Raw genomic sequence first — 56,867 nt, 5'->3', positions numbered from 1 at the left:
TATTCCTGTAGTTTTAGGACTGTGGACTAAAATTACTAACGTAGATGTCTAACATTGACTACTTTTGGGTAGCTTTGTCCATGTTTTTACGAGCGGTTAGATGTACGAAAAGACGGATCGCAGCCCTAGAACAGAGTTAAAAAACTCAGGTTTAAAAATCTGGAGTGCCTAATCAATGATTTTTTTGGCAAAACTTAATATTTTCAGGGAATAATTGGATTTGTTTTTACGATAAAATATGGCAACAATTCGGTTAATAGGAGTTGGCAATCTAATATCGGGATCAAAAAAAACTAGGAAAAGGCACGTCAGTCAATGGACTTATCTAAAAAAATCTCTGTATGCTTAGTTTGAAAAGGCTTGATGAATCATTTGATTTTCAGGAAATTAATTTCTCGCTTCATTAAATAATTGACCTGCTAACAATAGACAGGAAAAATGGCTCTAGAAAAAAATGGTAATTGACAAAGAAAGCATTCACATTTTAGTTATTGATGACCAGCCTAACAACCTTCGGTTTATATCAAATATCTTAACGAAAGAAGGGTATAAAGTTCAGCGGGCTATTTCTGGAGGAATGGTTGTAAATGCTAAATTTACCGTTCTACCAGACCTGATTTTGCTAGATATTGCCATGCCCCGAATGAACGGCTACGAAGTATGCGAAAAACTGAAGGCCAACGAAAAGACTCGGGAAATTCCGGTAATTTTTCTGAGCGTTTTTAATGAAACTTTTCATAAGGTAAAAGCTTTTGAAATTGGCGGTGTTGACTACATTTCTAAGCCTTTTCAAGTGGAAGAAGTTTTAGCGCGGATCGAAAGTCAATTGACTATCCAGCAGCTATCGAAACAATTAAAACAGCAGAATGTCCAACTGCAACGAGAGGTAGAATTTCGGAAGCAGACAGAACAAGCACTCCGGGAAAGCAAAGCGCGGTTGCAGAAATTGGCGGTTAATATACCGGGCGTTATTTACCAATTAGTGCAAAATCCACAGGGAAGTTATAAGTTTGAATATATCAGTTATGCTTGTCGGGAAATTTACGAATTAGAGAGCGAAAAGATTTTAAAAGATGCTGGCTTGGTATGGGATCGAAATCATCCAGATGACCGAGAATATGTGATGGAAACGATTGCAGAAAGCGCTCGAACTTTAGAACCTTTTGCCTTTGAATGGCGGATTGTTACGCCGTCGGGAAAACTCAAATGGCTGCAATCTAATTCTCGACCAGAAATGCGCGACAATGGCGATATAGTTTGGTATGGCGTGCTTTTTGATATCAGCGATCGCAAGCAAGCAGAAATAGAAACTGCCGCAGCTAAATCTGCTTTAGAACGGAAAGTTCAGCGAGAGTTGCTGATTGCCAAAATAACTCAAGAAATTCGATCGAGCTTGCATCCAGAACAAATTTTTCAAACAGCCGCAACTCAAATCGGTCAGACATTCTACGTCAATCGCTGCTTGATTCATACTTACATTACTACTCCCCAAGTCGATATTCCTCTGGCGGCGGAGTATCTCGAACCCGAGTGGGAATCTATTTGGAACGTACCCATTCCTATTTGGGGAAATCCTCACATCGTACAAATGATGATACAAGATCGGCCGATCGCCTCCAACAATGTTTACTCAGACCCTCTTTTGCAAGCTATTAGACCGATTTGCCGCGAGATTGGGTTAAAATCGATGCTGGCAATTCGCACTTCCTACCAAGGCAGGGCAAATGGCGCTATCTGCTTGCACCAGTGCGATCGCTACCGGGAATGGACGAAAGATGAAATCGACTTGTTAGAAGCGGTGGCGGCTCAACTAGGGATAGCGCTGGCTCAAGTTCAACTGATCGATCGAGAGAAAAAGCGAATTGGGCAGCTCGATCGGCAAAATAAACAGTTGCAAGCAGAAATTCGCACCCGCATCCTCGCCGAGCAAGCTCTGCAAGAGTCAGAAGCAGAATTGCGGACTATTTTTGCTGCCATGACTGACATAGTTTTAGTGAGAAATGCAGAAGGGCGCTGCATCAAAATCGCACCGACATCAGCGACGAATTTTGCCAAACCTGCCAGCGAAATGATTAACAGAACCGCCCATCAAGTCTTGCCACAATCTGTAGCAGATTTGGTATTAAATACCATCCAACAAGTTCTCAAAACGAAGCAAAGCATCAATGTTGAATATAGCTATACAGTCGGAGATCGCGAAGTTTGGCTAGATGCTAAAGTTTCTCCGCTGTCAGCAGAATCAGTAATTATGGTAGCGCGAGATATTACCGATCGCAAACAAGCAGAATCTGCACTCCGAGAAAGCCAGCACTTCATTCAGGCGATCGCCGATTCCAATCCCAACCTATTGTACGTTTACGATTTAATTGAGCAGCGGAATGTCTACACCAACCGCCAAATTGCGACGATCCTCGGCTACGGGGCAGAAGAAATACAAGATATGGGTAAAGCCATGCTCCAAACTCTGGTGCACCCCGAGGATTTATCGGCTTTTTTTCAACATATTCAAAAGTTCGATCTATCTCAAGGTGGTGACATCATCGAATTTCAATACCGGATGAGGCACAAAAACGGCGAATGGCGGTGGATGCACAGTTGGGATACAGTATTTCTGAGACAAGCTGATGGTAAACCGAAACAAATTCTCGGCACGTCTAATGATATCACGGATCGCAAATTAGCCGAAGAAAAACTGCTAGCATCGCAGCAAAGAATCTCATTTTTATTGCAGCAAACGCCGATCGCAGTGATCGAGTTAAACCTGAGTTTAGAAATTATCACTTGGAATCCCGCAGCAGAAGCTATTTTTGGCTACAGCGAGCAAGAAGCCAAAGGGAGAGTCGCCACCGATTTGATTGTACCTGAAAGCTACCGCCAACAAGCATCTGAGATTTTCGATCGTGGCTTGAGTGCCAAATCCAGCGGCACTTCCGAAAATCTGACCAAAGACGGCAGAATTATCATCTGCGAGTGGTACAATACTGAGCTAATTGACGAGAATGGCAAAGCAATCGGTACGGCTTCAATGGCTGTAGATATTACCGAACGCAAGCAAGCAGAAACCGAATTGCAAGAAAGTGCTTTGCGCCAAAGAGCGATCGCCCGCATCATTGAAAGAATGCGGCAGACTTTAGATCTCCGAGAAATTTTTCACGCGACAACCCGAGAATTGCGCCAAACCATGAAATGCGATCGAGTCGGGCTTTACCGTTTCAATCCTGACTGGAGCGGCGAATTTGTAGCCGAATCCGTTGACAGCAAGTGGATTTCTTTCATCCAAGCACAGCAAATAGACCCCAACTTCACAGAAGGCGCCTTAGAAAGCGAAAATTGCCTCGTCCAAAAATTCGATAGCACCTCACAAGAAATCTGCGATACTTATTTGCAAGAAACCGCAGGTGGAGCCTACAGCAGAGGTAAAACTTACCTTTGCGTCCAAGATATTTACAAGCAAGGCTTCAGCCCTTGTTACATCGAATTGCTAGAAAGATTTCAAGCCAAATCCTATATTACCGTCCGAATTTTCTGCGGTGACAAGCTCTGGGGATTGCTAGCATCCTATCAAAATTCAGCTCCCCGTCAGTGGAGCGAAGCTGAAATCAACGTTGCAGTTCATGTAGGCACCCAGCTAGGAGTAGCATTGCAGCAAGCCGAATTGCTCGCTCGCACTCAAAGGCAGTCAATGGAACTGATTAAATCCAAAGAAAACGCGGAAGTTGCCAACCGCGCCAAAAGCCAATTTCTCGCTTCCATGAGTCACGAATTGCGGACGCCTCTCAATGCCATTCTCGGTTTTTCCCAAGTCATGGCTCGCAATATTTCTATCACACCAGAACAAAAAGAATACATAGAAATTATCAACCGCAGCGGCGAACATTTGCTAGAACTCATCAATGATGTTTTGTCAATGTCCAAAATAGAAGCAGGTCAAATTACCATTAATGAAAGCCGCTTCAACCTCTACAACATTCTCGACAGCCTCAGAGAAATGCTGCAACTAAAAGCCAACTCCAAAGGCTTGCATCTAATCTTTGAAAATATCGGCGATTTGCCGCAGTACATTCAAACAGACGAATCTAAATTGCGGCAAGTTTTAATTAACTTGCTCGGCAATGCAATTAAATTTACTCAACACGGAATTGTTACTCTGCGCGTTAGCAGCCAAGCAGAAACCAACGTGACTGAAGAAAATCAATCTCAATTGCTGTTTGAAATTTCCGACACCGGCCCCGGCATTTCCCCCTTGGAACTTCCCACATTATTCAAGCCCTTCGTACAAACCGAAACAGGTCGAAGATCCATGCAGGGAACCGGGCTAGGATTGCCGATCAGCCAACAGTTTGTCAGGATTATGGGAGGTGATATTTCTGTGGAAAGTCAACTCGGTCAAGGCACAACTTTCACGTTTAATATCCAGGTTAAGTTAGTAACAGAAAGCGACGAACAAGAAAAAACGACGGCAAAACAAGTTATTGCTTTAGAAGCCGGACAGCAAATTTATCGGATATTAATAGTTGAAGATGTAGCCGAAAATCGCCAACTGCTGCTTAAGTTGCTCGCACCGCTGGGATTTGAAGTCGAGGAAGCAACTAACGGTCAAGAAGGAATTGCTTTACAGTCAACTTGGAAGCCGCACCTGATCTTAATGGATATGCTGATGCCAGTGATGGACGGGTACGCAGCAACCAAACTGATCAAACAAACTCCAGAAGGAAAAGAAACCATAATTATTGCCCTGACTGCTAGTGCTTTTGACGAGCAGCGACACATAATTTTGTCTGCTGGTTGTGATGATTTCATTTGTAAACCGTTTCGGGAAGAGGTACTATTTGAAAAGATAGCTCATCACCTGAACCTGCGGTATATTTATGAGGAAGAAAACTCATCTACTTCTGGTTCGGCACCGCAACTGCTGAAAAGTTTGACCGCGGAGGATTTGAGTGTAATGCCCAGAGACTGGGTAGTCGATTTGTACCAAGCAGCACTTTGCGTTGACGACAATCGCATTCTCCAACTGATCGAGCAAATTCCCGAAACTGAAGCAAATCTCGCTAACGCTTTAAAAGATTTGGTCGAGAATTTTCGGATAGATATCATTATTGATTTAACTCAATTATATTATGATGAACGACCAGCCACTACCAGCGACTCCTAGAGACATTCTGATCGTTGACGATATGCCGGACAATTTGCGACTTTTATCCACTATGCTCGGATCCCACGGGTATCAAGTCAGGAAGGCGATTAACGGACAACTGGCTCTGCAAGCGGCACAAATGTCTCCTCCGGATCTAATTTTACTAGATATTAATATGCCGAAAATGAACGGCTATGAAGTTTGTCAGCAGTTAAAAATAATTGAAAATACTAAAGATATTCCGGTGATTTTTATTAGTGCGCTAGATGACGTGCTGGAAAAAGTTAAAGCTTTTCAAGTAGGAGGAGTAGATTATATTACTAAGCCTTTTCAAGTAGAAGAAGTTTTGGCCCGCGTCGAAAACCAACTTTCGCTGCGATCGCTGCAATCGAAACTGCAACAGCAAGCCAGGGAATTGCACGATCGCAATTCGAGATTGCAGGAGGAAATCGCGGAACGGCAGCGGGCTCAAGAATCAATCCGGTTTTTGCTGGAAATTACGCGGGCGATCGGCGAAGCTGTAAACTTTGACTCAGCTTTAGAAGTAATTCTGCACCAAGTTGGCGAAACAATCGGATGGGATTTAGGAGAAGCTTGGATTCCCAATGCAGAAAGAACTTTCCTGGAATCTGCCAGGGGTTGGTATGCGGGCAACGCCAGCATGGACTGGTTCCGCAGGGAAAGCAAAAAACTGACATTTGCCAGGAATATTGGGCTGCCGGGACGAGTTTGGGTATCCAAGCAACCGGAGTGGGTAGAAGATATTACCCAGGGCTACCCGCCTTTTACTCGAAGTGCAATAGCACAAGCAACCGGATTCAAAGCAGCTTTTGGTGTGCCGATTGTGGTAGGCGATGAACTCTTGGCAGTGCTGGTTTTCTTTAAAATTTTGCCCGGTAGGAAAGACGCGCGATTTATAGATGTTTTTGATGCTGTCGGCAGTCAATTAGGTTCTTTGATTCAGCGCAAAAAAGCCGAAGAATTACTGCGAATTGCGGAAGAAAGATATCACAGTATTGTCGAAAATGCGATGGAAGGCATTTTTCAAAGCACGCCTTCAGGAGGGTTTATTAGCGCTAATCCAGCTTTAGCAAAATTGTATGGTTATAACTCGCCAGCAGAACTGATGTTATGTATTAAAAATACTTCTCAAGTGTACATTGAGCCGGAACGCCGCCAGCAATTCGAGGCGGCTATGGATGCACAAAATGCTGTGTTGGGCTTTGAATCTATGGTCTATCACAAAGACGGCCACCGGATTTGGGTATCAGAAAATGCCCGAGCTGTTAGAGATGAAAAAGGTGAGCTGATGTATTATGAAGGTACTGTTTCTGATATTACAGAGCGTAAATTAGCTCAAGAAGCGCTCAAAGTTCAACAGGAACAAAGCGAGAAGTTGCTGTTAAATATTTTACCGAAACCAATAGCTGAACGTTTGAAAGCGGAGCAAACTACAATTGCTGATAGTTTTGCAGAAGTCAGTGTTTTATTTGCTGATATTGTTGGCTTTACTGAACTGTCGGCGAGAATGTCTCCGACGGAGTTGGTGAAGCGATTGAACGTGATTTTTTCGCACTTCGACCAGTTAGCTGAAAAGTACGGTGTGGAGAAAATTAAGACGATTGGTGATGCTTATATGGTAGTTGGGGGATTGCCGACGCCGAGAGACGATCATGCTGAGGCGATCGCCCAAATGGCCTTGGGAATGCAGGCAAAAATAGCTAAGTTGTCGGCCGAGACAGGAGAAAAACTGGCAATTCGCATCGGCATCAATTCCGGGCCGGTGGTAGCGGGAGTGATTGGTGTGAGCAAGTTTACCTATGATTTGTGGGGAGATACGGTGAATGTGGCGGCGAGAATGGAAGTTACGGGATTTTCCGGCAGCATTCAAGTTACTGATGTCACTTATGAGCTTTTGAAAGATAAGTATTTGTTTGAGAGGCGAGGCATGATTCCGGTAAAAGGTAAGGGGGAGATGATGACTTATTGGTTGTTGCAAAAAAAGTAAAAATTGGGAATGGGGCATGGGGCATCGGGCATGGGTCATGGGGCATGGGGCATTGGGCATTGGGCATTGGGCATTGGGCATTGGGCATTGGGTATTGCAACTGACAACAAATAACCAATAACCAATCACCAATAACCAATCACAAATCACCAATCACAAATCACCAATCACCAATCACCAATCACCAATCACCAATCATTAATCATTAATCATTAATAATTCATGACTACTGACTACTGACTACTGACTTCTTCCTTCTGCTATGATGAAAGTAGTTAACGAAACTTTACATAATAGCCGTGACTGCACAACAATTAGTATCTGCAACGAGTTTAGAAAAGCTAATTTGGACTTGGAAAGGTCACAAAATCCAATATACCGTCCAAGGCACGGGCCGCCCTCTGATTTTGATTCATGGATTTGGGGCTTCGATCGGGCATTGGCGGCAAAATATCCCCGCACTCGCTGCCGGCGGCTACCGCGTATTTGCCCTGGACTTGTTGGGATTCGGGGCTTCCGCGAAACCGGCCCTCGATTACACCCTGGAATTGTGGGAAGAATTACTCACCGATTTCTGGGCAGATTTGGTACAGGAACCGGCGGTATTTGTCGGAAATTCGATCGGCGCATTGCTAAGTTTGATGGTAGTCGCCAACCATCCAGAAATCTCCGCCGGCGCTGTCTTAATCAACTGTGCCGGCGGACTCAACCACCGACCCGAAGAACTGAGTTTTCCCCTGGGATTAATCATGGGGACTTTTGCTAAATTAGTTCGATCGCCCATCATCGGCCCCTTTGTCTTCAACAACATCCGGCAAAAACACCGCATCCGCAACACCCTGCGCCAAGTCTACGGCAATCGGGAAGCCATTACCGACGAACTCGTAGAACTCCTCCACGCGCCCTCCTGCGAGCCCGGAGCTCAACAAGTATTTGCCTCGATTCTCACGGCCCCAGCAGGCCCTCAACCGTCGGAATTGCTGCCAAAGGTCGATCGTCCGTTATTGGTACTTTGGGGCGCAGATGACCCCTGGACGCCGATCGCCGGTAGCCAGATTTACCAAGAATTGGCCACCAACGGTAAACCCGTCAAATTTGTCTCAATTCCCAACACAGGCCACTGTCCCCACGACGAACGACCAAATGAGGTGAATACTCTGATTTTGGACTGGCTGGTTGAATTCAAGTAAATTTTTTCGGCTTGGATGGATGTGCAGGGCGATCGGCTAAACCCTTGCATTACAAAGGTTCTGCCTCGATCGCACGCACCCGCAGCAGACTCAAAAAAAAACTTTTGTTAAAAGTATTGACACAATGTACTGAGTTAGCTATATTAATGGACGTGTGAGGAGCGAACCAGAAGAAGCACCGAGACGAAACACGGCCAGTCGTCGGTGCTTTTTCTGTTGAAAGACATTTTTAAAATTATAGGGACACGGCAGTGCCGTGCCCCTATAATTTTGGGAAAATTATTATTGCTACAAATATCAGCGATCGCCCAAAACAAATTGTTCGATCGCCAACGCCACCCCATCATCCTCCACATCCGGCGCCACCCAATTAGCAACAGCCTTCACCCCATCAGGAGCATTCCCCATCGCCACGCCCACACCCGCGTAGGAAATCATTTCTAGATCGTTAAAATTGTCGCCGATCGCCATCACATTCGCCGCCTGCAAACCCAAAATTTCCTCCGCCAAATACTTCACCGCATCTCCCTTATTCGCCAAAGGATGCGTCGCTTCAAAAAAAGTAGCAACGGATCGAGTTAAATAAAGCTCCGCAGGCGTGTAACGCTCGCGCATACTAATGAGCAAGCCGTCGAGTACCTCCGGATTCTGGCACAAAGCCAAGACTTTCGTCGGTTCCCCCGGAATATCTCGCCGCAAATCTTTAATTACATTTGGTTCAATACCCGATCGTTCGGCATAAAGTCGGGTAGCTGTGGTAATTTCCGGTACATACAGTTTATCGTCAATGTAGAAATGGATCGACAGGAGCGATCGCAATTCCGGTACTTCAAAATGCTCTAACAATTGCAAAGCCCTTGGTATCGACAGCGGTAAGTGGCGCAGCCGCTTTTGACTCGCGACATCTTGAATCCACGCGCCCTGGTAGCAAATCAGCGGCAGAGTTGAGCCGATATGCGAGTGGAAACGCAAAGCAGACTGGTACATCCTGCCCGTAGCGACAGCTACTTTCACTCCCCGCGACTGGGCTGCCGAAATGGCCTGCTTGACCGGTTCTCGGATCTGATTTGACAAACCTGCGATCGTCCCGTCGATATCCACTACCAGTAGTTTAATGTCTGCGGTGCCCAAAGCGCGATCGGTCGCAGTAGCTGGATTTGAGGCAGTTATATTCTGCATGATTGTTTTGAGATTTTACCTGTTGATTTGCACGCACCAGTTTATTTTGGCACTGGCGCGATCGCAAAATACAATTTTTGATTTTTTGAATACTACAATATAGATAAGTATTACCTGAAGTCAGGACACGGCAGTGCCGTTTCCCTACGATTAATCTGGTGTAGAAATCAGGACACGGCAGTGCCGTTTTCCTACGATTAATCTGGTGTAGGGACTAAGGCCAAGCCGTCTCCTCTCTATCATTCCAGCCCAGCCGAAATTTATATAAAACTTCAATTTTTAAATCACTCCCAAACAGCATGATTACTATTCCAGGATACCGCATTGACGGAGAACTTTATACAAACCCCCACACAGTTATTTATCGAGGGATGCAGCTTGAAGAACAAAAACCAGTTATCCTGAAAACTCTCACACCGACCTACCCTACCCCAGCGCGAATAGCCCAACTCCTGCACGAAGCAGAAATCCTTAAAAATTTAAATTTACCAGGAATAGTCAAACTTTACAAGCTTGAAAAATACAATCACTTTCCTGTTTTAATTTTAGAAGATTTTGGTGGCATTTCCCTAAAAGATTTTCTCAGCACCAACCAGCTAGAGTTACAACAATTTCTCCAAATAGGCATAAAACTAGCAGAAACTCTCGGACAACTCCACGAAAATCACATCATTCACAAAGATATTAAACCCAGCAATATTATTGTCAATATCCAGACTGGGGATGTCAAAATTACTGATTTTGCGATCGCCTCCCTGCTACCAGGCGAAAACCCCACCCTGGCCCACCCCCATTTACTCGAAGGAACCCTCGCCTATCTGTCTCCCGAACAAACGGGACGCATGAATCGGGCGATCGACTACCGCACCGATTTTTATTCTTTAGGCGTCACTTTTTATGAAATGCTCTGCGGCGAATTGCCTTTTAATGCGATCGATCCGATGGAATTAGTGCACTGCCATATTGCTAAAACGCCCGTTTCTCCTGGCGAAAATAGAAAGCAGAAAGTCAAAGGCAGCATCAATCAAACAGAAAGCGACGAGATTCCTCTAGCCGTTGACGATATCGTAATGAAGCTATTAGCAAAAACTGCCGAAGACAGGTATAAAAGTGCTTTCGGACTTTTGTACGACTTGGAAAATTGTCTCGCTCAACTCCAAACAAGCGGCGCAATTTCTCACATCACCCTCGGCGAGCAAGATCGGTCAACTCACCTGCAAATTTCCCAAAAACTTTACGGACGAGAAGCCGAAGTTAATCTACTTCTCAATACGTTCGATCGCATGAAGCGAGGCTATACAGAAATCCTACTTATTTCCGGTTGTGCCGGCCTTGGCAAATCGTCGCTTGTCTATGAAATTTACCAACCCATACTCCGGGAAAATGGGTATTTTATTGACAGCAAATTTGAGAAATTCAAGCGCGATATTCCCTACGCTTTTTTGCTCCAAGCTTTTCAAGACTTGTTGCAGCAAATTCTCACAGAAACAGCCGCCAAAGTGCTAGTTTGGAAACAAAAAATTTTAAATGCTCTCGGTAGCAACTGCCAAGTAATTATTGAAGTTATTCCCGAAGTAGAACTGATTGTCGGGTCGCAGCCTTCTGTGCCAGATTTAGGATCGAATGAATCTCAAAATCGCTTTAATTTAGTATTTCAAAAATTCATCCGCATCTTTACTCAAAAAGCACACCCGCTGGTAATTTTTCTCGATGACTTGCAGTGGATTGATTCAGCCTCGCTCAAGTTAATCCAACTGCTAGCAACTGACATGCCCAGCCAATACTTATTAATAATCGGAGCCTATAGAGAATCAGAAGTAGATGCAAATCATCCCGTAATGCTAGCCGCAGAAACAATTAGGAAAGCAGGCGGGAATGTAAGTACGATCGCCCTTTTGCCTTTAGATATTAACAGCGTCAATCAACTCGTCGCGGATACTCTGAGCTGCGCCCCAGAAAAATCGCTACCTTTGGGACAATTACTGTTTCACAAAACCGGAGGAAATCCATTTTTTATAGCCCAATTGCTGAAGTCTCTTTACTCCCAAAAAATGCTACAATTTAAATTTGTAGCCTCTGAAAATTCGGTCGATCGAGCCGAACCTCACTTGTCTGACTTTGCCGAACAAATCCCAGAACAAGCTGTGAAAAAATGCAAAATCACAGGCGAGTGGCAGTGGGACATTGAGCAAATACAAGAAATAGGAATAACTGACAATGTTGTGGAATTAATGATAGACAACATTCAGAAACTTTCAGGTAATACGCAGGAACTGCTAACATTAGCCGCTTGTATAGGCAACAAATTTGATTTAGCAATTCTCTCCCAAATCAGCGAACAACCTCTGACTTCCGCAGCAACACACCTCTGGGAAGCAGTTCAGTCCGGTCTGATTTTGCCCGTGAATAACGCTTACAAAATTCCGATCGCACTAGCAGCAAGCACAGGGTTAACAGACCAAATATCTAGAGACGTTACAGATGAATTGTCCCTACCAGTTGCTGATGCTGGTAGCGCAACTTATAAATTTTTGCACGAGCGAGTTCAGCAAGCAGCTTACGCTTTAATATCCGAATCTCAGAAACAAGAAATTCATCTCAAAATCGGCAGATTCTTGCTGCAAAACGCGCATCCAGAGCAATTAGAAAACCATATTTTCGATTTAGTCAACCAACTAAATGCAGCCCAACCAATCATCAGCAGTGAATTAGAAAAACTTCATTTATGTAAATTAAATTTAATGGCGGGCCGCAAAGCAAAAGCCAGTGCAGCTTATGAACTCGCTGTCAAATATTTGGCCGCAGGTATTGCATTGCTTCCCATGCAAAGTTGGCAAACCGACTACGACTTGACTCTTGCACTCTACGAGTCAGCAGCAGAAGCAGCTTACCTCAATACCGATTTTGAACAAATGGAAAAATGGGCAAAAATTGTCTTGCAATACGCCAAAAATGAACTAGACAAAATCAAAGTTTTTGAAATCCGAATCACAGCTTGTGCGATGCAAACCAAACTGCAAGAAGCGGTAACAATTGGTCGGGAATCACTCACAATGTTAGGAATAAACTTTCCAAAATCGCCAACTCCCCTCCACATTCAGCAAGCACTTACCAAAACCTCAGCTTATTTAACAGGAAAAAAGATAGAAGATTTAATTGACTTGCCTATGATGACCGAGCCGCGTAAATTAGCAACTATGCGCGTCCTTTCCAGTATGTTGTCGGCTACCTCGATTGTTGAACCCATACTGTTGCCGTTGATTGTCTGCGAGCAAGTTAATTTATCTATAAACTACGGAAACTCTGCTTTTTCTGCCTTCGGTTATGCTAATTACGGAGCAATTTTAAAAGGAATAGTTAGAGACATTGAATCGGGCGAGCGATTTGGTCAATTAGCATTAAATTTGATCGCTCGGCTAAATGCTTTAGAATTCAAAAGCAAGACTCTTAATTTAGTTGCCTTCATTTTGATGCACGGCAAACATCACGTTAAAGATACTTTACCTCTGTTAGAAGAAGCCTATCAAAGCGCGCTCGAAAATGGTGATTTAGAATCGGTTGGATATTCTGCCGTAAATATTTGTCAGTCCTTGTATTTTATTGGTCAAGAATTGCCGCAACTGGAACGAAAAATGGTAAATTACAACCATTTGCTATTTCAACTAAAGCAAGAAACGGTATTGACTTGGAATCAAATATATTGGCAAACAGTTTTGCAATTGATGGGGAAAATGGAAAGCCCCGACATTTTATTACGTGAAGCTTACAGCGAAAAAACATTATTGCCGCTGCTGTTGAAAGTTAACGATCGAGTGGGACTTCAAACTTTTTACTTACAGAAATTAATATTAGCCTATTTATTTGGCAATGTCGAGCTGGCGCTAGAAAATGCAGCGCAAGCCGAAGTTTATTTAGACGGAGTTGTGGGGTTTATTAATGTTCCTGAATACCATTTTTATGATTCTCTAGCCCGACTCGCAGCATATCCATCGGCAACAAAAGAGGTACAAGAAGAGCATCTTTTTTACGCAAACACCAACCTAAAAAAAATGCAAAAAAAAGCACTTTCTGCGCCGATGAACCTCCAGCAAAAATGTGACTTGATTGCCGCTGAAAAAGCTCGAATATTGGGAGATATTGTGAGAGCAATGGAATATTACGACTCCGCCATTGCCGGAGCGCAAACAAACGGATACATACAGGTACAAGCACTAGCAGCAGAATTGGCAGGAGCATTTTATTTATCGATTGGACGAGAAAGAATTGCGAAAACTTACTTGACAGAAGCGCGTTATTGCTATCAGCGCTGGGGAGCTAAAGCGAAAGTAGCGCATTTAGAATCAAAATACTCGCAGTTGCTGACTTCACCCTCGATTTCAACGAATATCGAAACTCACAAATCTACGAGTAGCGCTTGCACTACGAGCGACGGTGCAGGCGTACTAGACTTGACAACAGCAGTAAAAGCATCGCAAACCTTAGCGGGCGAAATAGTTCTAGACAAACTGCTGGCAAAACTGATGAAAATTGTTATTGAAAATGCCGGGGGACAAAAAGGCTTTTTAATACTAGAAAAATCTGGTCAATGGGTGATTGAAGCATCAGGCTCTGTGGATGTCGAGCGGGTTAATGTAATGCAATCAATTCCGATAGATTTTGTATGTGAGGATCGAGAAGTAACTTTGCTGGCAGTTTCTGTTGTCAACTACGTCGCTCGTACCCAGGAAAGTATAGTTTTAAATGATGCCACCCGCGAAGGACAATTTACTCGCGCACCTTATATAATTGCGGTTCAACCTAAATCAATTCTTTGCACTCCCTTAATCCATCAAGGCAAACTCAGTGGCATTTTATATTTAGAAAACAATCTGACTACAGGCGCTTTTACGCCAGACAGGTTGGAACTATTAAAACTGCTGTCTTCTCAAATTTCTATCTCGATTGAAAACGCCCAACTTTACATGAACTTGCAGCAATTCAATCAGAATCTTGAAAACTTAGTTCAGCAGCGTACCTGCGAATTGTCCCAAACTTTAGAAGACTTAAAATCGGCTCAAAATAAACTGGTAGAAGCGGAAAAAATGGCTGCTCTCGGAGGGTTGGTTGCAGGTGTCGCCCACGAAATAAATACTCCCATCGGCGTAGGTATCACTGCCGCCTCGCTACTGGCTGAAAAAGTCACCAAATTTTTGGATCTTTACAGCAAGGGACAAATTAAACGATCGGAGCTAGAAAAATTCCTGGATACGGCGCTGCAAAGCAGTAATATGATCTTATCCAACCTCACGCGGGCGGCAGATTTGATTCACAGTTTTAAAGAAGTGGCTGTAGATCAGTCGAGCGAATTAAAACGCACGTTTAACGTGAAAAACTATCTAGAGGAGATTTTGACATCCTTAAGCGCCAAACTCAGAAGAACTAAGCACAAAGTAGAGATTAAGTGCGATGAAAATATTGTACTGGACAGTTACCCCGGTGTGTTCTCTCAAATTGTGACAAATCTGGTGTTGAATTCCCTAATTCACGCTTACGATGGAGAAAATGGGGGGATTCTGGCGTTTGATTTGAAACTAGAGGGCGATCGGCTAATATTTGAATATGCCGATAACGGCAAAGGAATTACCCCAGAAAATCTCAGTAAAATTTTTGAACCATTCTTTACGACAAAAAGAGGTCAGGGCGGCACAGGATTGGGACTGCACATTATTTACAACCTTGTCACGCAAAAACTAAAAGGCAGAATTCGCTGCGAAAGTCAAGTACAAAAAGGCACAAAATTTATGATAGAATTTCCTGTTATAAGAAGAAATTAGTTATTATACTGTCAGTTTTAATATAATTCTATTTAGGAGAACGATAAATGTCAGAAGCTAGTAAAAATGTGTTGGCTGCGGGCGATGACGAATTAATAGTGGCAGGCGACGATGAATTAATATTTGCCGACGAAGACGAGACGGAAGACAAGCCGATCGCAGGCAGTTGGAAAATATTGATTGTAGACGATGAAATAGAAATTCATAATATTACAAAACTCGCTTTAAATGAATTTATATTTGAAAACAAAGCGATCGCATTTATCAGCGCTTACTCAGGTAAAGAAGCCAAAGAAATAATCGAAGCCCATCCAGACATAGCCTTGATTTTACTCGATGTAGTCATGGAAACAGAAGAGGCAGGCTTGGAAGTAGTAAAGTACATCCGCGATATTTTAGAGAATCAAGTAGTACGGATTATTTTGCGTACCGGACAGCCGGGACAAGTGCCAGAAGATGTAGTAATTGTCAGCTACGATATTAATGATTACAAAACAAAAACAGAACTAACAAACAAAAAGTTATTTACCACGGTAGTGACAGCACTCAGAGCATTTCGCGCCCTGACTCAAATTGAAGCCAGCAAAAGTGAACTAGAAAAAATAGCAGCAGCGTCAGCGCGCTTTGTACCCAAAGAATTTTTGAAATTCCTCCAAAGAGAAAGCATAGTTGATGCCAGATTGGGAGACTCTGTACAGGCAGAAATGACGATTATGTTTGCTGATATTCGTTCATTTACAAGTTTGTCAGAGAGTATGTCTCCCCGAGAAAATTTTGAATTTCTCAACTCTTACTTAAGCCGAGTTGGCCCAGTTATCCGCCAGTACAACGGTTTTATAGATAAATATATTGGCGACGGGATTATGGCTTTGTTTCCTAACTGTGCTGAAGATGCTGTGCAAGCGGGAATAGAGATGCAGCAGCAAGTTAAAATTTATAACAAACACAGACAAAATTGTGGATACAAACCTATTTCTATAGGGATTGGCTTGCATACTGGAACTTTAATGTTGGGTACTATTGGCGAGGCGGAACGGATGGAAAGTACAGTCATTTCTGATGCTGTAAATTTAGCCTCTAGGGTGGAAGGATTGACAAAGCTTTATGGAGTTGGTATTGTTGCTAGCGTTCAGACTTTGTGCCGGATTGACGACCCCCAACATTATAAGTGCCGATTTCTCGATCGCGTTCAAGTAAAAGGAAAACAAGCGCCGGTGGCTGTGTTTGAGATTTATGACGGCGATTCGGATATGATGATCGAACTAAAAGGAAAAACCCAAACTGATTTTGAACAGGGCATTTTTTTTCACTACCAGCAGCAATTCGCGCAAGCGAGGCAAATGTTTATGCGTGTCTTGCAAGTGAACAAGTATGATAAGGCTGCATTGTTTTATGCAGAACGCTGCGATATGTTGATGAAGAATGCACTGATTATGACTCTGGAAGGGATAGAGATATAGGGCATGGGGCATGGGGCATGGGGCATGGGGCATGGGGCATGGGGCATGGGGCATGGGGCATAGGGAATTGGGCCGAAAAGAATTAGGAAATGGGCATCAGCTAAGACAGTGAACAGTGAACAGTGAACAGTGAACAGTGAACAGTGAACAAATAACTTAATTTATGCGATTAAAATCTCTTGATGTTTTTCGCGGAATTGCGATCGCCTCAATGATTCTAGTGAACAACCCCGGCAGTTGGAAACAGGTGTATCCGCCGCTAGATCACGCAGAATGGCACGGGTGCACCCCGACAGACTTGGTATTTCCCTTTTTTCTGTTCATCGTTGGCTGTGCGATGTCCTTCTCGCTGTCAAAATATACTGAAACTACTACAAAAATAGAAACAAATATTTATTGGCGAATTGCGCGGCGGGCGGCGATTTTATTTGTATTAGGATTGCTGCTAAATACATCTTCGATCGCCCTTGACGTACTTTTGAACGGCGCCCCAGTGGAAAATTTCGGTAAAATCAGGATTATGGGAGTATTGCAGCGCATCGGTTTAGCGTATTTCATTAGTGCGATCGCGATTCTGAACCTTTCCCCCCGCAATCAAAAACTGCTCGCTGTTGCGGTGCTTTTAGGCTATTGGGGCGTATTATTCGTATTTGCTGTAGGGGGGTACACTGAATACGCACTGACGCCAGAGGGATATTTGGGTGGATATGTCGATCGGCTAATTCTCGGCAGCCAACACCTGTACAAAGGTGGCCCCTTCGATCCAGAAGGATTGTTGAGCACATTACCAGCCAGCGTGACAGTGCTGATCGGCTACTTTACGGGAGAGTGGCTGCGCGTGCAGCCAATCAAAACCCGGACGAGTTTAAATTTAGTAATTAGTGGATTGTGTTGCTTAGTAATTGGTCATTTGTGGGGATTTTTATTTCCGATCAACAAACAATTGTGGACGAGTTCCTTTGTGGTTTTTACCGCTGGTTGGGCGTTGCTATTGCTAGCGGCTTGCTACGAAACAATAGAAGTGCGAAATTGGAAATGGGGATGGCCGTTTGAAATCATGGGATTGAATGCAATTTTCTTGTTTGTCGCCTCTGGTATTGTCGCCCGACTTTTGTTGAAAACTCATATCGGCATTGCTAAAACTGCTCCAACAACTTACACTTGGATTTATGAAAACTGGTTTGTGCCTTGGGCTGGGCCGTTGAATGGTTCTCTGGCTTTTGCGGTGACTGCGGTATTGTGTTGGTGGTTGATTTTGTATGGAATGTACCGCCGAGGTTGGACGATTAAAATTTGAATTGTGGCTTGTTAAACAAGTGAGTTCGTTGATAAGTTGTGAACAACGAGTCTTGACAGTCAAAAGCTGTTTGTAGTATAATAGTTGTATATTTTTTTACGGTTTTTAACGTGGATATTCTAATTGAGTCAACAAGGGAATTTGAGAAAGATATTGCGCTGCTAAATGAAGATGAGAAAGCCGCAGTAATTCAAAAAATTAATTATTGTGCCAGCCTTTTTCCTACTCAAAAATCAAATGTGTATCGCAAGCTGCGTCGTCTCCCGCTATCGTCAGACCTGAATGGTTACGAGTCTTCGCTTTATACGCTACGAATTTCTCAAAAACTAAGAGTGGTTTTGGCGGTTGACGAAGACCCTATTTTTGGGCAAGCTATTTTTACTCTTTTTCGAGCAGTTCTACACGACGAACTCGATCGAGCATATAACGATGTAGCAGAGTCTTTGTATCAAGACCTACTTCAGGGCGATCGAGAAACTGCCTAGATATCATCAGCTTGGTTATGGCACAAAATCTTACTCTATGCGATGAATATGGCATTATTTACGAAGCTATGAAAATTTTGCCAGATGATGAGCTAAAGATTAGTTTTCTGGAAGCTTTAGCAGAACTTGAAGACCAGGAATGTCACAGAACGAGACAATTTCCCAAAACGAGACTGCATAAAGTTAAAGGTGTGAAGCAGGCAGTTTATCGCGCTGATATTGATAAAGTCTCAGGCTGGCGCATCCACGTTCAGTACGTCAATGGACAGATTCATCTTAAGGATATTATTGAAGGGCAAAGACACGACAATGTAATTGAGGTGATAAAATCCAAGAAGTCACGCTACCAGTAACTCTCAATTTTACCAAAATGTTTTTACTGAAGACAGCTAAGGAGAAGAAACAATGATACAGCCAGTGATTTTAGAAAAATTAGAAGAACTACCAGAGTCTTTTCAGACAGAGGTGCTTCATTACATCGAGTTTTTGATTGAGAAGTACGCTCAAAAATCTCCTCAAGAAAAACCACCGAAAAAGCGTCGTGTTGCAGGAACGATGGAAGGTATGATTATCATGGCAGATGATTTCGATGAGCCGCTTGAGGAAACGATCGACTAAAAAACCCTCAAAGGACTGCTCCATCTAGTTGTTGTACCCCTGGAACACACCAATCGTTTCGCAAAATTGCCCACAATGCCACGTCCTCAAACATCCCCCATTTTCGTACTCGTTGGCGCAGCATCCCTTCGTACACAAGCCCATTTTTTCGCAAAACTTGCCCGGAACTTGGATTTCTAATCATGTGGTAAGCGTAGAGTCGATTGAGTTCTAATTCTTCAAATCCAAATCGCAGCACTGGTTTTAAGGCTTCGCTCATATATCCCTGTCCCCACGCTTCAACGGCCAACCAAAAACTCAATTCAGCCTGAGAATGCTCTCGTTCAATGTCTCGAATTTCAATGATTCCGTTAAACTTCTTTTCAAATCTCTGCTCCATGACAAAGGTGACAGAATGCCCCGCTTCAAACTCAGCCTTTTGTCGAGCAATGTATCGCTCAGCTTCGCCATCGGGATAGGGATGAGGAATTGAAATCATGGTGTCAGCAATCTGACGAACACTAGCAGCAGCCTGGATTGAGGATAAATCTGCGCTAATGAGCGGACGCAAAATTAATCGATCTGTCAGTAGTTTAAATTGAGCGCTCATGAAACTATCCAACTGTGACTCTTTTCTGTTATGGCACCCATTTGGGATCTGTTCTTAAAATATCAGGCCCAGGGTCAATCCGTCTTAACTAAATACCATTTATAAAAAGTCTTGTTACACAACAATTTTTTGGGTTGTTTGTTGAACGATTGTGTAAGGTGCGTCGCGATCGAGATTGTCGCTCTTTTCTTAGGGATTTTCGATCGCGACACACCCTACGAATACTTGACTGCGGACCGATCGACTAAAATCGATATATAGCCTTTCTCACATTCACGAGGTACAAGTCTTGACCTGAAAAGCTTTACGCTGTAAAGGTTCCAACATATCTTGGCATACCTCATCTTTCTAAAAAAGGCTATATTCAAAATACGTAAGCGATGATGAACCCCAGATTACCTATACCGATCGTTCATAGCGACCCCGACATTTTAGGCGGAACTCCTGTCTTTATCGGCACTCGCGTCCCGATGAAGACTTTGCTTGATTATCTCGAAGCTGGTGATTCGCTCAACGAGTTTCTCGACCATTTCCCTAGTGTCAGCCGCGAACAAGCGATCGTACTTCTCGCCACGATCCGATCGCCGCACAACAACATTTAACATTGATTGATGTCCGCTTCCTCAAGATCGATCGCCCGCCCGATCGGAAATCCGATCGCCCGCCCGACACATTTTCCACAAATTAACAGCCCAACCCTGCCAAACTCAACGATTTTAGCGATTTGCCGATCGCCCGCCACCGCACCCTAACTATAAATGAGCCCAAATCGCTAAAATAAAAAAAAGATACGTAATAGGCAGGCCCGTTCAATGATCCCAACAGTTATAGAACAATCCGGTCGCGGCGAACGCGCCTTTGACATTTACTCGCGACTCCTGCGCGATCGCATCGTCTTCTTGGGCCAACAGGTTGACTCCGACTTAGCCAACCTGATTGTTGCTCAATTGCTATTTTTAGACGCCGAAGATCCAGAGAAAGACATTTACCTCTATATCAACTCCCCAGGAGGATCGGTAACAGCAGGTATGGGCATTTTTGACACGATGAACCACATCCGCCCCGACATTTGCACTATTTGTCTTGGTTTGGCCGCCAGCATGGGCGCTTTTCTGCTGAGTGCGGGCGCTAAAGGCAAGCGCATGAGTTTGCCTCACTCCCGGATTATGATCCACCAACCTCTGGGCGGAGCTCAAGGACAAGCTACCGATATTGAAATTCAGGCGAAAGAGATTTTGTACCACAAACAGCGCCTGAATCAATTTTTGGCAGATCATACCGGTCAGCCGCTTTCCCGCATTGAAGAAGATACCGAACGCGATTTCTTTATGTCGGCTGAAGAAGCAAAGGACTATGGTTTGGTCGATCAAGTGATCGATCGCCGTCCTTCTGCTAGCCGCCCGATCGCTGCTGTGGCGTAAATAGTCCTAGACGCACGGGTAGTCAGAAACCGGGTTTTTTGCGAAAATCCTTCGTTGTAATCCACAGATTAAGTAAAAAACCCGGTTTCTTTGGCCGGAAGCATCTCAGCTTTGCAAAAAGCATTTTTTTTTATAGTGCTGTCCCCGCTCGCGTATTCTACAACTCGCGAGCGGGGACAGCACTATAAATGCCAAACTGAGATGCCCCCCCTTTGGCCTTAATTCGTCCAGAACTGGTAAATTAAAAATTAAAAATGGAGAATATTTCCCTGTTTTTAATTTTTATTTTTTATGAACCGCTCAATTACTGTTAATAAAAACAGTTTATAGTGATTCACTAAAGTCCGCAAGAAAGAAGGACTGAAGTCCTCACTACAAACCTGCAAGAAAGAAGGACTAAAGTCCTCACTACAAACCTATTTTCCTGATTGTTAAGGTAAAGATTCGAGATATTGCAGGAAGTCGAACAATTCTTCTCTATTTAAGAAATGTCGTGCTTCTTTGCCGTAACCTTGTTTGAGATAATCTTTTCCTTGGTTGGCTGTCCATCCCAATCTCTTGATTTCTTCGGTGGTTCTGCTGTAGATTTCTAGATATTCTAGGAAATCTGCCAACTGTTCGCTAGCAAGTTCTCTCTGCGATGACTTGCCATAATTTTGTTCGAGACAGTCGGTTTCCTGTTTTTTTGTCCATCGCAGCCGTTTGAGAATTGCGTCTATTTGGGCGATCGTATCAGAATCATCTTCGATCGCATCGCTGGGAATTCCTACCGCGATCGGTTGCAATTCCCGGACTTCGGCCGCACCTTGCGACAGTTCGCTTTGGCTAGTATTTGGCACTTCCAATTCTGGAAGCGGTTCGCCGTAGCTGGAAGACAGCCAAGCGTCCGAGTCTAACTGCTTCGGTACAAATCCCACCGCCGGAGGTAAATCGACTGTTGGCGGCAAAGGTTCCGCTACAGGTGCGATCGTCGGCTCTGCATTTAATTTGGTTTCCCTATTGACAAAATTGCTTTGATGTGGTATTTCAACTTTGTCTGGAACAGGCATTTCTAAAACCGGAAGCGGAGCAAGGGCTGGCCCAACGGGAACGGGAACAACAGGAGGGGGGGCTACGGGAACGGGAACAACCGGAGCCGGAGCCGGAACGGGAACAACAGCAACCGGAGCCGGAACGGGAACAGCAGCAACCGAAGCCGGAGCCGGAGCCGGAACGGGAACAGCAGCAACCGGAGCCGGAGCAGCAGCAAATGCGAGGACAGCAATCGCTCGCGATCGGGCGCGGTCTTCAGCATCCTCAACAGACTCAGCAGCGGACATACCAGTAGCGAGAGTTTTGCCGTCAACCTGAACCAGACAGCGAACCACAAACTTACCGTGATGAATAGTCAGCAACTCACAGATCAACTGTCCAGCGGGATAAAGGGCGCGAAATTCAGCAAACATAATTTTTTGACCCCGAAACCAGAAGGGGCTGATGACTTAAGTTTAGTACAACCCAGAGAAAACATTTTTCTGAAAGCACATATTCAACATACAATAAATGTAAGGTGAATCATCCGCGCAACCTTTCACGCGACTAAACCCTATCCCACATCCGGCGGTTTAAGCTAACAAGCACCGGGCGTCATTTCTACCTATAGGAGATGACACAGCAACTAGGCAAAAGTAGTAAAAGTCTCCGGTTTTGTGTACCTTGCACTTTCTACAGCACAGATTGCTCCCTACCCTGAATTGCACCTCCGTCCGCAAGGGCAGAACGCTTGCAAAAACAGGGGTATCGCAGCGGCGAGCTACTAGCAATTTTGCCTTGAGACGGTAAAATCTTTGGCTTTAGCACAAGGCAAGAGGCACTTCAAAAAGCAGAAGAAAGCAGGAAAAAGGCAGAAGGAAAAAGGCAGGAGGCCCAAATGCAAATTTTCTCCCTCTGCATCTCTCCATCTCCCGATCCAGGACTCAACCCGTCGCTTTCAGCATCGAGTCATCTTTTAAGAACCGACAGGGGCTTTCTACTTCGCGAAGAGCTCGGCGCTGCAAGCCAAAAGCAAAGGAACCAACGCTAAAAAATTGTATTGGGGAATAGGGTATGGGGTATTTGTCTGCACCATCATCTGTCATTTGCTGACAGACAGCAGACAATTAGCGACTGCTGGTGTGGGGAAATAATCTGAAAAAATCCCCGCGCACGGGTAGCACCGACTGTGCTGGTATCTCCACCTACTAACCCGCGCATTTGTTGGGAAGCAGGCACAGCGAGGGCAAAAGAGGGTGCGGCTGATTTCGCCAAAATTAGACTAATTGCTGGAAACAAGAGGATCGATCGCTACATGGAATTTTCTATCGCTGCACTGCTGGCAAATTTTACAGAAGACAAATTAGTGGCTCCCAAAGCACTAGAAAAAAAACTCGACTGCAATGATGAAACCAGTCAACTCAAACTTCAAATCGCATTAGAAGCTCTAGAGAAAATTGGCATATTAGTCAAAGACAAAGGCCGCTATCGTCGAGTAGCTGAAGATGACGTGGTAGAAGCAAAACTGCGCTGTTCGAGCAAAGGATTTTGCTTTGCAATTCAAGATGCTGAAGGTTCAGAAGACGTTTATGTGCGGGAAAGTCACCTCTCGACTGCTTGGAATGGCGATCGAGTTTTAGTGAAAATTATCAAAGAAGGTAGCCGCCGCCGATCGCCCGAAGGCGAAGTTATGCTGATCCTCGAACGCGCTAACCCCTCGGTACTGGCGCGAGTCAAGCAAACCGCCACCCCCACCGGCCGCGTCAGCTACAGAGCAATTCCCCTGGACGATCGCCTGTTGTTTGAACTAGACTTGCTCGCCAACGGTACAAATCTCCAAGAGGCGATCGACCATTTAGTACACGTCGAAGTCAAACGCTATCCCCTGGGAACCCACCGCCCAGTCGGGAAAGTAGTACAGGTACTCGGTTCCGACGCCGAAGCCGCCGACGACCTCGACATCGTATGCTGCAAGCACGACTTGCCGCGCTCCTTCCCCGCAGCCGTCATCAAAGCAGCCGAAAATTTGCCCAGCAAAGTCAAAAAAACCGACATCAAAAAACGGCTAGATTTGCGGAACATCTTGACTGTTACCTTCAGCAGAAATGAACCGATAGAAACCAACGGCGAAAATGATGCCCCGAAAACTCAGCAGGAAAGTTTCTCAGACGACGCAACCGAAAACGAGTTTGACCCCACCTCATTCCTCTCAGATCCGCCAATAGAACACGCATTGTCGATCGAAAGTCTGAAGTCCGGCGGCTGGCAAGTTGGAATCCACGTCACCGACGCCGCCGAGTACGTACAGCCCGAAACTCCCCTAGATCGCGAAGCCCGCAAACGAGGCACAGCAGCCCATTTGGGAGAAAAAATCATCGCCGTAGTGCCAGAACTCCTCAACGAGCGCTGCTCCCTGCTGCTAGACACCGAACGGCTGGCATTCAGCATCATGCTCACCCTAGACGAATCAGGAGAACTCCTAGAATACGAAATTCAAACCAGCGTCATTCACATTGACTACCAGCTAACCTACGAGCAAGCTCAAGCAATTATCGAACCAGGCTCCGATGCCGAAGATCCCGCTTTATCCTCCGCCCTCCGTCCTTTCCTCGCTCAAATCTCCGCAGCCTCAAAGGCTGCCAGACAGGCGAGGCTCAAGCGGGGAGCTTTTGAACTAAATTTGCCAGATGCTAACTCTCACTTCGACGACGAAGGCGAATTAGGAGCTTTTGCAACGGCTCCCGCCGCCCAGTCGGCTGTCTCGGAGTTGGTCGTACTTGCCAACGAAGCTGTCGCCACTCACCTGCAAGCCTTGGGAGTCCCAGCAATCTACCGCGTCCAACCGATGCCAGATCCGGCAGACATTCAAGAGTTCATCAAACTCTCCAACAACCTCGGAGGCGAACTGTATCTCGAAAACGAGGAAGAAGTTCTGCCCTTTGACTTCCAGCGATTTACCCAACAGTTTGCCGGCCTCAAGTCCGAAAGAGTTCTCACCTACCTGCTCGAAGACACGATGAAGCCCGCTGTTTACAGCACAACTCCCAAGCCGCACTTCGGTTTGGCCCTGTCAGATGGCTACACGCGCTGCACTTCGCCGCTTTCCCGCTACGCCGATTTGCTGGTGCTGCGGGTGTTGCACGCTGTGTTAGAGCAAGGCCGCAGCAGCCGCACAACTCGTGCGAAAGAAAAAGTCAACCTGCACCATTCCTCCTGTCACGGTCAAATTACTTGGAATGTCCTGCCGCCAGACTTGCACCACGAGTTTGAGACAGAGTTTGCAGCGGCGGTGGTACACCTGACGGAACGCGAAAGGGTTGCTGAGGATGCCGAAAGCGATTTGCAGGGATTGAAGAAAACTGGATTGATGAAAGAGCGCACCGGTCAAACTTTCCAGGGTTTGATTACAGGGGTGCAGTCTTACGGTTTCTTTGTGGAAATTGAGGTGCGGCCGCCGGAAAGTGAACTTTTGCGAGTTGAAGGGTTGGTGCACGTTTCTTCGCTGAAGGATGATTGGTATGAATATCGATCGCGCCAGCAAACTCTAGTTGGTCGCAAAAACCGCAATCAGTACCGTTTGGGCGATCGGGTAGAAGTTCAAGTCAAAAGCGTTGACTACTACCGCCAACAAATTGACTTAGTTGCAGTTGGTGGTGGCAGCCAAGCTTTTGATGATGAGGAATAGTCAGGTGACAGTTGACAGTTGACAGTTGACAGTTGACAGTTGACAGTTGATTTTCCTCAATACTTAGTTGTCATTGTCTAGCAACTAAGTATTGATAAATTGGGAGCAAACTATAGTCATAAATCATCCAAAAATAATTAACAACAGTCAACAGTCAACGGGAGCATCTCAGTTTTGATTTTATAGTGCTGTCCCCGCTCGCGATCTATCCAACTCGCGAGCTCTTAAGCTCGCACTGTGAAGAAATTGCTTTTTTGCAAAAGGTGAGATGCTCCCACAGTCAACTAATAACTAACAAATAACAACTAACAAATAACAACTAACAAATAACAAATGACAAATAACTACCCGCTGATTGTAGGAGTGACTGGAGCATCGGGACTGATTTACGCCGTGCGGACTTTAAAATATCTGTTGGAAGCCGATCGCGCCGTCGAACTGGTAGCATCAAAATCTACCTACATAGTTTGGCAAAGCGAACAGAACATCCGAATGCCCGCAGAACCGACTTTGCAAGAAGAATTCTGGCGAGAACAAGCAGGAGTACCCAATTCTGGCAAACTCCGGTGTCATCCCTGGCAAGATGTTGGTGCTAATATTGCTAGCGGATCGTTTCGCACCGAAGGGATGATGATTATTCCCTGTAGCATGAGTACACTAGGCAAGTTGGCGGCTGGCTTGAGCTCGGATTTACTCGAAAGAGCGGCCGACGTTCAGCTCAAGGAAGGGCGAAAATTGGTACTTGTACCTAGAGAAACCCCTTTTAGTTTGATTCACCTGCGGAATTTAACTACGTTGGCGGAAGCTGGAGCTAGAATAGTGCCAGCGATTCCTGCTTGGTATCACAATCCGCAAACTATTGAAGATTTGGTAGACTTTGTTGTGGCTCGGGCTTTAGATCAGTTGGGGGTTGATTGCGTTCCTCTCAAACGCTGGAAGGAAGAAGAGTAGTCAGTTGGCAGTTGGCAGTTGGCAGTTGGCAGTTGATAGTTGATAGTTGGCAGTTGGCAGTTGGCAGTTGGCAGTTGGCAGTTGATAGTTGATAGTTGGCAGTTGGCAGTTGGCAGTTGGCAGTCAATTACCAATTACCAATTACCAATTACCAATTACCAATTACCCATTACCAATTACCAATTACCCATTACCAATTACCCATTACCAATTACCCATTACCAATTACCAATTACCCATTACCAATTACCAATTACCCATTACCAATTACCCATTACCAATTACCCATTACCAATTACCCATTACCAATTAAAATTTGATATGCGTCCTGTATTATTGCTCGTGATTGTGGTAGGGCTAACTATTTTTGCCTTACAAAATGTGGAGCCGGCATTATCGCTGGTATTTTTGGGAATTCGATCGCCCGCTTTACCCTTATCTATCTGGATTTTGCTCAGCATGGGGACGGGAGTTGTCACGTCTTTATTGATTTCTGCTTTGCTTTCCTTTTCAAATTACCTATCTCAAACACGAACTCCCAGCGGGCGCAACATTCGCAGCCGTGAGGCTGTCTCAGCAGACAGGAGAACAGCTTACGCGCCTCCTCCTCCTCCCAGAAAACAGGAGATTGACCCCGATTTTGAGACAGAAAATAGCCAAACTTCCGATCGAACTGAGTACGGGACACCGGCAGGCTACACTCCGCAGACTTTCCAACCAGAAACTCCAAACCCTGCTGTTGCCAAGAATTACAATCAACCGACAATTATTCAAGCCGCAGATGATGAAGATGATTGGGTTTCAGATGGCTCAAAATCGGTCTCTGGCGGCAGCGATGATGATTGGGGGGACGATCGCGATTTTGCCGATCGACCGCAGGTAAATGACGTTCCAGCAGCAAATCCGAGGGCTTACGAATCGAAGCAGGAACCAAAAAGCAAGTCTTGGGCTGGCTCAGTATACTCCTATGGCTATCGAGATCCCAGCAAGTCGGGGGTGGGACAAACAGAGTCTGTCTACGATGCAGAGTATCGAGTGCTGGTTCCCCCGCAAGATCCCATACCTCCAGGGGGTGGCGCCCAAGTACCCCAAAATCCTAGTGCAGACACAGAGGATGATTGGGGATTGGATGAGGATGATGTCTTTGATGAGGACGACTCACGTCCCAGCGACGGCCCGATTAACCTGAAAAAATAGCAAAATATTGGAGGATTTGGCGGTGGATTTGTTGAGGGGAGTTAATATCTATCTCGTCGGGATGATGGGTGTGGGCAAAACCACGGTGGGGCGGATTTTGGCAAGGGAATTAAAATACCGTTTTTTTGATACGGATGAACTAATTGTGCGAGTTGCTAATCAGTCAATTGCTGAGATTTTCGATCGCGAAGGCGAAGAGGCTTTTCGGGAATTAGAAACGAAAGTGCTCGGCGAATTGGCTGCTTATCAAAATTCGATCGTGGCTACGGGCGGCGGTATTGTTGCCCGATCGACAAATTGGGGTTACTTGCATTACGGTATAGTGGTTTGGCTGGATGTGCCGATAAACCAATTGTGCGATCGACTGCGATCGGACAGCACTCGGCCCCTACTGCGGGAGGGAGACCTCAAATCTAAGTTGGAAAGCCTTTTGAGCGAACGAGAGCGTTTCTACGCTCAAGCAGATGTCCGAGTTGGCATTTCCGGAGGCGAAAGGCCTGAAGAAGTTGCGCGTCGGGCGATCGAGGAAATCAAAAAAGTTCTAGAGGAAGGAAGAAGGAAGAAGGAAGAAGGAAGAGGGAAGTCGGAAGAAGAAAGCAACGGTTTCGACAATTAAAAACGTCCTAACCCTCTGGCTCGGTTGCTCGATCGGATCTAAAACAGAGTCTGATATCAATTGAGACAGTCATAAAGCGGGTTTCTGGGAAAATAGCCGATTTTTGATGACTTGTGAATTCCGTAAAAATACTGATTTCTGGGTGAGTGTGTCGGTTTTACCACCGAATATTTGGGAATCAACCGGGTTTGAATAAATGTGGCGCGTAAGTTTTATTAAGTGTGAGGATTAAGCGATGGAGCTTTTGTGCAAAAACTAATGGCAGACTCGTCTGATGCGTTAAAGTCGGCTATTGAGTTCTCTCTAAAAATAAAATGGCCCCACCGCTGAAGGGCTGTAGGGCGCAAGGACAGTTAAACGCTAACCTCATTGTCGGAAAAATTAGCATTGATGTTATCCTCCTGTGTGACGATTTTGCGATCGTCCATTGACTCATCAATGCTCTCGTATCAAAAAATGTAACCCAAGATCGATCGAATTCAACCTGTCCTATTCTAAAAACAATACCTCATGCATTCTGACGAGCAGCTCCCTAAAGCTGCTTTTTTATTGGGATTTAGTTTTTGGCTGCCGGAGTTACGGATCTTGGGAATAAGATTTTGAACAACAGTCGCTACAGATTGATATTGCCATAGTGGTTTTCAGTTGCACTCCAGGTTCATTAATTGGTAATGGGGAATTGGGAATTGGTAATTGGTAATTGGGAAGCTCTACCTCATGAAATTTGAAAACTGCTAGAATTAAGGCCCGAAGACCTTAGTCGGGGGCGGTGGGTATTGAAAAAAACGATATGTATTTATTGATGAGCGATCGCATAGTTTTGCGCTAAATATCCGTTGCGAGTTGTAGAATTTGGTTGGGTGAATTGCCCGTTCCTCATTAAGGTAATACTAGCCTGCCTGTTCTTGACAAAAACTCGATCGCTCCGCCCACCCCCAAACCAGTTAAAGAAATAGTAGCTAATATCGCAAAAGTCCGCCATCTTTGGTGCCCAAACATTTGAATATCTAGTCTTGCCAAAGCTCCGGCTGAAGTCAAGACTAAAACCGTCACAAAAAGGTGCATCCAGGTAACAACTATAACTGCCAAAAAAGCTCCTACAATAATCGAAATAAAAGCCCCACTATCACTCGAAAACCAGCGCATGAGCCATCTTTTTATCTCCTTCAGCGGGAATGACAACGCGATAGCTAACACTAAAACAGCAGCCACGGCGAAAAACCAAGTCAGGTGCGGGGGAATATCAAATTCAGATAATTTCCAGCCAAAAATGAAATAAGTAACAAAAAGTAGAGTTAAGGAAAACCAAGAATTTAGTTTCATTCGATATACAAATTAGGGGAACCAAGCAACATAAAGATGACCCCGCCCAAAAACGGTTATTTGCTTGCCGGCACTCATAATGGTCGATTCCAAAATTTTAGACTCATGCTTAAACTTCCAGATTCACGGCGCTACGAGTAAATCTAAAATTATTCAATCTAAAATCTAAAATCGGCTGACCCGATAAATTTGTGTGCGGGCTTAGAGGTTAGTAGAAATAGCTTGCACCGGACAAGTAGGGATGCACTGCTCGCAGACGATACAGCGCGATCGAGCAAACGTTAGTTTAAAGCTTTCTGGGTCAAGGGTCAAGGCTTCTGTCGGGCAAACCCCCGTGCACAAGCCGCAGTGAACGCAGGTATCTTCGTCGATGAGTATTTCCCTGCTGGCTAGGGAAACGCCGATATTTTGCGATCGCATCCAGTCGATCGCCGCTTCTAGTTGGTCAATGTCCCCTGATAACTCTAGCACCAGTTTGCCCACTTGATTCGGAGCCACCTGAGCGCGGATAATGTTGGCTGCAACATTAAAATCCTTGGCCAGTCGATAGGTGACAGGCATTTGGATCGATCGTTGTGGAAACGTCAGCGTTACCCGTTTTTTCACTGTTACCTCGGTAATTTACAAACACAATCTTTCTTATCTTATTGTTTTAGCGCACTTGCTCTAATTACTGGCCTCAGCCAATTTTTTGATGAGATTGGTCTGATTATCTCAAAATGTGGTATAATTTAAAGTGTTTATTAAAAATAAAAACATAGAAATAAGATCCCAATTTATTTTATGAGTCTTAATTCGCCCAACTCAACTCCTGCACCCGCAGATTCCGAAATAAATGCCGCCGCGCGCGTCAGAAACTTATTGATCGTATTAGCAGCGATCGCCCTTTCAGTATCCCTCTTCTTAGGAGTGCGAACTCAAACGCCATCAAGCAGTCTCACCGAAATGGCAAAAGCCTCCGCACCGATAGCAACAGCCTTAACAAACGGCAAGCCAACACTCATGGAATTTTACGCTGATTGGTGCGGTAGCTGTCAAGCAATGGCTAAGGACTTAAGCGCCATCAAACAGAAATATGCCGAACCAATGAATTTTGTCATGCTAAATGTAGACAATGACAAATGGCTGCCAGAAATCACCAAATATCGAGTAGATGGCATTCCACACTTTGTCTATTTGAATAATAAAGGCAGCAGCGTTGCTGAAACGATCGGCGAAACACCGCGCAGTATTATGGAAGATAATTTAGAGGCTTTAATTGCAGGAAAACCAATACCGCACTCGCAATCTTCCGGTCAAGTTTCTGATTTTACTCCCGCCACAGGCCCTGTAAAAACAAGCAGTTCAGACCCGCGCGCCCACGGCAGTCAAGTACAGTAAATTAAGGAAGAAGGAAGAGGGAACAGGCATCTTGCCTGTTGCTATTTGTGGGAGCATCTCAGTTTTGCATTTACAGTGCTGTCCCCGCACAGCAAAGCTTGTACAAGCTTTGCTGTGCGGGGACAGCACTACGATAAAAAATGCTTCTTGCAAAACTGAGATGCTCCCCTATTTGTGATAATGCAAGATGCTTGTTCCACAATCAATAAACATTCTTGTGGAACAGGCATCTTGCCTGTTCCTATTTGCGATAACTTACAGAAATTCAACAGCCGATCGCAACTTATGTCAATTTCGGTTGAGGGCGACTACCTCTAAAGGAATATTCAAAAAAACTTTATTTACATTTTATTGAATTTTATTATAATTGCAAAAAGTGGAGTGTAAATAGTCGATCGCTCCCAATCAACAATAAAATGCGATCGAAAAGAAGTTGGTCGCAATCCCCCGATTCATGCCTTCGCAGGCCGAGTGAGACCCTAAACTTTTCAATCTAAAATCGAATAATCCCCAATAGTCTAATCTAAAATCTCTAATCTAAAATCGCATGACAGCCGACAAACCCGGATTCAGCATTAGCAGCATCTCAATCCGCCGCCACATCGGCACTATAATGCTGACATTGGCGATCGTCGTAGTGGGCATTTTCTACATCACCCAACTGCCCGTTGACTTGCTACCCTCCATCACCTATCCCCGCATCAGCGTGCGCCTAGACGCACCGGGAGTCTCCCCAGAAGTCGCAGTTGACGAAATTACCCGCCCCCTCGAACAAGGACTTTCCGCCACAGAAGGAGTCACGCAAGTGTTTTCCCGCACCCGCGAAGGACAAGTCAGCGTCGATTTATTCTTCAAACCCGGCGGAGATATCAACCAAGCCCTCAACGACGCCACAGCCTCCGTCAACCGCATTCGCAACCGACTTCCCGATACCGTTGCATCCCCCACTCTATTTAAATTTGACCCTTCCCAACAGCCGGTTTACGAATTTGCGCTGACTTCAGACTCGCGCCAAGGCGTAGATTTGCGAGTATTCGCCGATGACGAATTAGCCAGGGAAATTAATGTAATTCCCGGAGTAGCTTCCGTTGACGTTTCCGGCGGCGTTCAAGAAGAAATTCAAGTTAATATTGACCTGAACCGGCTGCAAAGTTTAGGAGTTAATCTTAACGATGTTTTTAGTGCTTTGCGCGATCGCAATTTAGACACTTCCGGCGGCCGACTGCGCCAAGAATCCAACGAACCGCTGACTCGCACAATCGGTCGATTTAAAACAGCCGCCGAAATCAACAACCTTTCCTTTCAAATATCCGGTTCCAACCCGCCAAAACGAGTTTACCTGCGCGATTTTGCCAAAGTCAACGACGGCACAGAAGAACAGCGAGTCAAAGTTTTTCTCAATCAAAAACCCGCCGTTAAAATCAGCATTTTGAAACAGCCGGACGCCAACACAATTACTGTTGTAGACGGCGTAAAAAATCGCCTCAAAGAAATGCAGAAAGCGGGCTTGATTTCGGCAGATATGAAAGTAGTTACTACCTTAGACGAATCCCGCTTTATCCGCAATTCCTTAGCCGATGTAGCGAATGCGGGAATTTCCGGGGCCGTCTTGGCTGCGATCGCCGTTTTGTTCTTTTTAGGTTCCCTCAGACAAACGCTGATTATCTCTCTGACTATTCCCCTGTGTACTTTAGCTGCGATTATTTTAATGCGGCTGTTCGGCTTGTCGCTGAACTTGTTTAGTTTGGGCGGTTTAGCCTTGGGAATCGGTCAGGCAATTGACACCAGCGTAGTTATTTTAGAAAATATTGTAGTCGGTTTAAACAGCAACCCCGACCTCAAAAAAGGCAAAATCCAAAATCGCAAAGAACTCACAATAGAAGAGTCGGTAATGCGAAGTCAAGAAGTAGAATCAGCAATGGTTGCTTCCACGGCGGCGAACTTAGTATCGGTGCTGCCATTTTTGCTGATTGGCGGCTTCTTTTCCCTGCTATTTAGCGAATTAATTTTGACAATTTGCTTTGCAGTAGCAGCATCTTTGCTAGTAGCTGTAACTGTAGTACCGATGCTGACTTCTCGCTTGATGGGAATGTCTTATTCTAGCGGCGTCAGTCAATTCGGGCCGATAAAACATTTCAACCGCGGCTTTGAAAACGGCACCCGTGCCTACGGTACGGTGCTGTCAAAAGTGCTGGGTTTGCGCTTAATTATCATTCCACTGGCTTTTATAATTTTAGGCTGCGGAACTTGGGTGATGGCAAGTCAAATTCCCCAGGAAATATTGCCAAGAATCAATACCAGCCAAGCCCGATTATTTGCTTTGTTTCCTCCCGGTACTAACTTGGAAACCAATCAAAAAGTAGTTGCAGCCGCCGATAAACTGCTGCTCGCACAGCCAGAAACCGAGTATACTTTAACCACAGCCGGAGGGCTGCTGTTCGGCAACAATACGATCGAGAATTTGCTCCGGGGAAGCAGCACGATTACGCTGAAAAAAGGCACAAATACGATCGCCTTTACGGAAAGAATGACTGAGGAATTAAGGAAAATAGACGTTCCAAAAGGCACTCGCCTGCGCTTAGTCCCAGAGGGAATCAGGGGTTTAGTGTTAACGAATTCCCCAGTCAGGGGCGGCGAAATTGATGTCATACTTCAGGGCCCAACCGAAAAATCATTGCAAGAAGCAGGCCGTAAGATATTAAAAGAATTGGATGAAAAGGTAAAATTAGCGCGGTTTCGGCCGGATGGAGACGCGCCGCAGTCGGAAGTGCAAATCCGTCCTGACTGGGAAAGAGCTTCTTTGTACGGACTCAGCGCCCGAGACATTGGGGAGACGGTTCAAACAGCAATTGAAGGTTCTGTTCCGACTCAAGTGCAGCGGGGAAACCGTTTGGTAGACGTGCGCGTGCAGTTCGATCGCACTTCTGTCAAATCGATCGCCCAACTCGGACAAATTCCGTTATCTGGCAATAATAGCATCGTCCGTTTGAGCGATGTGGCAAAAATTGCGATCGGCCAAGCGCCGGGAGAAATTCAGCGTCTCAACCAGCGGCAAGTTTTCTTAGTTGTGGGAAACTTAAATCGCGGTGCAAGTTTGGGCGATGCTGTCAAACAAGTCGATGCAGTTTTATCAGAAATAAAGCTGCCGCCAGGAGTTACAATTGTGCCGAGTTCGGCTGCGGAAACCAACCAGCAATTGCAAACTTCTCTGAAACTTTTGGGCGGATTGGCGACTTTTTTAGTGTTTGTCGCGATGGCGGTACAGTACAATTCTCTAGTCGATCCGCTGGTGATTTTGCTGACAGTGCCGCTGGCGTTGGCTGGGGGTGTTTTCGGGCTGTACGTGACCAAAACTGCGATCGGGGCGACGGTGATGATCGGGGCAATTTTGCTCGTAGGAATTATCGTGAATAACGGCATTATTATGGTAGAATTAGCCAACCAAATTCGGGAAGACGAAAAGGTCGATCGCGCGACAGCAATTGTCAGGGCGGCACCTCAACGTTTGCGTCCGATTTTGATGACAACTATTACCACAGTTTTGGGTTTATTCCCCCTCGCTTTGGGGATTGGAGAAGGTTCGGAGTTTCTGCAACCTTTGGGAGTTGTCGTATTTTCTGGTTTGTCGCTGGCGACGCTGCTGACGCTGTTTATTATTCCGTGTTTTTATATTTTGCTGCACGACTTCTTCGGGATGTTTGGGGCGAAGAAGAAACCGCAAGCGGTTGCTGTTCCCGTGCAGAAGGCGGGGGAGAAAACTACGAATTGATGATAATTTAGTGCCAGCAAATACGCGCTTTACCGCAGTCCGGCAGGGGTTTAAACCCCTGCCTCATAGACGGTCATGGAATCGAGCGAGTATAATAGACATCTCCAATAATTAATGTGTAACAGGCATCCTGCCTGTTCTTGATAAGGTTTTTTGGAGATGTCTAATAAACTTAGAATCGAGCGAGTATAATAAACTTAGCAGAACTCTACTCCCTACCCGCACGCAAAACTTTTAATTAAGCTACATCTCATTAAGAAAGAACCTATGACATACACCCCATCCAAACTACTTAGCTTTGAGGAGTTTATTGCCCTATATGGGGATAATACACGATATGAACTCATTGATGGAGAACTCAGAGACATGGAACCTACTGGTCCTCACGAAGCGGTTGCAGGTAGTATTGCTGGTAGAATTTACGTAGAAATTTTTCGCGATCGATTCAATTGGTTGGTTCCAAAAACTTGTTTAATAAAACCGCTATACGCTGAGGCCACAGCACTGCGTCCTGATGTAGTTGTTTTAGATAAAGCAGAACTTGGTAGTGAACCCCTTTGGCAAAAAGAACCAGTGATTTGTAAAGATAGTACAATTAAGCTTGTTGCCGAAGTGGTCAGCACTAATTGGCAAGATGATTATGCCAGAAAAGTGGAAGAATACGCTTTTTTGAAGATTGCAGAATATTGGATTGTGGACTTTCGAGGCTTGGGGGGTTTGCAATTTATCGGCTCTCCCAAGCAACCTACTTTCACAGTCTGCCAATTGGTTGATGGAGTTTACCAGCAGCAACAATATCGCTTGGGAGAGCCGATTTCTTCTTATCTATTTCCCAATTTACAATTGCAACTTGACGACATTATGCCGACTTAAAATTCTCGAAATATCTTTATGCTGATTTCCCCAAAATACGAAAGACAAATAGACTGGTCATTCTCATACATAAATCAACCCATTAATTCCCAGTGGGCGACGATAGTCAGCGCCGATCGCAAAAAAGTCACTTTACTCGATCGCAACTTTTCCCCAAAATACGAATACCAGCTTCCAGACGAAATTAGCTGCTTAGCCATTAGCGCCAAAGGCGACTTGCTAGCGGCAATTATGGCAAATGGCAATCATCTAGCAATTGTGACAGCAGAAAACGAGCTAGTTTTTGAAGAACAGCTACCTAATCCTTCTAGGGATAATGGATTTGAGGACTGCTGGTTTGATGCAGACGGGTTGCGTTTTTGGTGCATGAAATTAATTGAAGGCGAGGCAGTCGAGATTCAAATTCGCGATACCAATTCGTGGCAAATTCAACGACAACTTTTGCTCAAAGACCCTTTTGGGGGCAGTTCCTTCTCGTTTCACCCACACCCAGAAAATCAAATTTTAGCCCTTTGGGCTGCCGCAGGTCAACACGGACAGCAAGTCTACTGGCTTTATGATGACGGTATCAAAATTCATGCTGTGGAGGTTGCGTGTCTGGCTGACACAACTCCTCCAGAATTTCACCCCGGAGCTAGCGAATTTTTGGTACTTGATAATACTGGGAGTAAACTCAGTCGGTTCAGTTTTCCTGACTGCAATCTACTGGGAATATGCGAATGCCCTTGTCCTGATTCGGATGATTGGTTTAGATACTCTATGTGCTACCTATCAGACGATCGCGTTCTAATAGACACAGATCGAAGCAGAATGTACATAATCGATATAGACAAAATGGAAACATCAGATGAACTGATTTTAATCGGTCACGAGCCGCGTCTTTCTCAAGAAGTTTACCCTGATATAAATGATATTGAAGAAGGGCTTTTCGGCGACCTGGACTGCTTCTATCATTTTGATTCAGATAGCATTCTGTCCGTTCATTCACAAGTGTTGAGGCAAGAACCTCGCTCTAAACAAAAGACATTAGTTATCTTCGGCGGAAAAGAGATTTTTGGTTCGCTGGCGAAGGTACAACCATCCGCACCCTACAGTAAATTATTGATTCAATCTTTAGGAATCTCTTAAGAATTCTCAATTTTCAATAACAGGCTTTCCGGCCTTTTACACAAAGAAAGAATCAGCAACATTATCTGTAGGGTGCGTCGCGCACGAAAAATCCCTAAACTTAACCGACAATCTGATAGCGACGCACCGAACACATCGGGTGGGAACACAACCATCTATTTAAATATGCTCAATAAATTTTGTGTGGCACGACTCCCACAAATGGGACAAGGTGCGTCGCCATTAGATTTTCGATCTTTTCTTAGGGATTTTTCCCACGCGACGCACCCTACTAATACTTTGGTATTTGTTTTGAAAAATGGTATCGCAAACAATACCAATACAGCATTTGATGTTAAGCGCGATCGCCCTTCACAAGATTTATCATCGCCCCCCATCATATTTCAAGCCTTTAAGGGACACCCCAGCCACCCCAGCCGACGCCCCACCAGCACCCCACAGACTGATATTTTGTAGCCTCAGTCTCATAAAGTTACATTCCGTTACAATAAAAAAGTAAACAGAACTTGCAGGCGAGCTTAAGAATCAATGCGCTTAATCTTAATGACCGGAAAAGGCGGCGTCGGGAAAACCTCCGTAGCCGCTGCTACAGGGCTGCGATGCGCCGAATTGGGATACAAAACCCTAGTGCTGAGCACAGATCCCGCCCACTCCTTGGCCGACAGCTTCGACATGGAGCTCGGACACGACGCCCGACTCGTAAAACCCAATTTGTGGGGAGCAGAATTGGATGCCCTCAGAGAATTAGAAGGCAACTGGGGAGCAGTAAAACGCTACATTAGTGAAGTTTTGAGAGCCCAGGGACTTGATGGCGTACAAGCTGAAGAACTAGCCATTTTGCCGGGAATGGACGAAATATTCGGTTTGGTGCGGATGAAACGGCATTACGACGAGGGAATATATGATGTTTTAATTATCGATTCTGCTCCCACCGGCACAGCATTGCGGCTCTTGAGTTTGCCAGAAGTTGGCGGCTGGTACATGAGAAAATTTTACAAGCCATTGCAAGGCATATCAGCCGCCCTCAGACCTTTAGTTGAACCGATTTTTAGACCAATTGCGGGCTTTTCTTTGCCGAACAAAGAGGTGATGGATGCACCTTATGAATTTTATGAGCAAATCGAAGCTCTGGAAAAGATTTTAACTGACAATACTGTAACTTCGGTCAGGTTAATTACTAATCCCGAAAAAATGGTAATTAAAGAGTCTTTGCGCGCCCACGCTTATTTGAGTTTGTACAATGTTGCCACAGATTTAATCGTAGCAAATCGGATTATTCCCGAAGAAGTAACCGATCCCTTTTTCAAGCGCTGGAAAGAAAACCAGCAGCAGTACAAGCAGGAAATTCACGAGAACTTCCGGCCGCTACCAGTGAAAGAAGTGCCGCTTTATTCCGAAGAAATGTGCGGTTTGCCAGCCTTGGAACGCTTGAAAGAAACGCTTTACAAAGACGAAGATCCCAGCAAAGTTTATTACACAGAAAATACGATTAGGATTGTGCAGGACAACAATCAATATGTTCTAGAACTGTATTTGCCGGGAATTGCTAAGGATCAGATTCAGTTGAGCAAAACTGGTGATGAGTTGAATGTTCGGATTGGGAATCACCGCCGCAATATGGTATTGCCGCAAGCTTTAGCTGCACTGCAACCTTCCGGGGCGAAGATGGAGGATGATTATTTGAAGATTAAGTTTGCTTAATTTAACAGGACTTACGCAGGCACAATATAAATAGTTTGCCTGCCTAAGCTCTGTTGAATAGTTCTCTACCGATTCCTTGCCCAGCAAATTCTCTGCGGACGAACAACAACGACAGATGATTCCCTCTCCGAAATGCAATAAAACCAACAACTATCCCATTCCATGTAGCGACTAGCTTTTTCTCGCTACTAAAGATTCTTGCTCTTAATTCTTCTAGGTCAGAAATCTTTTTCCATTCGGCAACGCTTTCTGGTGTTCCATCTGTGAGCTCCCATAGATCCGCAGAAGCCCACATACAAGGACTAATTTCTTGTTCGTCCCCAAGCTGCGGAGGTCGATAGGCAATTGAATTCATCATTGTGGTGCGATCGTTGAAATGGTGTACCATGATGAAAGCGAAGTACCCAACCGCTGGTTGTTCGCGACCAAAGAGAGTTTCTGCGTGTATTAGTGTTAGTCTGCCGATCGCAACAGACGAGTAAAACCCTCTTGGTCAAAGTGTCTATCAGTGGTCAAGGCTTCCAGAATACCTCGATCGCGCATCAACACAAAAATTATACCCTTATACAGAGAATAAGTTCGATCATTTCGCTAGACCTTCCTGTTTGATTTCGTATCCCAATAGTCTAGAGAAGTAATCGAAAGTTTCTTGATGTCTGTCATACATATGTATGACCGAAGCCAATTTCCCATCTACAGTGAATACTCCATCAGGACAAACTTTAAAGCGATTCAAGGATTCGCCAGCAATTGTTAGTACAGGGCCTACGGCATTTTCATGAACTTCAAACGGAATATTATTAAACCCATCAGTATAGAAAAGATGATTAAAGACTGATTGCTCGATACCAATAAAGGGAGTTTTCAAAATTTCTGCACATAGAACTTCAAGGAAAGCATCGACTCCCTTGGAGCTTCCCATAATTGTGCCAATGCAAATAGCTGGTTTGCCTACCACCTTTTGCAAAGCCTTGGAACCGTAGCTATCGCCATACCACTTTGTATCCCAGTAATCGTCACCTCCATATTGGACATCCTGCTTAAAAAAGTGTAATTCTGAGGAATCTACCTCATCAAAAAAGGGTGACTGAAAAGCTACATCTTTTACATCTGACATAAAGACTTTCTTATACTGTGGATTCGTTTTTAGGAAGTCTCTGTAACTGAACCACCGGACAAAATGAGGATGATGCCATAGCTTCAATAGTTGAACGTACATTTCGTAAAATATAACTCTTAATGACGGTATATTTTGAGTTGATAGTGCTAGCCATTTTGTTGGGTAGAGTATACTTCTATTTAGAAGCTTCGAGAACTTATTTACACTAAAGGAATAGGTATTTGGAGTGTATGAAAATGTTACCGAATACTCTTTGGCTATTTGACAAAGCTGATTGTTAACATTATTCGTGCAGATTACTAAGTCGCATACTTGAGGAGCATAAACGCTACGAAGAGTTTTTGCAAATACCTCTAGTCTCTCTGGATTTAGATTAGTTGCAAATCCAAGGACAACATTCTCAATTTGGTAATCAGACATAGTTATAATCCTTCCTCAAAACAGATAAAACCTAACTATAGCAGCCCTAAATCAGTCGAAAAATTGATGGATGCCAGAACCTTTGGAGTGTAAGCGTTTTACTAGCGTATAATGCCAGCAAATCATTTAGGATTGGTATATCTAATATTACAGGCCGTTTAGGCTGATTGTCAAGTTTCTGGCTAAACACCCTATATGGGTTCAAAAGCCGAAAGTTTATGCCTAAAATCCCTATTTTATCTGATTAGACCGAAAGTTTCTGCCCAATCACCCAAATCGTGGTGTTATGTGGAAAATTTCGGGCATTATTATTTAGACCTGCACGCGATCGAGTGCGGGTCAAGCATTAGTCGTAGGGAGTGATTAGTCCGCTCGATCGCTAGCAAGCAACATCAAGTCAGCGCCGATCGCAATCTATTAGGTGATGGATTAATCGTCACACCCACGCTGAGGATCGCAAATTAAATAATTTACACAAGTTTGTGGGATGGGCGGGAGAGCCCGTTCTTTCTGGACGGGCTCTTCTGGCCCATCCCACAAGAATCATCAAATTATAAGTTATTTAATTCTCATTCCTTAGTGCGTCTAAATTAGGCATTCTCACTGTTTTTGAATCAGGATTACTCCAATCAGCAATAATGCAGTTCCTAAGATGCGAGACACGCTGAGAGAAATCTGGGTAACACCAAATGCGCCAGTAGAATCCAAGACAAGTGCCGCAATCATCTGTCCGGCAATCACCAATGAAAAAACCACCGCCACACCTAATTTCGGGATTGCGATCAATGATGCAACAAGATAGTATGCTGCAAAAACCCCACCGAACCAGGCCCATTGTGGAAGAGAATTGAATGCGGGAATGGAGCCCCGATTAGTCGCTCCGCTGGCCCACACTAAAGCGAGTGAAAGCAGAGTTACGAATACTGAGATCATTGTAGTGAGAACCGGAGAGCCGGTTGACGATCGCAAACGCGCATTCCAAGCCATGTGGTGGTAGTGTGTCAGCATCATTTTGCGATCGTCTGCGTTCATAAGACAGTGACTTTTGTAATGAGATGCCGTGTTGTGTTATATCACCACAAGCCATAACTCTTCGTGAACTCCAACGAAATGTCTGGGAGATTGCGAGGCATATCATCCCATGTATTCTGTCCTTGTAATGCTTCTATAACGACTTGAAGTGGCTTTGAGAATATGGCTGGAAAATCCGCCTCTTATGGAAACTGAATCTTAAACGCTAACTGTTCCTGAGGTGGAGTGAATTGAGCGTTGACTCCTTCTTTATTACCTCTGGCATCAACCCGATACCAGCCAACTTCAGGTAAATGGATAGCATTGAAACCGTGCAAGCAGTAAGGCGCACCTCGATCGTCAATACTCAACCGCTGGTAACAAAGACCGGCCGGAATGTCATTTGCTCTTAGTAACGCTGCTAACAAGTGACTTTTCGCATAACAATAACCTGTTTTGTGCTGAAGAACATCGGAAGCTCGACAGGTAACAGGACTCATTTGATAGTCATAACTGTGACGAATTTCATCTCGAACCCACTCAAAACACGCTTTGGCGATCGCCGTTGGTGTCTCATGTCCCGATGCGATTTGTTTAGCACATTCCATAATTTTGGGATGTTGCCAATCAATAAATTCACTCACTCACTTTTAAGTATTCTTCCATTTCCATGACTATTACTCTATTAACAGGACTCAGCACGAATGACTTCCTTTAATGCCTCATCAATCACTGCATCACTGACACCTCGACGCTTCAAACTTGCGACTAGGGCTGTCACTGTCTCGCTCTCAAATCGTTCTAAATCAACGCGCAAACCTTGACCAATATAAGCACGAATTAATGGCTGATAACCCGAAAAACCCAACAATGGTGCAACTTTCTTCAGGTCTTCCACAACATCTTCGGGCATACGGATAGTCACGCTAGTCATTGGACGGTTTCGGTCTAATCGTTGCTTTAATGCTTCAACCTTCATACTCTGCTCTCTCCTGACGAGTTGCTTTACGTGCTGAAATAATCCGAATGACATTCTCTTCACGCTCAATGTGAACCACATACAATAGATTCCACCGACTATCTAGCCCAATCACAGCATCACGCGCTTCGTCATTGCGGCTGGCATCAACGACAACTAGAAATGGGTCAAAGAAGGATTCAGCAGCTTGTTGAAAAGTAATCCCATCATGATTTAGGGGATTAATCCGCGCTTTTCCGTCATCCCATACAAAGGTAATGCCATTGAGCACGAAGTATACATTCATACTCCTTAGTATAGGTAAAATGTATTTACAATGTCAATACGTTATCATAGTACGGTCTGGTGCAGTGATTTCTTAGACCATATTTACTTTGCGGAGTTCTACGTTGCCTCCTTCAAAGACTTGAACCACGATCGGCATTGGCGATTCCTGGGATCGTACAGATGTCTTGGTTCGTCCACCGAATCGGTTAGGATGTATCCGTTCAACCTTAAACAATTGAGAAATAATGGCTCGGATCAACATTTCTGCTGACCCCAATGCACAGGGTACGGATAGTGATGATGTTATCACTGACACTGATAATGGTCGTCGCACCTTTGGCCTCGGTGGCAATGACTTCATCAATGGCTTTGGTGGCAATGATGAGCTGTTCGGGAATCTTGGCCGTGACACGCTACGGGGCGGGGCAGGTTCCGATACGATCTATGGTGGCCAAGATGGAGATGAGCTCTCCGGGGGATTGGATAACGACTTGATTTTCGGCAATCTTGGCACAGACGATCTGACTGGCGATCGAGGTGACGATCGAATGTTTGGCGGACGAGACAACGATCGGATCTCTGGAGGTGATGGAGACGATTTCTTGTCTGGTGATGGGGGGTTTGACATTTTGACAGGTGGCCCCGGACGAGACACCTTTGTGGTTCAAAATGAGCTAGCTACCAACTCTTTCGATCACTTATTTGACTTCGTTCTCGGTGAAGACAAGATTGCTCTTGGCGGTGGTTTATCGTTCAACGACCTACAAATCTCAACTATACCAAGAGAGGTTGCTAATAATCGGGCAAATAATGATTTACTTGACAGACAGTTTGCTCCGTGGTCAGGAGCAATCGCTATTAACAATGATCGCGATCTACTGATTACACTCAGATCAACGGGGCGGACGATCGCTCGTGTGAATAATCTACAAACAGGACAATCTCAAATTACACCAGCCAGCCTGACAGCAGAAAATTTCATCAGTATTTAGGACTTGGTTGCTCATCTACTTAGGAACTTATCCGCTGGGATAAACAACCCGGTTTCGTCAATATCTCTTGATTTGATGTAGGGTTTTGATCGGAAACCGGGTTGTTTGCGGCATATTCTTGAATCTCTGCACCGATGTCATATCAATTCCGGTTGCACCGATGTCATATCAATTCCGGTTACACCGGAATGATAAGAGGAGACGGCTTGGCCTTAGTCCCTACCGTGATTAATTGTAGGGACTAAGGCCAAGCCGTCTCCTCATTTCGACTAAAATCATACTCCGTTTCCATGACTATTCCTATTCCTCTCCCTCTTCTTTTCCATCCTCTGTGCTCTCTGTGTCCTCTGCGGTTCCTTCACTCTTTCCCGCATTAACCTCAATCTTTTGCTGATGACGTTCCGACGCAGTTGTTTGCAGCATTTTCAATTTTTCTGGGTCGGAATCCGATCGCCAAAACAAGCGATGACCCTTGATTTTGACGCAACTTTCCTCCAAACTGTTCAGCAATTCCCGCTCCTTAAATCCACCGGACTTATCAAAAATTCCCAACTTTTCCTCTTGGCGACTGAGCTTCGCAAACTTCTGATAATGCGGATAACTAGATGATACAAAAGCTTCTTTTCTAACTAAAATTGGCGGATTAGACAAATTAGAATAGTCTTGATAGCCGACAGAAAGACCGCGCAAATTGATGTGCATGGAAGTGTGAAGAACTGGATGTGGATCGGTATCAAAATCGGGATAAAATAAATAGGAAATTTTCGGTTTATTAGCATAAAATTTGATGATTGTCGCGCCGTCAAGTCTGCCGATTGTCCGGTTGGCACAGCCTTCGTAGAGTCGCAATAAAGGGTCTAGTTCTTCTAATGCAGAGACGTGAACCGAAAGGGAACCGTGTTGTTTGTAGCCGATCGCACTATCCTCGCAACAGTCCGCCACAATATCCGGTTTGCTCAGGCTATATAGCATTAAATCTGCCAAAGTGCAAGCCCTGTGATAACTGTCAAACAAACCCTTGATGTCATTGCGGATTTGAGCCGGAAGCCGCCGCATCGGAGGGCGATCGCCTAAACCGTTGAGAGCGAGATATACTAGCAAATCCTGGCGGCGCTTGTCGGCGATAGTCTCCCAATCATCCGCATCCGTTGCTTGCAAAATCACCCGCCAAGCGCGGTTAAAACTGTGAAATTCTTCCTTGATTGGCGCTTCTTCGGCTAATTCGCCCTTCACCGGGAGGCGGCCGCGATCGCTCACAAACGCCATCAAAGGAGCCAGCATTTCCTCGTAATCCTCAAAGCGCTTGACTTGCGATCGCACTCTGGGAGTCGATAAGCGCGATCGAAACCGAGAAGCCCGAAAACCCTCACCCTCCGCCGCATCCCGAAACACAAAATAGATCCCCAAAGCCACAGGAATCGCATCAACATTCAAAACTTGATCGATATAAACCTTCAACTCTTCCTGCTCGTAATACTTCTGAAAAGTATTGCGAGAAGTGATCACCCCATCCCCGTAAGCAATTTGACCTCTATCGCCATCATCAATCAAAACCTGAGCCGCCACCACCAATAAATTCTTAGTTAATTCCCAAGCATTTAGCAAAGATTCTCGGCGTTCCGCCAAAGATTCAATCACATTAATTACATAACCAATATTCACAATATCCGCACCAATTTGCGGAGTATCCGGCTGATAGTATGGGTCCCAACCCGCAGCAACATAACCCTCTTGGGCAATATATTTAACATCGCCACCGTAGCCACAGCCGTAATCAAAAAAAGTCATTCCATCAACAAACAAATCAGATTCCAAAACTAGACGCACAGGTTTAGAAATAGAGTTGCGTACCATCGCAGCTTTGTGCCGCTCAATCTTGGGAATTGATAACTCGCTATTCTCCTGTTTCAAACGCTCGACAACAGCATGATCGTGGATTTCAACACCGCAATATCCCAAATATTTAAGCCAACCATCGCGAGTGCCGATCGCGCTTGTATTGTCCAGCAGTCCCCATCCTTCCTCGCAGCGAGTCAGTCGAGCAAACTTCTCGTAATTGGGATAATCCGGTGTCACAAAAGTTTCTTTGCGGTGCAAAACCGGGGGATTTTCACTGTTGCTGTAATCGAAATATTTAATTTCCGCTGTTTCCAGATTAATTTGGATGCTGGTTTGTAAAGCAGGGTGAGCGTCTGTATCGAAATCGGGGTAAAAAAGATAAGATATTTTAGGTTGATTGAGGGAAAACTTAACTAAAGTTGCTTCATCAATATTTTCGAGATGGCGTCTGGCACAATTTTCGTAAATTACCAAGACAGGATTGAGTGCTGACAATGCCGAAACGTGAACGTAAAAAGCCGTTGGTAATTTTTTGCCTATTTTGCTTTCCCGACAGCACCGAGCTATTTTGGCCACCAGACTATCAACAGAAAATTCATTGATTTCTTCGGGCGCACATGGCACAGCATTTACATAACTTTCCCCAGCAAGAGGATTGTTTTCATGTAATAAAACTTCCCGAGCAAAAGCCATCAAAGGCGTTAGAATTTCTCCATTATTTTCTAATGGTTCGCTATGTGAAACAGGGTTTGTATCGGTATCGTAAGTCATAGGTTAACTCATCGATTTTTTCTTAAAGACTGGGCGGTTGAAACCGCGTCTATACAGACAAAACCCGGATGGTGCGCGGGTTGAAGATAATTAGACCGTGCGGTTAAAATTACCTTGTTTTCTTGAGTCAGCCGAGGTGTTCGGCGAGCGAAGTCGAGTCGCGGACATCGTTTGTTTGGCGTGCGATTTTAATCGCCGACTATAATTGCCGACGTATCTAACAACTTAAATATTAACCAAACATTCGAGTTTCCACAAACTCTTGAACTCTGGCTAAATGACTGGACAAACTCGCTAATATGCTTTCAACCCTCTCAATAGTTGACAATCCCGAAGCTGGCGGTTGAGATTGAAAGCCTCGCGCCTGATGCTCCAATTGTGCTGCTAAATCCGACATCTGAGCAACTCCCACATTTGCAGAAGTTCCCTTGAGACGGTGAGCTTGATATTCCACAGTTGACCAATCTTTAGCTTCTGCGGCTATTTTGGCAGCAGCCACATCAGCTTGTGCGTTTCCCACAAATGCTTGCAAGAGTCGCTCGGGCAATTTGACATTAACCTGTCCGAGTTGCTGCAATCTGCTTTGGTCGAACAGTCCGTCGCAGTCTGCGTGTTCCCAAGCTTGCAGTTCGTGAAGCGAAGCTATCCCGCAGGGAATCGCCCTTGGTGCCGGCACAGCCACAGGCATTGCTGCTTCCAAAACTTCTGGATAATTTGTTTCTAATTGAGGATTTTGTACCAAATTAATACCTTTAACTCCATACTTATTTTTAAACTCAACATTTTGGGATTCATATTTTTTCAGCGCCACGGCCAAAGTATCTAAATCTACAGGTTTGCTGAGATAATCATCCATCCCCGCCGCCAGACACTTTTCTCGTTCTCCCGGCATAGCGTGAGCCGTTAAAGCAATCACAAAAGTATGCCGATCGCCCTTTTCTCGCTCCCTTAACTTTTTTGTCGTTTCATAACCGTCAAGTATTGGCATTTGACAGTCCATCAACACCAAATTATAGCTTTTTTGTGCCAGCAAGTCTAGCGCTTCTTGACCGTTGGAGGCGCAGTCAGCATGATAGCCTAAAGCTGTCAACTGTTCGACAATAACTTGTTGATTGATCGGGTGGTTTTCCGCCAGCAATATTCTCAGAGATGAGGGTGAATTGGAAGTAACATATCGAGAATTAACTCCTAGCAATTTGCAAGTATTAGCAGCCTCCAAGCTGTCAAACTCTCCCGTTCCCTTAACCGATGCCAGCAAAGCTTCAAGCAAGCGGGAAGGCCGCACCGGCTCGATTAAATAGCCGCTAAAACCATGACAGCAAAGTGCTTCAGCTTTTCGCTGTTCCCGCAAAGCAGTCATGGCGATTAACGAGGCAAATGTCGAGGTCGATCGCACTTTCCGGGCAAATTCCTCAGCATCCAAATCCGGCATTTGCAAGTCCACCAGCACCGCATCGCAGCTTTTTTCGCCTTCCTCTGAATGCCCAGAAATGCTACTATTGGCATTTTTCAACCAAGTCAAAGCAGCAGCAGCGCTTTCTGCTTCGTAGCAGCGGGCGCCCCACCTTTGAGCGAGCGATCGCACCGCCGCCCTCTTCAAAGCGCTTCCCGAGACTACTAACAGCTTCTTAAGAGCAAGTTCGGCAGTCTGAGGCTCAACTTGCAACTGTTTTTCCAAAGGTACAGCAAACCAAAATGTCGAACCGTTGCCGAGAAAACTGCGAATCCCAATGGCACCTCCCATCATTTCGACTAACTGCTTGCAAATAGCCAAACCCAAACCCGTCCCGCCGTAAGCCCTAGTTGGAGAAGCGTCTACCTGAGAAAAAGATTGGAACAGTTTTGTCTGCCCTTCCGGCGAAATTCCAATGCCAGTATCGCGCACCGAAAATAGCAAATTTTCTCCTTGTCTGCCGTCTGCAAATCGGTTGCTCCGTTTCACCGTCACGTGAACTAAGACTTGGCCGCGATCGGTAAATTTGATCGCATTTACCGTCAAATTGAGCAATATTTGCTTCAACCTGCCCGAGTCGCCCACCAACTTTTTAGGCACCGCACTGTCAATTAAAAAATCCAATTCAAGACTTTTTTCCTCAGCCAAAGGTGCCACCATTTCTATCACCGATTCCAGGCAGCTATCCAAATCAAAATCTGCCTTTTCCAGCCGCATTTCTCCGGCTTCTATCTTAGAAAAATCGAGGATATCATTAATCACGCTCAGCAAATGTTCGGCACTGCGGAAAATAGTCTGAGCCGACTCCCGCTGTTTTGGTTCCAGAGGAGCGCGCAGCAGCAATTGAGCCATGCCCAAAACGCCATTCATCGGAGTGCGAATTTCGTGACTCATGTTCGCCAAAAACTGCGACTTTACCCGGCTCGCTTCTAGGGCAGTTTCCCGCGCTTCCACCAACTCATTAATCTTGTCGGCTACCATTACCATTCCCCCCACTTGGCCGTCGGGATTGTACCAAGGGTGAGCTGCCCAGCGCAGGTATATAACAGAGCCGTCTGCTCGTTCCCAAGCATCTTCGCTCACAGAAATTACCTCACCCTTTAACACTTCTTGATACATCATTTTCCAGCGATTTGGCGTATCTGGAAACAATTCGTAATGACTGAGATTTGTCAGGGACTGCCACTCAAAATTAAATTGAGTCAGCCATTGGTGAGAGTTAGCTAAATAGCGCATTTGGGTATCGAACATCGCCATTGCTACCGGCACGCAGGTAATAATTTGTTTCAGTTGCTGCCGTTCTCTTTCTAGGGCGTCTTCGGCTTGTTTGCGATCGGTAATATCGCTAATCATGCCGGCCATCCGCAGCGCTTTTCCTTGGGAATTTCGCTGGGCTTTGCCCTGGGAAGTGCAGTAGCGGTAAGCTCCTGAGGAGTGCAGCAGCCGGAATTCTACATTGTAGTCGATCGCTTGTTCTAGATGAGCTGCGATCGCCCGGACGATGCCGTCCTTGTCATCGGGGTGCAGGCGGCTGTAGAGAGCATCCATCGTGCTGCCAAATTGCTCTCGCGGCAAACCGATAATTTCCAAAAGGCGATCGTTCCAATAAACCTCATTTTTACTTAAATCCCAATCCCAAATTCCGTCATTTACACCCTCTAAAACTAACCTGTACCTTTCCTCGCTTTCCTTAAGTTGTTGACTGGCATGAAACGCCTGAGATTCGGCGCGGTAAACGCGAAGGGCATTCTCCAAACTGCGCGACAAACTCTCAGCAGACATCTTGCCTTTAGCGATATAATCAGAAGCTCCCGCCTTCATCAATTCCACAGCAATTTGTTCGTCGCCTTGCCCGGTAAGTACAATTAACGGAACTTTCAGCCCAGATTCCCGTACATTTTTTACCAAAGTCAGTCCGTCTCCGTCTGGCAAGCGGTAGTCTAGGAATACGCAGTCAAATTTGCAGTCAAATATCTGATTTAATAGCAGCGAATTTTCGGTTTCCTCAACCTCGCTTAACTTTTGAGATTTATCTGGATGCGAGAGTTTCGCCGCTGCTATACTAGAACTTTTGCTCACCAATAATTTTGCCAGAGCATCGGCGCAGTCTTCGGCTTCAGTAACTTCTACCGAAACCCGAGCAGACTTGAGCGAGCGTTTGACCGCCATGCGATCGACTTCATCGTCATCAACTATCAGAATTTTGATAAGTTTGTCCATAACAACCGAATTGTGGGATTACTACGAAAAAGAGGCGGCATACAAAAATCAATAAAAATAAATCCACCTCTGAAAAAACAACAGCAACATTGAAGATTTTCTATTAAACTTTTTCTAAATTAGGGAATTTCGCTCAGCATCCAGTATTTGTTGAGGGTAGCCATAACTTCGACAAAATTAGAAAAAGTTACTGGTTTAAGAATATAACCCGCGACATTTAAATTATAAGCTTCTACCTTATCTCTATCTTCATTAGAAGTAGTGAGGACGATCACTGGAATCGACTTCAACTTTTCATCCAGCCGCAATTCTCGCAAAAACTCGATGCCGTTCATTCTCGGCATATTCAAGTCGAGCAAAATCAATCGGCGTGCTTGAGGCATTGCAGGCTCTGTTTTGCTTTCTTGGCGCAATATATGCAGAGCTTCTAATCCGTTTGCAGCCAAGTAGAGGGGGTTAACAATGTTATTTTTTTTGAACGCTCGCCGGACGTTCATCACATCCACCTCATCATCTTCTACCAAGAGGATATGAATTTTTTTGTCTTCCATAAATCAGCCATTTTACAGATGTTTTTTAAGCGCCAGTCTGTATGGTGAGCTTCATTCAGCACCGATCGCGAACCCAGCAGGTCTAATCTCTATTGTGCTTTGTCAAGAATCATTTATGCCTGGGCCGATCGCAGTATATATCTGGAGGCTTCCACAGTTGACAGTTGACAGTTGACAGTTGACCCCCAGAGAGCGACCTCTACGCAGAAGTCCGAGGATTGAAGTAATGAATAGTCTGATTTTAATTTCTCCCTACAAGGGTTCCGGCTTTAATCCAATTCTTTCTGGTAACAATACTTCGGACAGTTTTAGATCTAGTCGAGCCTCCGAAACCCTTACTGACCATATGCTGGACTATTTTTTCAATGTTTAAGTTCAGCCCTAAGTTTCAGAAAATGCGTAAAAATGGCAGGGCTTACTCGCTCTCGGCTTACACGGCCGTTAAAAAACTGTCCGAAGTATTGTGGTAAGTAAGCTCTAAACCTATACACGATCGGGCATTCCCTATCTAAAATCTCACATCTAAAATGGTATAATTTGCGATCGAGCTACGGTAAAATCTCAAACTCATCTATATTATTAATCGCCATGTCAGCCGATCGCAAACTCTACGAAGGCAAAGCCAAAATCCTGTACTCCACCGAAGACAGCGAAATCTTGCTGACCCACTTCAAAGACGACGCCACAGCCTTTAACGCCCAAAAACGCGGCAGCATCGCCGGCAAAGGCGAAATTAACTGCGCCATATCCGCCCACCTGTTTCGGATGCTAGAAGCCAAAGGCATTCCCACCCACTTCATCGACACGCCCGCCCCCAACCAAATGCGAGTCTGCCGCGTCGGCATCTTGCCCTTAGAAGTCGTCGTCAGAAACATTGCCGCCGGTAGTCTTTGCAAACAAACGGGAATCGCCCTCGGTACAATTATCAATCCGCCGCTGGTGGAATTTTATTACAAAAACGACGATCTGGGAGACCCGCTGCTAACCCGCGGCAGATTGCAGTTAATGCAGCTAGCTACCCCCGAACAAGTAAAGCAACTGTCGATCGCCGCCCGTGAAATTAACGAAATACTCAAAGAATTTTTTACCCTGTGCGGCATCACCCTGGTAGACTTCAAACTGGAATTTGGTATCGACCAACATCAAAATCTGATCCTCGCCGACGAAATCAGTCCCGACACTTGTCGCCTCTGGGACAACGCAGAAACTGACCCCGACGCGCGCGTGATGGACAAAGACAGATTCCGCCGCGACTTGGGCTCGGTAGAAAGCGCTTACCAGCAAGTTCTCCAGCGGGTTCTAGCTCAGAAAGTATAGAGGCTTGAAATGCGCTAGAATTGCACAGTTTGTACCCCTTCTGCCTTTAATGTCAGCAATCAGCCGTGAACAGTCATCAATTAAGTAAGTAGTAGTTCCGAATTAATTACACGAAATTTCGACTGAAACTCTTGCCTAGTAAGGAGTCTTTATGTAATTATTTTTGTGTGGTTATTTAGCGGTCAGTCGATTTTAAATTTTAGATTTACTTCACAAATGAATCTGGGAGGTTGAACTCTTAGTCTAAAATTTGGGGAACACTACGACAGCCCAGCGGGGGATAGATAAACAGTTGACAGTTGACAGTTGACAGTTGACAGTTAACTAATGACTCATGACTAATGCGACCTCTTGCAAAAATCGGAAAACACCCTGAAATCATCTGCGTTTATCTGTGTTTATCTGTCTGACATCTGCGGTTGAAGGATCGCTCAAAGACTTATGGAAGAGGTCTAATGACTAATGACTAATGCCCAATGCCCAATGACTAATGACTGATGACTAATGACTAATGACTAATGACTAATGACTGATGACTAAATAATGTCGTGTGTGCGATCGCCCAAAAGAGTGAACAAAAATGCGTTTATCTGCTGTATTGGTGGCAGTTTTTACTGTCTCAGCAACCTTCGGATTATCAAATTCGGCAAGTGGTCAAACATCCTACTCTGAATCAACAGAGGAAGCTTTGGCTGCCGTTCCTTCCGCCCCGTCGATCGAATTACCCGATCGCCCCGTTCCAGAATTAACCCAAAATTCTCCTCAAAACCGCACAGCCGCTAACAGCAGCCCAGCGGCAGCCCTAAAAATAGCGGCGGCCCCTCGCAGAGGAGAAGACGATCGCGAACCCCCAAACCGAGTCACAGACCCAGTAACCCCGGTTTCGCCCGCACAGGTGCAACTCAAACCCGAGATTGCATCCAATCCCGTCGCCTCTAGCAGCCAAAATGCCCTGCCAGAGGCACAAGTGGCTAGCCCGCTCCCCCCCTCGGAGACGGGTGTTTCGCCCACCTGGGTTGCCGTAGAGCCTCGGAAACAGGACGAATCAGGGGCGATCGTCCAAGACCTCCAAGTTTCTCCTAAACCAGCCCAGGATGAATCAGGGGCGATCGTCCAAAACGCCCAAATTCCCCCCAGACCGGCCCCGGCTAGACCGGCCCCGACCAGACCGGCCCCGACCAGACCGCCGGCTAACACCCTTCCGACATTGCCCTCGGGCCCAGGAACACCGCAGCCCAGACCAGCCCCCGCACCAGCCGGGGCAGCAGAACCGCAAGTGCTAGTTGCCGAAGTTACCGTTACCGGGGCAACCGGAGACCTGGCAAGCGAGATTTACCGAGTCATCAGCACCCAACCGGGACGCACGACCAACCGCAGCCAACTGCAACAAGACATCAACGCCATTTTTGCCACCGGCTTTTTCAGAAACGTGCGTGCAGTCCCGGAAGACACCCCCTTAGGCGTGCGGGTGAGTTTTATCGTGCAGCCAAATCCGGTGCTGCGGGGAGTGACAATCACCGGTCAGCAAGTGCTGCCCCAAAGCGTAATTGACGATAGCTTCCGCGATCAGTACGGCAAAATTCTCAACCTCCGCCGCTTTGAGGAGGGAGTGAAAAAAATTAATGCCTGGTATCAAGAAAACGGCTATGTTTTGGGCCAAATTACTGATGCGCCACAAGTAGCAGACGACGGCACTGTCACCTTGGTAGTGGCAGAAGGCCAGATCGAATCCGTTGATGTCCGCTTCCTGAACAAGGAAGGAGAGGCAACGGATGCGACCGGTCAGACGATCGGAGGTAACACCCGCCGCTATGTGATCACCCGTGAAGTACAACTCAAGCCCGGAGATATCTTTAACCGCACCAAGGCGGAAAGAGATTTGAGGCGAGTGTTTGGTTTGGGGATTTTTGAAGACGTGCGGCTTGCTTTGGAACCGGGAACGACTGACCCCCGCAAGGCAAGGGTAATTGTCAACGTCATTGAGAAAAATACAGGTTCTCTGGCTGCGGGTGCGGGTTTGAGTTCCGCGACGGGTTTGTTCGGTACGGTGAGTTACCAGCAGCAAAACTTGAACGGTAGGAACCAAAAATTGGGGGCTGAAGTACAAATCGGGGAACGCCAAACCCTGTTTGACTTGAGTTTTACCGATCCCTGGATTGCGGGCGATCCTTACCGAACTTCTTTCACGGCTAATATTTTTAGAAGGCGATCGATCAGCGTGATTTTTGACGGCGGCGAGAGGGAAGTCAGATTGGCAAATGACGATCGACCCCGCATCGTCCGCACCGGTGGCGGCATCAATTTTACCCGTCCCTTGTCGCGCGATCCTTTTGCAGATTCTGAGTGGACAGCTTCACTCGGTTTGCAATACCAGCGAGTCTCAATTACCGATCGCAAAGGCCGGCGCGAATCCGAGGACGCACTCGGCAACCAGCTAAGTTTTAGCAACTCTGGTTCCGATGACTTGACAACCATTCAAGCAGGTGCTGTGCGCGATCGGCGCAACGACCCACTCCGCCCCACCAGCGGTTCCCTGCTCAGATTTGGCATGGAACAATCGATTCCTGTAGGTTCCGGCAGCATCCTGCTCAACCGCCTGCGTGCCAGCTACAGCTTTTATCTACCAGTCAAGTACACAAACTTTACCCCCGGCCCCCAAACCCTGGCATTTAGCTTCAAAGCCGGCACCGTATTCGGAGATTTGCCTCCCTACGAAGCCTTTGCCTTAGGTGGCGCCAACTCTGTGCGCGGATACAACGAAGGCGAAATCGGAGCCGGCCGCAGCTTCCTAGAAGGCAGCGTGGAGTACCGTTTCCCGATTATTTCGTTTATCGGCGGAGCGCTATTTTTGGATGCAGGCACCGATTTGGGCACGGGCAAAGATGTCCCCGGCGACCCGGCTGGTGTTCGCAGAAAGCCCGGTAGCGGTTACGGTTACGGCCTCGGCGTGCGGATTCAATCTCCTTTAGGCCCGATCCGGATCGATTACGGTATCAACGACACTGGTGATAATCAAATTCACTTTGGGATTGGCGAGCGATTCTAATTGAAGAGTCATTAGTCAGTAGTCATTAGTCATTAGTTAGGGGTAATGGGTAATTGGTAATTGGTAATTGGTAATTGGTAATTGGGGAAAAGGTAATTGGTAATTGGTAATTGGTAATCGCTAATTACTGATTCTCCCTCTCTCCCCCTCTTCCTTCTTCCCTCTTCCTTCTTCCCTCTTCCTTCTTCCCTCTTCCTTCTTCCTTCTTCCTTCTTCCTTCTTCCTTCTTCCATGACTCAAAGTACCTTAAAATCTAAATTTGAAGTGTCGGGAATTGGTTTGCACAGCGGCGAACAAACTCGCGTCCGAGTCTTGCCCGCTGCGGTTGGAGAAGGCCGCTATTTTGTCAGAATTGACTTGCCCGGTGCTCCGATAATTCCGGCAACAATTGAGGCGGTTTGTCAGACTGCACTTTCTACTGAATTGGCTGGTGCGACAGGTGATCAAATTCGCACTGTAGAGCATCTATTAGGCGCTTTGGTGGGGATGGGAACGGATAATGCTCGAATTGAGGTTGATGGGCCAGAAGTACCGCTGCTGGACGGTTCGGCTCTGGTTTGGGTAGAGGCGATCGCCCATAGTGGCCTAATTCCTCAAGAATGCCAGGAAGAGCCAAATCCCTCATTCGTCCTGACTGAGCCGATTTGGGTGCGTCACGGGGATGCTTTTGTCGCCGCCCTACCGTCGGCTCAAACTCGGTTTAGTTACGGAATTGATTTTGAGGAACAGGCGATCGGCAATCAATGGTACAGTTGGTCGCCAGAGGTAGAAAGTTTTGCCAGCGCGATCGCCCCAGCCCGCACTTTTGGACTTGCCCGCCAAGTTGAACAATTGCGACAAGCAGGTTTGATCAAAGGTGGTACCCTAGAGAACGCCCTAGTTTGCGATCGATCCGGCTGGCTCAACCCGCCCTTGAGATTTGCCAACGAACCAGTGCGGCATAAAATCTTAGACTTAGTAGGCGACCTCAGCCTGCTGGGAACTTTGCCAAAAGCTCATTACTTGGCTTACAAAGCCAGTCACAACCTCCACGTCCAACTTGCCAAAGCCCTGAACTCCCAAGCTTCAGCCGTGCTGGAGACAAGTTAGAAAAGGTTCCAGGCTATATACAGTTATAGTTTGCAGTTACAATTCACAACCAAAGACGCGATCCCTTGCGTTTATGTAGCAACGGCCAAGGCGCTTAGAACATTCTTAATTGCTGAAACCATTGCAGTGAATCTGTTCTCTTGCGGCGATAACTAAAGCCTTCCATCTTCCATCTTCCATCTTCCATCTTCCTTCTTCCTTCTTCCTTCTTCCATCTTCCTTCTTTCATACCACACTCAAAAGTCTTCAAGCAATGTCCACGCTGACTGAAGTTAACACCCTCAATACTGCTAATTCCGAATCCGTTTCCACAGAAAACGGTGAGAATTCTCCAGCGGTTAAATCTACTTTTACTCTCGAAGAAATCCAGAAAATATTGCCTCACCGCTATCCTTTTGCACTCGTAGACAGGATTGTTGATTACGTGCCGGGAGTGCGGGCTGTAGGAATTAAAAATGTGACTTTCAACGAACCACATTTTCAAGGGCATTTTCCCGGAAGACCGATTATGCCGGGTGTCTTAATTGTCGAAGCGATGGCTCAAGTTGGCGGTATGGTTCTCGGTCAGTTACCGGACATTGAGCAAGGATTGTGGATGTTTACCGGCATTGATAAAGTCAAATTCCGCCGTCAGGTTGTACCGGGCGATCGGTTGCTGATGACTGTAGAATTGCTCTGGGTAAAACGCCGCCGCTTCGGAAAAATGCAGGCGATTGCAGAAGTGGACGGGCAAAAAGTTTGTGAAGGAGAATTGACGTTTTCGATGGTAGATTAAATTGTTATTGGTTATTGGTTATTGGTTATTGGTTATTAGTTGTTGAGGAATTTTTATTTGTTCCTGATGACAACTGAAAACTGACAATTGACCAAAGAGCGAGACGCAAGCCCCTGGCTTTAGACATGGGGATAAGTCGGTAGCGGTTTCAACCGCCTTCTGTATTTAACAAAGCTTAATAAAGAA

Annotated in this window: 43 protein-coding genes; 27 read left to right on the top strand and 16 right to left on the bottom strand. The window is 45.5% G+C overall.

Going from position 1 to position 56,867, the window contains the following annotated elements; genetic code table 11:
- Positions 1–454: 454 nt before the first annotated feature.
- From JGK36_RS22665 to JGK36_RS22655, 3 genes are all read left to right on the top strand, one after another.
- On the top strand, positions 455–5,155 hold the full coding sequence (locus JGK36_RS22665; protein WP_293198511.1) for a PAS domain S-box protein: 4,701 nt from the start codon (positions 455–457) through the stop codon (positions 5,153–5,155).
- Positions 5,121–7,145 carry an adenylate/guanylate cyclase domain-containing protein gene (locus JGK36_RS22660; RefSeq protein WP_293198509.1) on the top strand — a complete coding sequence of 675 codons (2,025 nt, stop codon included), beginning with the start codon at positions 5,121–5,123 and terminating at the stop codon, positions 7,143–7,145. Before JGK36_RS22665 ends, JGK36_RS22660 begins: the two co-directional genes overlap by 35 nt.
- Positions 7,146–7,444: 299 nt before the next feature.
- Entirely contained in the window at positions 7,445–8,335 is an 891-nt protein-coding gene (locus JGK36_RS22655; protein WP_293185648.1) for an alpha/beta fold hydrolase, read from the top strand.
- A gap of 297 nt (positions 8,336–8,632) precedes the next feature.
- Here JGK36_RS22655 and JGK36_RS22650 read toward each other — a convergent pair whose 3' ends face one another.
- Positions 8,633–9,514, bottom strand: coding sequence for a Cof-type HAD-IIB family hydrolase (locus JGK36_RS22650; RefSeq protein WP_293190345.1), 882 nt, complete (start codon positions 9,512–9,514; stop codon positions 8,633–8,635).
- 299 nt (positions 9,515–9,813) lie between these two features.
- On the opposite strand from JGK36_RS22650, the gene JGK36_RS22645 reads away from it, so the two are divergent.
- The 6 genes from JGK36_RS22645 (at position 9,814) to JGK36_RS22620 (ending at position 19,187) form a co-directional block, all read left to right on the top strand.
- Positions 9,814–15,327, top strand: a complete 5,514-nt coding sequence (locus JGK36_RS22645) for an ATP-binding sensor histidine kinase (RefSeq protein WP_293198507.1) — start codon at positions 9,814–9,816, stop codon at positions 15,325–15,327.
- 47 nt (positions 15,328–15,374) lie between these two features.
- A complete protein-coding gene (locus JGK36_RS22640; RefSeq protein ID WP_293185645.1) occupies positions 15,375–16,787 on the top strand; it encodes an adenylate/guanylate cyclase domain-containing protein in 1,413 nt (470 codons plus the stop codon).
- 163 nt (positions 16,788–16,950) lie between these two features.
- Positions 16,951–18,084 (top strand): DUF5009 domain-containing protein, encoded by a 1,134-nt coding sequence (locus tag JGK36_RS22635; protein WP_293185643.1) that lies wholly within the window; start codon positions 16,951–16,953, stop codon positions 18,082–18,084.
- A gap of 110 nt (positions 18,085–18,194) precedes the next feature.
- Positions 18,195–18,569 (top strand): hypothetical protein, encoded by a 375-nt coding sequence (locus JGK36_RS22630; protein WP_293185641.1) that lies wholly within the window; start codon positions 18,195–18,197, stop codon positions 18,567–18,569.
- A 17-nt stretch (positions 18,570–18,586) separates the two neighbouring features.
- Entirely contained in the window at positions 18,587–18,922 is a 336-nt protein-coding gene (locus JGK36_RS22625) for a hypothetical protein (protein ID WP_293185639.1), read from the top strand.
- A gap of 52 nt (positions 18,923–18,974) precedes the next feature.
- Positions 18,975–19,187, top strand: a complete 213-nt coding sequence (locus JGK36_RS22620) for a DUF2281 domain-containing protein (protein WP_293185637.1) — start codon at positions 18,975–18,977, stop codon at positions 19,185–19,187.
- Between the two features lie 7 nt (positions 19,188–19,194).
- Here JGK36_RS22620 and JGK36_RS22615 read toward each other — a convergent pair whose 3' ends face one another.
- On the bottom strand, positions 19,195–19,776 hold the full coding sequence (locus JGK36_RS22615; protein WP_293185635.1) for a GNAT family N-acetyltransferase: 582 nt from the start codon (positions 19,774–19,776) through the stop codon (positions 19,195–19,197).
- A gap of 380 nt (positions 19,777–20,156) precedes the next feature.
- Here JGK36_RS22615 and JGK36_RS22610 point away from each other — a divergent pair, with 380 nt between their 5' ends.
- From JGK36_RS22610 to clpP, 3 genes are read left to right on the top strand one after another with little or no spacing between them, the layout of a single operon-like run.
- Entirely contained in the window at positions 20,157–20,378 is a 222-nt protein-coding gene (locus JGK36_RS22610) for a DUF433 domain-containing protein (protein WP_293185633.1), read from the top strand.
- Between the two features lie 9 nt (positions 20,379–20,387).
- Complete coding sequence (locus JGK36_RS22605) at positions 20,388–20,528, top strand: hypothetical protein (protein ID WP_293185631.1); 141 nt, start codon at positions 20,388–20,390, stop codon at positions 20,526–20,528.
- A gap of 36 nt (positions 20,529–20,564) precedes the next feature.
- Entirely contained in the window at positions 20,565–21,197 is a 633-nt protein-coding gene (gene clpP, locus JGK36_RS22600; protein WP_293149808.1) for an ATP-dependent Clp endopeptidase proteolytic subunit ClpP, read from the top strand.
- A gap of 431 nt (positions 21,198–21,628) precedes the next feature.
- On the opposite strand, the gene JGK36_RS22595 is transcribed toward clpP, so the two are convergent.
- Positions 21,629–22,642 (bottom strand): hypothetical protein, encoded by a 1,014-nt coding sequence (locus tag JGK36_RS22595; RefSeq protein ID WP_293190353.1) that lies wholly within the window; start codon positions 22,640–22,642, stop codon positions 21,629–21,631.
- Positions 22,643–23,152: 510 nt separating this feature from the next.
- Positions 23,153–23,335: a hypothetical protein gene (locus JGK36_RS22590; RefSeq protein ID WP_293190355.1), complete on the bottom strand. Its 183-nt coding sequence runs from the start codon at positions 23,333–23,335 to the stop codon at positions 23,153–23,155.
- 188 nt (positions 23,336–23,523) lie between these two features.
- On the opposite strand from JGK36_RS22590, the gene JGK36_RS22585 reads away from it, so the two are divergent.
- The 4 genes from JGK36_RS22585 to JGK36_RS22570 all read left to right on the top strand — a co-directional run bounded on the left by JGK36_RS22585 (position 23,524) and on the right by JGK36_RS22570 (position 28,657).
- Positions 23,524–25,893, top strand: coding sequence for a ribonuclease R family protein (locus JGK36_RS22585; RefSeq protein WP_293186356.1), 2,370 nt, complete (start codon positions 23,524–23,526; stop codon positions 25,891–25,893).
- Between the two features lie 333 nt (positions 25,894–26,226).
- Positions 26,227–26,844, top strand: a complete 618-nt coding sequence (locus JGK36_RS22580; RefSeq protein WP_293190357.1) for a flavin prenyltransferase UbiX — start codon at positions 26,227–26,229, stop codon at positions 26,842–26,844.
- A 39-nt stretch (positions 26,845–26,883) separates the two neighbouring features.
- On the top strand, positions 26,884–28,041 hold the full coding sequence (locus JGK36_RS22575) for a LapA family protein (protein ID WP_293201112.1): 1,158 nt from the start codon (positions 26,884–26,886) through the stop codon (positions 28,039–28,041).
- A 22-nt stretch (positions 28,042–28,063) separates the two neighbouring features.
- Complete coding sequence (locus JGK36_RS22570; protein ID WP_293186345.1) at positions 28,064–28,657, top strand: shikimate kinase; 594 nt, start codon at positions 28,064–28,066, stop codon at positions 28,655–28,657.
- An 879-nt stretch (positions 28,658–29,536) separates the two neighbouring features.
- Here the strand turns inward: JGK36_RS22570 and JGK36_RS22565 are convergent.
- Together JGK36_RS22565 and JGK36_RS22560 are read right to left on the bottom strand one after the other, a co-directional pair.
- The gene (locus JGK36_RS22565) at positions 29,537–29,980 is read right to left on the bottom strand and encodes a hypothetical protein (protein WP_293186347.1); all 444 of its coding nucleotides are present in this window, start codon (positions 29,978–29,980) and stop codon (positions 29,537–29,539) included.
- A 201-nt stretch (positions 29,981–30,181) separates the two neighbouring features.
- Positions 30,182–30,586, bottom strand: a complete 405-nt coding sequence (locus JGK36_RS22560) for an NIL domain-containing protein (protein WP_293149705.1) — start codon at positions 30,584–30,586, stop codon at positions 30,182–30,184.
- A 177-nt stretch (positions 30,587–30,763) separates the two neighbouring features.
- Here JGK36_RS22560 and JGK36_RS22555 point away from each other — a divergent pair, with 177 nt between their 5' ends.
- The 6 genes from JGK36_RS22555 to JGK36_RS22530 all read left to right on the top strand — a co-directional run bounded on the left by JGK36_RS22555 (position 30,764) and on the right by JGK36_RS22530 (position 38,831).
- Positions 30,764–31,360 carry a thioredoxin family protein gene (locus JGK36_RS22555; protein WP_293186349.1) on the top strand — a complete coding sequence of 199 codons (597 nt, stop codon included), beginning with the start codon at positions 30,764–30,766 and terminating at the stop codon, positions 31,358–31,360.
- A 547-nt stretch (positions 31,361–31,907) separates the two neighbouring features.
- Entirely contained in the window at positions 31,908–35,129 is a 3,222-nt protein-coding gene (locus tag JGK36_RS22550) for an efflux RND transporter permease subunit (RefSeq protein WP_293198135.1), read from the top strand.
- A gap of 267 nt (positions 35,130–35,396) precedes the next feature.
- Positions 35,397–36,002: a Uma2 family endonuclease gene (locus JGK36_RS22545; protein ID WP_293186353.1), complete on the top strand. Its 606-nt coding sequence runs from the start codon at positions 35,397–35,399 to the stop codon at positions 36,000–36,002.
- A gap of 18 nt (positions 36,003–36,020) precedes the next feature.
- A complete protein-coding gene (locus JGK36_RS22540; RefSeq protein WP_293198137.1) occupies positions 36,021–37,130 on the top strand; it encodes a hypothetical protein in 1,110 nt (369 codons plus the stop codon).
- Between the two features lie 183 nt (positions 37,131–37,313).
- Positions 37,314–37,586, top strand: coding sequence for a hypothetical protein (locus JGK36_RS22535; protein WP_293198139.1), 273 nt, complete (start codon positions 37,314–37,316; stop codon positions 37,584–37,586).
- Positions 37,587–37,658: 72 nt separating this feature from the next.
- Positions 37,659–38,831 (top strand): TRC40/GET3/ArsA family transport-energizing ATPase, encoded by a 1,173-nt coding sequence (locus tag JGK36_RS22530; RefSeq protein WP_293186475.1) that lies wholly within the window; start codon positions 37,659–37,661, stop codon positions 38,829–38,831.
- Between the two features lie 43 nt (positions 38,832–38,874).
- Here the strand turns inward: JGK36_RS22530 and JGK36_RS22525 are convergent, their stop codons facing one another.
- The 6 genes from JGK36_RS22525 to JGK36_RS22500 all read right to left on the bottom strand — a co-directional run bounded on the left by JGK36_RS22525 (position 38,875) and on the right by JGK36_RS22500 (position 42,647).
- Positions 38,875–39,219 (bottom strand): GNAT family N-acetyltransferase, encoded by a 345-nt coding sequence (locus tag JGK36_RS22525; RefSeq protein WP_293186477.1) that lies wholly within the window; start codon positions 39,217–39,219, stop codon positions 38,875–38,877.
- Positions 39,220–39,414: 195 nt separating this feature from the next.
- Positions 39,415–40,371, bottom strand: coding sequence for a hypothetical protein (locus JGK36_RS22520; RefSeq protein ID WP_293186478.1), 957 nt, complete (start codon positions 40,369–40,371; stop codon positions 39,415–39,417).
- Between the two features lie 600 nt (positions 40,372–40,971).
- On the bottom strand, positions 40,972–41,403 hold the full coding sequence (locus tag JGK36_RS22515; protein ID WP_293186480.1) for a DMT family transporter: 432 nt from the start codon (positions 41,401–41,403) through the stop codon (positions 40,972–40,974).
- Positions 41,404–41,585: 182 nt separating this feature from the next.
- On the bottom strand, positions 41,586–42,026 hold the full coding sequence (locus JGK36_RS22510) for a transglutaminase family protein (protein WP_293186482.1): 441 nt from the start codon (positions 42,024–42,026) through the stop codon (positions 41,586–41,588).
- A 41-nt stretch (positions 42,027–42,067) separates the two neighbouring features.
- Positions 42,068–42,316 carry a hypothetical protein gene (locus JGK36_RS22505; protein WP_293190369.1) on the bottom strand — a complete coding sequence of 83 codons (249 nt, stop codon included), beginning with the start codon at positions 42,314–42,316 and terminating at the stop codon, positions 42,068–42,070.
- A 34-nt stretch (positions 42,317–42,350) separates the two neighbouring features.
- Positions 42,351–42,647 carry a BrnT family toxin gene (locus JGK36_RS22500; RefSeq protein ID WP_293198142.1) on the bottom strand — a complete coding sequence of 99 codons (297 nt, stop codon included), beginning with the start codon at positions 42,645–42,647 and terminating at the stop codon, positions 42,351–42,353.
- 226 nt (positions 42,648–42,873) lie between these two features.
- Here JGK36_RS22500 and JGK36_RS22495 point away from each other — a divergent pair, with 226 nt between their 5' ends.
- Complete coding sequence (locus tag JGK36_RS22495; protein ID WP_293186488.1) at positions 42,874–43,620, top strand: calcium-binding protein; 747 nt, start codon at positions 42,874–42,876, stop codon at positions 43,618–43,620.
- 300 nt (positions 43,621–43,920) lie between these two features.
- Here the strand turns inward: JGK36_RS22495 and JGK36_RS22490 are convergent, their stop codons facing one another.
- The 3 genes from JGK36_RS22490 to JGK36_RS22480 all read right to left on the bottom strand — a co-directional run bounded on the left by JGK36_RS22490 (position 43,921) and on the right by JGK36_RS22480 (position 50,454).
- Positions 43,921–46,230 (bottom strand): DNA phosphorothioation-associated putative methyltransferase, encoded by a 2,310-nt coding sequence (locus JGK36_RS22490; RefSeq protein ID WP_293186490.1) that lies wholly within the window; start codon positions 46,228–46,230, stop codon positions 43,921–43,923.
- A 232-nt stretch (positions 46,231–46,462) separates the two neighbouring features.
- Positions 46,463–49,903, bottom strand: coding sequence for a response regulator (locus JGK36_RS22485; protein ID WP_293198145.1), 3,441 nt, complete (start codon positions 49,901–49,903; stop codon positions 46,463–46,465).
- Positions 49,904–50,022: 119 nt separating this feature from the next.
- Entirely contained in the window at positions 50,023–50,454 is a 432-nt protein-coding gene (locus tag JGK36_RS22480) for a response regulator (RefSeq protein ID WP_293186494.1), read from the bottom strand.
- Positions 50,455–51,042: 588 nt separating this feature from the next.
- Here JGK36_RS22480 and purC point away from each other — a divergent pair.
- Both purC and JGK36_RS22470 read left to right on the top strand, forming a co-directional pair.
- Positions 51,043–51,771: a phosphoribosylaminoimidazolesuccinocarboxamide synthase gene (gene purC / locus JGK36_RS22475; RefSeq protein ID WP_293186504.1), complete on the top strand. Its 729-nt coding sequence runs from the start codon at positions 51,043–51,045 to the stop codon at positions 51,769–51,771.
- Positions 51,772–52,351: 580 nt separating this feature from the next.
- The gene (locus JGK36_RS22470) at positions 52,352–54,817 is read left to right on the top strand and encodes a BamA/TamA family outer membrane protein (protein WP_293198148.1); all 2,466 of its coding nucleotides are present in this window, start codon (positions 52,352–52,354) and stop codon (positions 54,815–54,817) included.
- 32 nt (positions 54,818–54,849) lie between these two features.
- Here JGK36_RS22470 and JGK36_RS22465 read toward each other — a convergent pair whose 3' ends face one another.
- A complete protein-coding gene (locus JGK36_RS22465) occupies positions 54,850–55,050 on the bottom strand; it encodes a hypothetical protein (RefSeq protein ID WP_293198150.1) in 201 nt (66 codons plus the stop codon).
- Between JGK36_RS22465 and lpxC the strand changes: the two genes are divergently transcribed.
- Positions 55,049–55,906 carry a UDP-3-O-acyl-N-acetylglucosamine deacetylase gene (gene lpxC, locus JGK36_RS22460; RefSeq protein ID WP_293198153.1) on the top strand — a complete coding sequence of 286 codons (858 nt, stop codon included), beginning with the start codon at positions 55,049–55,051 and terminating at the stop codon, positions 55,904–55,906. The two genes, JGK36_RS22465 and lpxC, sit on opposite strands and share 2 nt — an antisense overlap.
- A gap of 253 nt (positions 55,907–56,159) precedes the next feature.
- Entirely contained in the window at positions 56,160–56,681 is a 522-nt protein-coding gene (gene fabZ, locus JGK36_RS22455; protein ID WP_293186502.1) for a 3-hydroxyacyl-ACP dehydratase FabZ, read from the top strand.
- Positions 56,682–56,867: the final 186 nt, after the last annotated feature.

This window comes from Microcoleus sp. PH2017_35_SFW_U_B, assembly GCF_020737865.1.
Lineage (GTDB): Bacteria > Cyanobacteriota > Cyanobacteriia > Cyanobacteriales > Microcoleaceae > Microcoleus.
Note: the sequence above shows the minus strand (reverse complement) of the source record. Positions and strands in the feature narration are given on the sequence as shown.

Coding starts and splice junctions, on each gene's coding strand:
- JGK36_RS22665 (WP_293198511.1), top strand. CDS start 455: ATGGTAATTGACAAAGAAAGCATTCACATTTTAGTTATTGATGACCAG.
- JGK36_RS22660 (WP_293198509.1), top strand. CDS start 5,121: ATGATGAACGACCAGCCACTACCAGCGACTCCTAGAGACATTCTGATC.
- JGK36_RS22650 (WP_293190345.1), bottom strand. CDS start 9,514: ATGCAGAATATAACTGCCTCAAATCCAGCTACTGCGACCGATCGCGCT.
- JGK36_RS22645 (WP_293198507.1), top strand. CDS start 9,814: ATGATTACTATTCCAGGATACCGCATTGACGGAGAACTTTATACAAAC.
- JGK36_RS22640 (WP_293185645.1), top strand. CDS start 15,375: ATGTCAGAAGCTAGTAAAAATGTGTTGGCTGCGGGCGATGACGAATTA.
- JGK36_RS22635 (WP_293185643.1), top strand. CDS start 16,951: ATGCGATTAAAATCTCTTGATGTTTTTCGCGGAATTGCGATCGCCTCA.
- JGK36_RS22625 (WP_293185639.1), top strand. CDS start 18,587: ATGGCACAAAATCTTACTCTATGCGATGAATATGGCATTATTTACGAA.
- JGK36_RS22620 (WP_293185637.1), top strand. CDS start 18,975: ATGATACAGCCAGTGATTTTAGAAAAATTAGAAGAACTACCAGAGTCT.
- JGK36_RS22615 (WP_293185635.1), bottom strand. CDS start 19,776: ATGAGCGCTCAATTTAAACTACTGACAGATCGATTAATTTTGCGTCCG.
- JGK36_RS22610 (WP_293185633.1), top strand. CDS start 20,157: ATGATGAACCCCAGATTACCTATACCGATCGTTCATAGCGACCCCGAC.
- JGK36_RS22605 (WP_293185631.1), top strand. CDS start 20,388: ATGTCCGCTTCCTCAAGATCGATCGCCCGCCCGATCGGAAATCCGATC.
- JGK36_RS22595 (WP_293190353.1), bottom strand. CDS start 22,642: ATGTTTGCTGAATTTCGCGCCCTTTATCCCGCTGGACAGTTGATCTGT.
- JGK36_RS22585 (WP_293186356.1), top strand. CDS start 23,524: ATGGAATTTTCTATCGCTGCACTGCTGGCAAATTTTACAGAAGACAAA.
- JGK36_RS22580 (WP_293190357.1), top strand. CDS start 26,227: ATGACAAATAACTACCCGCTGATTGTAGGAGTGACTGGAGCATCGGGA.
- JGK36_RS22565 (WP_293186347.1), bottom strand. CDS start 29,980: ATGAAACTAAATTCTTGGTTTTCCTTAACTCTACTTTTTGTTACTTAT.
- JGK36_RS22555 (WP_293186349.1), top strand. CDS start 30,764: ATGAGTCTTAATTCGCCCAACTCAACTCCTGCACCCGCAGATTCCGAA.
- JGK36_RS22550 (WP_293198135.1), top strand. CDS start 31,908: ATGACAGCCGACAAACCCGGATTCAGCATTAGCAGCATCTCAATCCGC.
- JGK36_RS22545 (WP_293186353.1), top strand. CDS start 35,397: ATGACATACACCCCATCCAAACTACTTAGCTTTGAGGAGTTTATTGCC.
- JGK36_RS22540 (WP_293198137.1), top strand. CDS start 36,021: ATGCTGATTTCCCCAAAATACGAAAGACAAATAGACTGGTCATTCTCA.
- JGK36_RS22530 (WP_293186475.1), top strand. CDS start 37,659: ATGCGCTTAATCTTAATGACCGGAAAAGGCGGCGTCGGGAAAACCTCC.
- JGK36_RS22525 (WP_293186477.1), bottom strand. CDS start 39,219: ATGGTACACCATTTCAACGATCGCACCACAATGATGAATTCAATTGCC.
- JGK36_RS22520 (WP_293186478.1), bottom strand. CDS start 40,371: ATGTCTGATTACCAAATTGAGAATGTTGTCCTTGGATTTGCAACTAAT.
- JGK36_RS22515 (WP_293186480.1), bottom strand. CDS start 41,403: ATGAACGCAGACGATCGCAAAATGATGCTGACACACTACCACCACATG.
- JGK36_RS22505 (WP_293190369.1), bottom strand. CDS start 42,316: ATGACTAGCGTGACTATCCGTATGCCCGAAGATGTTGTGGAAGACCTG.
- JGK36_RS22500 (WP_293198142.1), bottom strand. CDS start 42,647: ATGAATGTATACTTCGTGCTCAATGGCATTACCTTTGTATGGGATGAC.
- JGK36_RS22495 (WP_293186488.1), top strand. CDS start 42,874: ATGGCTCGGATCAACATTTCTGCTGACCCCAATGCACAGGGTACGGAT.
- JGK36_RS22490 (WP_293186490.1), bottom strand. CDS start 46,230: ATGACTTACGATACCGATACAAACCCTGTTTCACATAGCGAACCATTA.
- JGK36_RS22485 (WP_293198145.1), bottom strand. CDS start 49,903: ATGGACAAACTTATCAAAATTCTGATAGTTGATGACGATGAAGTCGAT.
- JGK36_RS22480 (WP_293186494.1), bottom strand. CDS start 50,454: ATGGAAGACAAAAAAATTCATATCCTCTTGGTAGAAGATGATGAGGTG.
- purC (WP_293186504.1), top strand. CDS start 51,043: ATGTCAGCCGATCGCAAACTCTACGAAGGCAAAGCCAAAATCCTGTAC.
- JGK36_RS22470 (WP_293198148.1), top strand. CDS start 52,352: ATGCGTTTATCTGCTGTATTGGTGGCAGTTTTTACTGTCTCAGCAACC.
- lpxC (WP_293198153.1), top strand. CDS start 55,049: ATGACTCAAAGTACCTTAAAATCTAAATTTGAAGTGTCGGGAATTGGT.
- JGK36_RS22465 (WP_293198150.1), bottom strand. CDS start 55,050: ATGGAAGAAGGAAGAAGGAAGAAGGAAGAAGGAAGAAGGAAGAGGGAA.
- fabZ (WP_293186502.1), top strand. CDS start 56,160: ATGTCCACGCTGACTGAAGTTAACACCCTCAATACTGCTAATTCCGAA.